Origin of the sequence: Pseudomonas mucidolens (assembly GCF_900106045.1) — a bacterium.
GTDB classification, from domain to species: domain Bacteria; phylum Pseudomonadota; class Gammaproteobacteria; order Pseudomonadales; family Pseudomonadaceae; genus Aquipseudomonas; species Aquipseudomonas mucidolens.
The window spans coordinates 1,078,967-1,135,464 of the sequence record NZ_LT629802.1 but is presented as its reverse complement, the minus strand read 5'-3'; the positions used below and the strand labels follow the sequence as shown (position 1 = coordinate 1,135,464).

55 protein-coding genes, 8 tRNA genes and 1 pseudogene (2 of these 64 running past the window's edge) are annotated in these 56,498 nt (G+C 59.3%); 13 read left to right on the top strand and 51 right to left on the bottom strand.

Going from position 1 to position 56,498, the window contains the following annotated elements; all coding sequences use genetic code 11:
• A pseudogene (locus BLU75_RS05665) lies at positions 1–73 on the top strand (cold-shock protein); it begins 139 nt to the left of the window's first position.
• A 71-nt stretch (positions 74–144) separates the two neighbouring features.
• Here BLU75_RS05665 and BLU75_RS05660 read toward each other — a convergent pair.
• Together BLU75_RS05660 and BLU75_RS05655 are read right to left on the bottom strand one after the other, a co-directional pair.
• A complete protein-coding gene (locus BLU75_RS05660; RefSeq protein WP_084377437.1) occupies positions 145–465 on the bottom strand; it encodes an I78 family peptidase inhibitor in 321 nt (106 codons plus the stop codon).
• 142 nt (positions 466–607) lie between these two features.
• On the bottom strand, positions 608–916 hold the full coding sequence (locus BLU75_RS05655; RefSeq protein ID WP_084377435.1) for a hypothetical protein: 309 nt from the start codon (positions 914–916) through the stop codon (positions 608–610).
• Positions 917–1,072: 156 nt separating this feature from the next.
• On the opposite strand from BLU75_RS05655, the gene BLU75_RS05650 reads away from it, so the two are divergent.
• A complete protein-coding gene (locus BLU75_RS05650) occupies positions 1,073–1,285 on the top strand; it encodes a hypothetical protein (RefSeq protein ID WP_084377433.1) in 213 nt (70 codons plus the stop codon).
• Positions 1,286–1,303: 18 nt separating this feature from the next.
• On the opposite strand, the gene BLU75_RS05645 is transcribed toward BLU75_RS05650, so the two are convergent.
• Genes BLU75_RS05645 through BLU75_RS05615 form a run of 7 tightly spaced genes read right to left on the bottom strand, consistent with a single transcriptional unit; the run spans position 1,304 to position 8,264 of the window.
• Positions 1,304–2,332, bottom strand: a complete 1,029-nt coding sequence (locus BLU75_RS05645) for a nucleoside hydrolase (RefSeq protein WP_084377431.1) — start codon at positions 2,330–2,332, stop codon at positions 1,304–1,306.
• A gap of 26 nt (positions 2,333–2,358) precedes the next feature.
• Positions 2,359–2,760 carry a D-ribose pyranase gene (gene rbsD / locus BLU75_RS05640; protein WP_084377429.1) on the bottom strand — a complete coding sequence of 134 codons (402 nt, stop codon included), beginning with the start codon at positions 2,758–2,760 and terminating at the stop codon, positions 2,359–2,361.
• Positions 2,757–3,674, bottom strand: coding sequence for a ribokinase (gene rbsK, locus BLU75_RS05635; protein ID WP_084377427.1), 918 nt, complete (start codon positions 3,672–3,674; stop codon positions 2,757–2,759). The genes rbsD and rbsK overlap by 4 nt, the downstream gene beginning before the upstream one ends.
• Before the next feature lie 22 nt (positions 3,675–3,696).
• A complete protein-coding gene (locus BLU75_RS05630) occupies positions 3,697–4,719 on the bottom strand; it encodes a LacI family DNA-binding transcriptional regulator (RefSeq protein ID WP_084377425.1) in 1,023 nt (340 codons plus the stop codon).
• Positions 4,720–4,722: 3 nt separating this feature from the next.
• Positions 4,723–5,700: an ABC transporter permease gene (locus BLU75_RS05625; RefSeq protein ID WP_084377423.1), complete on the bottom strand. Its 978-nt coding sequence runs from the start codon at positions 5,698–5,700 to the stop codon at positions 4,723–4,725.
• Entirely contained in the window at positions 5,697–7,250 is a 1,554-nt protein-coding gene (locus BLU75_RS05620; protein ID WP_084377421.1) for a sugar ABC transporter ATP-binding protein, read from the bottom strand. Before BLU75_RS05620 ends, BLU75_RS05625 begins: the two co-directional genes overlap by 4 nt.
• 57 nt (positions 7,251–7,307) lie before the next feature.
• On the bottom strand, positions 7,308–8,264 hold the full coding sequence (locus BLU75_RS05615; protein WP_084377419.1) for a sugar ABC transporter substrate-binding protein: 957 nt from the start codon (positions 8,262–8,264) through the stop codon (positions 7,308–7,310).
• Between the two features lie 562 nt (positions 8,265–8,826).
• Between BLU75_RS05615 and BLU75_RS05610 the strand changes: the two genes are divergently transcribed.
• From BLU75_RS05610 to BLU75_RS05595, 3 genes are all read left to right on the top strand, one after another.
• On the top strand, positions 8,827–9,915 hold the full coding sequence (locus BLU75_RS05610; protein WP_084377417.1) for an asparaginase: 1,089 nt from the start codon (positions 8,827–8,829) through the stop codon (positions 9,913–9,915).
• Positions 9,916–10,145: 230 nt separating this feature from the next.
• The gene (locus tag BLU75_RS05600; protein WP_084377413.1) at positions 10,146–10,397 is read left to right on the top strand and encodes a DUF1654 domain-containing protein; all 252 of its coding nucleotides are present in this window, start codon (positions 10,146–10,148) and stop codon (positions 10,395–10,397) included.
• Between the two features lie 4 nt (positions 10,398–10,401).
• A complete protein-coding gene (locus BLU75_RS05595; protein WP_084377411.1) occupies positions 10,402–11,091 on the top strand; it encodes an endonuclease in 690 nt (229 codons plus the stop codon).
• Between the two features lie 38 nt (positions 11,092–11,129).
• Here BLU75_RS05595 and BLU75_RS05590 read toward each other — a convergent pair whose 3' ends face one another.
• Entirely contained in the window at positions 11,130–11,510 is a 381-nt protein-coding gene (locus BLU75_RS05590) for a penicillin-binding protein activator LpoB (protein WP_084377409.1), read from the bottom strand.
• A gap of 247 nt (positions 11,511–11,757) precedes the next feature.
• On the opposite strand from BLU75_RS05590, the gene csrA reads away from it, so the two are divergent.
• Positions 11,758–11,952, top strand: a complete 195-nt coding sequence (gene csrA, locus BLU75_RS05585) for a carbon storage regulator CsrA (protein ID WP_060838422.1) — start codon at positions 11,758–11,760, stop codon at positions 11,950–11,952.
• 98 nt (positions 11,953–12,050) lie between these two features.
• Here csrA and BLU75_RS05580 read toward each other — a convergent pair whose 3' ends face one another.
• Entirely contained in the window at positions 12,051–12,509 is a 459-nt protein-coding gene (locus tag BLU75_RS05580; protein WP_084377407.1) for a DUF2214 family protein, read from the bottom strand.
• Positions 12,510–12,673: 164 nt separating this feature from the next.
• Here BLU75_RS05580 and BLU75_RS05575 point away from each other — a divergent pair, with 164 nt between their 5' ends.
• The gene (locus tag BLU75_RS05575; RefSeq protein ID WP_084377405.1) at positions 12,674–12,937 is read left to right on the top strand and encodes a hypothetical protein; all 264 of its coding nucleotides are present in this window, start codon (positions 12,674–12,676) and stop codon (positions 12,935–12,937) included.
• A 79-nt stretch (positions 12,938–13,016) separates the two neighbouring features.
• Here the strand turns inward: BLU75_RS05575 and BLU75_RS05570 are convergent, their stop codons facing one another.
• The 5 genes from BLU75_RS05570 to BLU75_RS05550 form a co-directional block, all read right to left on the bottom strand.
• The gene (locus BLU75_RS05570; RefSeq protein WP_084377403.1) at positions 13,017–13,688 is read right to left on the bottom strand and encodes an HAD family hydrolase; all 672 of its coding nucleotides are present in this window, start codon (positions 13,686–13,688) and stop codon (positions 13,017–13,019) included.
• A gap of 108 nt (positions 13,689–13,796) precedes the next feature.
• Positions 13,797–14,444 (bottom strand): pyroglutamyl-peptidase I, encoded by a 648-nt coding sequence (gene pcp / locus BLU75_RS05565; RefSeq protein WP_084377401.1) that lies wholly within the window; start codon positions 14,442–14,444, stop codon positions 13,797–13,799.
• Positions 14,445–14,451: 7 nt separating this feature from the next.
• Positions 14,452–15,402: a DUF979 domain-containing protein gene (locus tag BLU75_RS05560; protein ID WP_090221389.1), complete on the bottom strand. Its 951-nt coding sequence runs from the start codon at positions 15,400–15,402 to the stop codon at positions 14,452–14,454.
• On the bottom strand, positions 15,399–16,127 hold the full coding sequence (locus tag BLU75_RS05555; RefSeq protein WP_084377397.1) for a DUF969 domain-containing protein: 729 nt from the start codon (positions 16,125–16,127) through the stop codon (positions 15,399–15,401). The genes BLU75_RS05560 and BLU75_RS05555 overlap by 4 nt, the downstream gene beginning before the upstream one ends.
• Positions 16,128–16,434: 307 nt before the next feature.
• A tRNA-Val gene (locus BLU75_RS05550) sits at positions 16,435–16,511 on the bottom strand.
• Between the two features lie 184 nt (positions 16,512–16,695).
• On the opposite strand from BLU75_RS05550, the gene BLU75_RS05545 reads away from it, so the two are divergent.
• Positions 16,696–17,979, top strand: coding sequence for an NAD(P)/FAD-dependent oxidoreductase (locus tag BLU75_RS05545; protein WP_084377395.1), 1,284 nt, complete (start codon positions 16,696–16,698; stop codon positions 17,977–17,979).
• Positions 17,980–18,133: 154 nt separating this feature from the next.
• On the opposite strand, the gene BLU75_RS05540 is transcribed toward BLU75_RS05545, so the two are convergent.
• The 20 genes from BLU75_RS05540 to leuC all read right to left on the bottom strand — a co-directional run bounded on the left by BLU75_RS05540 (position 18,134) and on the right by leuC (position 37,135).
• Positions 18,134–18,210 (bottom strand) — tRNA-Asp (locus BLU75_RS05540).
• Between the two features lie 105 nt (positions 18,211–18,315).
• A tRNA-Asp gene (locus BLU75_RS05535) sits at positions 18,316–18,392 on the bottom strand.
• Positions 18,393–18,447: 55 nt separating this feature from the next.
• Positions 18,448–18,523 (bottom strand) — tRNA-Val (locus BLU75_RS05530).
• 169 nt (positions 18,524–18,692) lie between these two features.
• Positions 18,693–19,469 (bottom strand): SDR family oxidoreductase, encoded by a 777-nt coding sequence (locus BLU75_RS05525; protein ID WP_084377393.1) that lies wholly within the window; start codon positions 19,467–19,469, stop codon positions 18,693–18,695.
• The gene (locus tag BLU75_RS05520; RefSeq protein WP_084377391.1) at positions 19,466–20,677 is read right to left on the bottom strand and encodes an O-succinylhomoserine sulfhydrylase; all 1,212 of its coding nucleotides are present in this window, start codon (positions 20,675–20,677) and stop codon (positions 19,466–19,468) included. Before BLU75_RS05520 ends, BLU75_RS05525 begins: the two co-directional genes overlap by 4 nt.
• A 67-nt stretch (positions 20,678–20,744) precedes the next feature.
• Positions 20,745–22,250 (bottom strand): amidophosphoribosyltransferase, encoded by a 1,506-nt coding sequence (gene purF, locus BLU75_RS05515; RefSeq protein WP_084377389.1) that lies wholly within the window; start codon positions 22,248–22,250, stop codon positions 20,745–20,747.
• 41 nt (positions 22,251–22,291) lie between these two features.
• Positions 22,292–22,849, bottom strand: coding sequence for a CvpA family protein (locus BLU75_RS05510; protein ID WP_084377387.1), 558 nt, complete (start codon positions 22,847–22,849; stop codon positions 22,292–22,294).
• A gap of 195 nt (positions 22,850–23,044) precedes the next feature.
• Positions 23,045–23,701 carry an SPOR domain-containing protein gene (locus BLU75_RS05505; RefSeq protein ID WP_084377385.1) on the bottom strand — a complete coding sequence of 219 codons (657 nt, stop codon included), beginning with the start codon at positions 23,699–23,701 and terminating at the stop codon, positions 23,045–23,047.
• Entirely contained in the window at positions 23,685–24,992 is a 1,308-nt protein-coding gene (folC, locus tag BLU75_RS05500; RefSeq protein ID WP_084377383.1) for a bifunctional tetrahydrofolate synthase/dihydrofolate synthase, read from the bottom strand. The genes BLU75_RS05505 and folC overlap by 17 nt, the downstream gene beginning before the upstream one ends.
• On the bottom strand, positions 24,989–25,909 hold the full coding sequence (gene accD / locus BLU75_RS05495) for an acetyl-CoA carboxylase, carboxyltransferase subunit beta (protein ID WP_084377381.1): 921 nt from the start codon (positions 25,907–25,909) through the stop codon (positions 24,989–24,991). Before accD ends, folC begins: the two co-directional genes overlap by 4 nt.
• A gap of 245 nt (positions 25,910–26,154) precedes the next feature.
• On the bottom strand, positions 26,155–26,787 hold the full coding sequence (locus BLU75_RS05490; RefSeq protein ID WP_084377379.1) for a phosphoribosylanthranilate isomerase: 633 nt from the start codon (positions 26,785–26,787) through the stop codon (positions 26,155–26,157).
• A gap of 63 nt (positions 26,788–26,850) precedes the next feature.
• On the bottom strand, positions 26,851–27,675 hold the full coding sequence (truA, locus tag BLU75_RS05485) for a tRNA pseudouridine(38-40) synthase TruA (RefSeq protein ID WP_084377378.1): 825 nt from the start codon (positions 27,673–27,675) through the stop codon (positions 26,851–26,853).
• Positions 27,676–27,844: 169 nt separating this feature from the next.
• Entirely contained in the window at positions 27,845–27,910 is a 66-nt protein-coding gene (locus tag BLU75_RS28235; protein WP_414860571.1) for a hypothetical protein, read from the bottom strand.
• Positions 27,900–30,344, bottom strand: a complete 2,445-nt coding sequence (locus BLU75_RS05480; protein ID WP_414860567.1) for a type IV pilus assembly protein FimV — start codon at positions 30,342–30,344, stop codon at positions 27,900–27,902. The genes BLU75_RS28235 and BLU75_RS05480 overlap by 11 nt, the downstream gene beginning before the upstream one ends.
• A gap of 162 nt (positions 30,345–30,506) precedes the next feature.
• Positions 30,507–31,517, bottom strand: coding sequence for an aspartate-semialdehyde dehydrogenase (locus tag BLU75_RS05475; protein WP_084377377.1), 1,011 nt, complete (start codon positions 31,515–31,517; stop codon positions 30,507–30,509).
• A 161-nt stretch (positions 31,518–31,678) separates the two neighbouring features.
• Complete coding sequence (asd, locus tag BLU75_RS05470; RefSeq protein ID WP_084377375.1) at positions 31,679–32,791, bottom strand: aspartate-semialdehyde dehydrogenase; 1,113 nt, start codon at positions 32,789–32,791, stop codon at positions 31,679–31,681.
• Positions 32,792–32,855: 64 nt separating this feature from the next.
• Positions 32,856–33,938: a 3-isopropylmalate dehydrogenase gene (gene leuB, locus BLU75_RS05465; protein WP_084377373.1), complete on the bottom strand. Its 1,083-nt coding sequence runs from the start codon at positions 33,936–33,938 to the stop codon at positions 32,856–32,858.
• A 49-nt stretch (positions 33,939–33,987) separates the two neighbouring features.
• On the bottom strand, positions 33,988–34,755 hold the full coding sequence (locus BLU75_RS05460; protein WP_084377371.1) for a class I SAM-dependent methyltransferase: 768 nt from the start codon (positions 34,753–34,755) through the stop codon (positions 33,988–33,990).
• A 306-nt stretch (positions 34,756–35,061) separates the two neighbouring features.
• Positions 35,062–35,706, bottom strand: coding sequence for a 3-isopropylmalate dehydratase small subunit (leuD, locus tag BLU75_RS05455; RefSeq protein ID WP_084377369.1), 645 nt, complete (start codon positions 35,704–35,706; stop codon positions 35,062–35,064).
• Positions 35,707–35,716: 10 nt separating this feature from the next.
• Positions 35,717–37,135, bottom strand: a complete 1,419-nt coding sequence (gene leuC / locus BLU75_RS05450; RefSeq protein ID WP_084377367.1) for a 3-isopropylmalate dehydratase large subunit — start codon at positions 37,133–37,135, stop codon at positions 35,717–35,719.
• A gap of 146 nt (positions 37,136–37,281) precedes the next feature.
• Between leuC and BLU75_RS05445 the strand changes: the two genes are divergently transcribed.
• Both BLU75_RS05445 and BLU75_RS05440 read left to right on the top strand, forming a co-directional pair.
• Positions 37,282–38,166 carry a LysR family transcriptional regulator gene (locus tag BLU75_RS05445; protein WP_084377365.1) on the top strand — a complete coding sequence of 295 codons (885 nt, stop codon included), beginning with the start codon at positions 37,282–37,284 and terminating at the stop codon, positions 38,164–38,166.
• A 62-nt stretch (positions 38,167–38,228) separates the two neighbouring features.
• Positions 38,229–41,537 carry a PAS domain S-box protein gene (locus tag BLU75_RS05440; protein ID WP_084377363.1) on the top strand — a complete coding sequence of 1,103 codons (3,309 nt, stop codon included), beginning with the start codon at positions 38,229–38,231 and terminating at the stop codon, positions 41,535–41,537.
• A gap of 13 nt (positions 41,538–41,550) precedes the next feature.
• On the opposite strand, the gene BLU75_RS05435 is transcribed toward BLU75_RS05440, so the two are convergent.
• From BLU75_RS05435 to uvrB, 14 genes are all read right to left on the bottom strand, one after another.
• On the bottom strand, positions 41,551–42,399 hold the full coding sequence (locus BLU75_RS05435) for a hypothetical protein (protein ID WP_231982615.1): 849 nt from the start codon (positions 42,397–42,399) through the stop codon (positions 41,551–41,553).
• Between the two features lie 13 nt (positions 42,400–42,412).
• On the bottom strand, positions 42,413–43,399 hold the full coding sequence (locus BLU75_RS05430; RefSeq protein WP_130909168.1) for a hypothetical protein: 987 nt from the start codon (positions 43,397–43,399) through the stop codon (positions 42,413–42,415).
• A 179-nt stretch (positions 43,400–43,578) separates the two neighbouring features.
• Positions 43,579–44,517, bottom strand: coding sequence for a hypothetical protein (locus tag BLU75_RS05425; protein ID WP_130909169.1), 939 nt, complete (start codon positions 44,515–44,517; stop codon positions 43,579–43,581).
• Between the two features lie 402 nt (positions 44,518–44,919).
• Entirely contained in the window at positions 44,920–45,369 is a 450-nt protein-coding gene (locus BLU75_RS05420; protein ID WP_090221388.1) for an Hsp20 family protein, read from the bottom strand.
• 117 nt (positions 45,370–45,486) lie between these two features.
• Positions 45,487–46,446, bottom strand: coding sequence for a tRNA dihydrouridine synthase (locus BLU75_RS05415; protein WP_084377357.1), 960 nt, complete (start codon positions 46,444–46,446; stop codon positions 45,487–45,489).
• 81 nt (positions 46,447–46,527) lie between these two features.
• Entirely contained in the window at positions 46,528–46,959 is a 432-nt protein-coding gene (locus BLU75_RS05410) for an acyl-CoA thioesterase (protein ID WP_084377355.1), read from the bottom strand.
• Between the two features lie 55 nt (positions 46,960–47,014).
• On the bottom strand, positions 47,015–47,848 hold the full coding sequence (locus BLU75_RS05405) for an alpha/beta hydrolase (RefSeq protein WP_084377353.1): 834 nt from the start codon (positions 47,846–47,848) through the stop codon (positions 47,015–47,017).
• A 28-nt stretch (positions 47,849–47,876) separates the two neighbouring features.
• Positions 47,877–48,416: a TetR/AcrR family transcriptional regulator gene (locus BLU75_RS05400; protein ID WP_084377351.1), complete on the bottom strand. Its 540-nt coding sequence runs from the start codon at positions 48,414–48,416 to the stop codon at positions 47,877–47,879.
• Positions 48,417–48,606: 190 nt separating this feature from the next.
• Positions 48,607–48,682 (bottom strand) — tRNA-Glu (locus tag BLU75_RS05395).
• Between the two features lie 91 nt (positions 48,683–48,773).
• Positions 48,774–48,849: transfer RNA gene (locus BLU75_RS05390), tRNA-Ala, on the bottom strand.
• 50 nt (positions 48,850–48,899) lie between these two features.
• Positions 48,900–48,975: transfer RNA gene (locus tag BLU75_RS05385), tRNA-Glu, on the bottom strand.
• An 89-nt stretch (positions 48,976–49,064) separates the two neighbouring features.
• A tRNA-Ala gene (locus BLU75_RS05380) sits at positions 49,065–49,140 on the bottom strand.
• Between the two features lie 147 nt (positions 49,141–49,287).
• On the bottom strand, positions 49,288–50,769 hold the full coding sequence (gene gltX / locus BLU75_RS05375) for a glutamate--tRNA ligase (RefSeq protein ID WP_084381677.1): 1,482 nt from the start codon (positions 50,767–50,769) through the stop codon (positions 49,288–49,290).
• A gap of 193 nt (positions 50,770–50,962) precedes the next feature.
• On the bottom strand, positions 50,963–52,978 hold the full coding sequence (gene uvrB, locus BLU75_RS05370) for an excinuclease ABC subunit UvrB (protein ID WP_084381676.1): 2,016 nt from the start codon (positions 52,976–52,978) through the stop codon (positions 50,963–50,965).
• A gap of 349 nt (positions 52,979–53,327) precedes the next feature.
• On the opposite strand from uvrB, the gene BLU75_RS05365 reads away from it, so the two are divergent.
• Both BLU75_RS05365 and BLU75_RS05360 read left to right on the top strand, forming a co-directional pair.
• Positions 53,328–54,524, top strand: coding sequence for an amino acid aminotransferase (locus BLU75_RS05365; protein WP_084381675.1), 1,197 nt, complete (start codon positions 53,328–53,330; stop codon positions 54,522–54,524).
• Positions 54,525–54,647: 123 nt separating this feature from the next.
• Positions 54,648–54,857 carry a hypothetical protein gene (locus tag BLU75_RS05360; protein WP_084381674.1) on the top strand — a complete coding sequence of 70 codons (210 nt, stop codon included), beginning with the start codon at positions 54,648–54,650 and terminating at the stop codon, positions 54,855–54,857.
• Between the two features lie 30 nt (positions 54,858–54,887).
• On the opposite strand, the gene ptrR is transcribed toward BLU75_RS05360, so the two are convergent.
• Entirely contained in the window at positions 54,888–55,760 is an 873-nt protein-coding gene (gene ptrR, locus BLU75_RS05355) for a putrescine utilization regulator PtrR (RefSeq protein ID WP_084381673.1), read from the bottom strand.
• Positions 55,761–55,862: 102 nt separating this feature from the next.
• Between ptrR and BLU75_RS05350 the strand changes: the two genes are divergently transcribed.
• On the top strand, positions 55,863–56,498 hold the 5' portion of the coding sequence (locus BLU75_RS05350; protein WP_084381672.1) for an aldehyde dehydrogenase family protein. The gene runs 756 nt beyond the window's last position; the window shows 636 of its 1,392 coding nt (coding positions 1–636); the start codon lies at positions 55,863–55,865; the stop codon falls past the right edge of the window.

Sequence of the window (56,498 nt, the reverse complement as noted above, 5' to 3'; positions counted from 1 at the left end):
AGGCCAGACCGTTTCCTTCGTGGCTGAGAAAGGCCAAAAGGGTATGCAAGCTGCACAGGTTCGCCCAGAGTAATTTCTGCGCCAATCAAAAAACCCCGTCCATGCGACGGGGTTTTTTATGGGAGAAACAAAAGCGCTGGGCAATCAGCCGCAGTTAACGCGCGTGATGACCAGATTGGTATCGGTGTTGAGATTCAGGCGATCAGAACGGTATTCCAGGGTAATCATGTCATTGGGCTTGAGAATCCGTGCATTCTGCGCCCCCGCTCGAGTGCGGGCCTGTTCCAGCAATTGAGGCGAGGCTTTCTGGCCGACTGCGAACTGCGCAGCCGACGACTCACAACGCGTATAGGCAGCTTCAGCCACAGCCGCGCCTTTGGCGGGCTCAGAGGTACTCGGGGTGCTGCAGCCAGTCAAAAGAGCTGCTGCCAACAAAGTACCGAATGATGCGAGCTTCCAAGGCATGAAGCCTCCTTTGAGAAAAAATAGTCAGAGATCGTGCGACAGCCGTTTCCCGGAATGGTTTCAGGAGTGTCGCTGTTCATCGTAGGCAGTCTGCCTGAGTCAACGACTGATCCCGGGGATCAATCGTCACCAGATATGAATCTCAGTAGATGTCGATGTAGTCAAACGGGGGACTCGGCCAGTTCTGCTTCAGTGCATTGAAAATCTGCGTGACCCAGACTTCATCGCTGGCCGCGACATTGCCGACATAACCGGAACCCTTGGCCCAGGTCTCCAGGCGAAACAGCAGCCCGTCGATACCCACACCCGCTACCTGCCGCCCGGATGAGATGTAGGCGATACCGGCCTTGGTCACGCGCAACTGAGTGTGCTCGTCATCGCTGGCACTCGCGATCAATTGGCGCACGGCCGCCAGCGTCAGGCTCTCAGGGTTGTTCAAATCGATCTGCACCTGGTGTTCCCCGCAACTAAACAGGTGGACAGTGTCGCACAGCCCTCTCCTCATGCCTAAGTAGCAGTGCCAAATGCCGCGCGAAATGGTTTACTGGCTCGGCAAGAATCGCGTTTTAGCGCATCACCCCGTTTTTTTTAGCCCCGTGAGACACCCATGACCACCGTGACCCTCCAAGCCGACATCAAAGCCAAGTGGCCCCAAGGACAGAGCTCCTACAGCCCCGGAAGCCCGGAGGAGTTGGCGATCATCGGTATCGACCTGCTCGTGAAAGAGCTGGGCACCCAGTCGGCGCAAGCGTTCATCGGCCAGATATTCGAGAAATACCCGGCCGATTATACGGGGGCACATAACCCCGAACGCGATTAGAAGTCGAGCGCCAACGCTTTACTTCAAACGTGCAAGGCGCTCAGTAAGCAGATCGAAGAAGCCTTGGGCGTCGCCGTTTTCAACCCAGAACACGTTCTTTTCCTGCTTGAGGCCGTCATACCAATCTACGATGGTCTGGCCAAAGGTCGGGCCTTCGCGGCTGTCCACCACCATGTTGGCTTGTCGCCCGCTGAACAGCGCCGGTTTGAGCAGGTAGGCAATGACGGTAGCGTCATGCACCGGACCGCCCGGGATGCCGTAGTGCTCCATATCGCCCTTGACGTATTCATTGAGAATATTGCCGACCACTTTGCTGGCATTATTTTTCAGGTCTGCGATCTTCTGCAGGCGCGCCTCGCTGGTGAGGACCTTATGGGTCACATCCAGTGGCAGGTAAGTCAGCTTGACCCCACTTTTCAGCACAATTTCAGCCGCAATCGGGTCGGCGAACAGGTTGAACTCGGCCACCGGCGTAATATTGCCACCGTTGAAATGCGCGCCACCCATCACCACCACTTCCTTGATGCCCTGGGTGATTTCAGGCGCCTGGGTCAATGCCAGCGCCAGATTGGTCTGCGGGCCGAGCATCGCGATAGTGATGCTGTGGGGCTTGGCAGTGCTGAGCGTCTTGATCAGGTAGTCGACCGCATTCCCCTCCGCCAGGCCTTTTTCAGGTTCATGCACGGCAACGCCGGAAATACCCTCTTTGCCATGGATGTTCTCGGCATAGATCGGCGTGCGCAGCAGTGGCTGCGGCGCACCGGCATACACCGGAATTTCCTCGCGCCCCGCCCACTCGCGCGCCAGTCGTGCATTGCGCGAAGTCTTGTCCAGGCGCACGTTGCCCGCCACGGTAGTCAGCGCGCGAATATTCAGCTCTTCGGGAGAGGCCATGGCAAACAGCAACGCGACCACATCGTCGGCACCGGGATCGGTATCAATGATCAGGTCGATTTTTTCCGCCGCCTGGGCGCTCGCAGCTGTTAATACGGACAAAAGCAGCACACTCCGGAACAGATGTCGCAGGGTTTGGGCACTACGTTGCATGACACTCTCCTTGTCATTGGGAAATACTAGAAAGTCACGCCGGAAACCAGCGCGATATTACAGTAAGGCTGACACTCGCCAGTACGCACCACCGCTCGCGCCTTGCGGCTGAGCAGCTTGAACTCGTCATGACTCAACAGGCTCCGCTCGCCAAGATCAGCCGCCGCGAACGCATTCAGATGCGCCAGCGCCGGCGGCTGCTTGAGCAGGATTTCTTCGGCCAACACGTGGCTTTCGACCTGCATCTCGCTGAGTACGATGCGCAAGGTGCTGATGAAGTCCGGGATGCCCTGGGTCAACGCCAGATCAATCAACTCGACACCCGGTGGCACCGGCAAGCCGGCATCACCGATCACCAGGATGTCGCCGTGGCCAAGGGATGCGATCACCCGCGACAAGGCGATATTGAGTAACGGAGTCTTTTTCATGCAGAAACAAAACCTTGTACGTCGTGCAACGTGGGAATGGAGGGCTGCGCACCGGCGCGGGTGACCGACAACGCCGCCGCAACCTGGCCAAAACGGATGGCCTCGGCTTCGCTTTTGCCGCTGGCCAGCGCGGCGGCAAAGCCACCGACGAACGTGTCGCCTGCCGCAGTGGTGTCAATCGCCTTGACCTGGGGCGCCAGCAAATGCTCGAAATCCCGGCCATTGGCGAACAACGCGCCTTGTGCGCCGAGGGTCACAATCACCTTGCCCGCTCCCGCCTTGATCAGGCGCGTGGCGGCGACTTTGGCGGTCTCCAGCGAGTCAACCACTACGCCGCTCAAGGCCGACGCCTCGCTTTCGTTGGGGATCAGGTAATCGATCGAAGCATACCAGTCATCAGGCAGCGGGCCGCTGGCCGGTGCGGGATTGAGGATCACCGTCTTTCCCAGTTCACGACCGCGCTTGAGGGTATGGGCCACCGTCGCCATCGGCACCTCAAGTTGGCAGACAATCACATCGGCGGACTGCAACACAGCGTCGAACGAATGCACCACGGCGGGCATCAACTGCCCGTTGCTGCCTGCCACGATGACTATCGCGTTCTGGCTGCTGTCATCCACCACGATCAACGCGACACCGCTGGAGCCATCGACCTGGCTGACGGCCTGGCAATCGATACCTTCCACCAACAGTGCGTCGCGCAGCTCGGCGCCATAAGCATCGGAGCCCACGCAGCCAATCATCGCAACGTTGCCTCCCAGACGCGCCGAGGCTACTGCCTGATTGGCCCCCTTCCCGCCCGGGACCGTGAAAAACGATTGGCCGATCAAGGTTTCACCGGCGCGGGGCAGCCGACCGGCCCGGGTGACCAGGTCCATGTTCAAGCTGCCGACTACCACTACTTTTGCTGGCATACATCAATACTCATCAATTCGTTCAGCGGGTTGAGGCGAATACAGCGGCCAACGGTGCTGTTGACTCACGCAACACAATGCTCGGCGTCACGATACGTTGATCAACCGGTAGCTGGGGTGTAGAAATCCGTCGCAGTAAAAGCTCCGCCGCCATCTCCCCCAACTGCAGGATCGACTGGCCGACCGTGGTCAGTGCCGGATAGACATAGCGGCTCATTTGAATATCATCGAAACCGATGACCGACAGTTCGGCAGGCACCCGCAGGTTGCGTTCGGCGGCTGCCCGGAGTACGCCAAAACCGATCATGTCGTTGCCGGCGAATATCGCCGTGGGTGGATCGCTCGCCAGTAACTGTGCCGCAGCGGCATAACCGCCGGTGCTGGTGAAATCACTTTCCAGCATGCGGCTTGCCGGGACCTCGATTCCCGCCTCATGCAGCGCACGGCAATAGCCGGCCAGGCGCATTTGCGCCACCCGGGTGTGAGCCGGCCCGCCGATACACGCGATATCCCGGTGCCCCAGTTCCAACAGGTGCCGGGTCGCCAGGTACGCACCTTGTTCGTGATCGATGCGCACCAGATCCACATCAATGCCATCAAGGCCCCGGTCGACGATGACCATCGGCGTGCGCACCGCTTTCAAGCCGGTGGCCAGGCCACTGTCATCGCCTCCGACCGAAGTGACGATCAAGCCGTCGATGCGCTTTTCCAGCAGCACCCTTAGATAACTGCGCTGTTTCTCGGCATTGTCGTCGGAGTTGCACAGGATCACGCAGTAACCATTGCGTTCGCAGTAATCCTCGATGCCCCTGGCCAACTCCGCGAAATACGGGTTGAGGCTATTGGGCACCAGTAGACCGATAGTGGCGGTGGTCTTGGCCTTCAAGGACCGTGCAACGGCGCTGGGCACGTAGTCCAGTTGCTTGATCGCCGCCTCAACCTTGATCCGCACGGGCTCGCTGACCGGGCGCGTCTTGTTCACCACATGGGATACCGTGGTGTAGGAAATACCCGCGAGTGCCGCCACATCCTTGATCGTTGCCATGACTCAGGCCCGCCGACTGGCGCGTTGACTGCGGTAGGTGTCGAGGATCACGGCGATCACGATCACAGCACCAGTAATGATGCGCTTGGTAGGCTCACTCGCACCAATCTGTGCCAGACCGGCAGCCAGCACGGAAATGATCAGCACACCGAAAAAGGTACTGATGACCGAGCCACGCCCGCCCATCAGACTGGTGCCGCCGATCACCACCGCGGCGATCACTTGCAACTCCAGCCCGGAACCGGCATTCGGGTCCGCCGCTTCCAGACGGGAAATCTGGAACAACGCCGCCAGACCCGCCAACAACCCCATCAGGCTGAAGACCAGGACTTTGTAGGGTTTTGGATTGATCCCCGCCAGGCGTACCGCTTCCTCGTTGGTGCCAATGCCGATCAGATACCGACCGAACACGGTACGGGTCAGTACCGCTTGGGCAACGATAATCACCAACAAAGCAATGATGAACGACGGCGAGATGCCAAAGGCAATCGGGTTGGACAACCAGGCGAAAGAATCACCGATGTATGCCGTGCGCGAGCCGGTCAACTGATACGCCACGCCACGCGCCATTTCCAGCACGCCCAGGGAAACAATGAACGACGGAATACGCCAGGCCACGGTAATCGAGCCGGTCAAAGTGCCCGCCAGCGCGGCACACCCCATGCCCAGCAACGCCGCAGGCACCACGTTCCAGCCCCAACTGAGGATTGCCACACTGACTGCCGACGCCGCCGGCGCCAGTACCGAGCCCACCGACAGGTCGATGCCGCCGATGATCAGGATAAAGGTCATGCCCACCGCCAGCACCATCAAGTCAGGGATCTGGTTGGCGATGGTACTGAAGGTGTCATAGGACCAGAAGTGATCGCTCAGGGTCGAGAACAGCGCAATCATCGCCAGCAAGGCGCCGGCCAGGCCCAGGTACGTGCCCAGTCCATAAAAGTTGCCGCCTGGCTTGGCGGTGGAAGACGTTGTTTTCATGGGGCAGTCCTAGGCGCTGCTTCGTTGAGCAGCGCATCACGTTTTTGATAGCCGGCAAACGCGGCGGCGAGCAATTCGTCCTGAGTCCAGCTGTCGCGCTCGAAGGTTTCGATCAGGCGCCCGGCAGACAGCACGCCGATGCGGTCGCAAATCAGCATCAACTCGCGCAGGTCGCTGGACACCACCACCAGCGCCTTGCCCTGACGGGTCAATTCGCCGAGCAGCGCATAGATATCAAATTTGGCCCCCACATCAATGCCGCGGGTGGGCTCATCAAACAGCAGCACCGAACAGTCGCGCTCGAGCCAACGCCCGATCACCACCTTCTGTTGATTGCCACCCGACAGTTCGGACACCAGTTGCTCCGGCCCCGAGCTGCGAATATGCATGGCATCGATCTGGCGCTGGGCCAGGGTCGTTTCGTCATGCCGATTGACGACACCAGCGCTGGAGATTTCCGGCATGTTGCCCAAGGCGATATTGGCGCTGATGGTCTGGGTCAGCAGCAAGCCTTCGCCCTTGCGATCCTCGGTAATCAGAGCGATGCCATGGGCAACCGCATCGACCGGCGAGCGGATGCTCACCACCTGAGCCGGAGAACCGAGGGCCACCGTGCCGCTATCGGCCGCATCCGCACCAAAGATCAGGCGCAGCAACTCGGTTCGTCCCGCGCCGATCAAGCCGGAAATCCCGTAGATTTCACCGGCGCGCACCTCAAAGGAAACATCGAGGACCTTGTCCGCACGGGTCAGGCCCTTGACCGTCAATGCCGGGGCACCAAGGGTCCGCGCGCCCAGATCAATGTGCTCGCCCAACTCGCGACCTACCATCAAAGTCACCAGTTGCTCACTGTTGTAATTGGCCATGGGTTCGACACAGACCAACTGACCATCACGCAATACCGCGATGCGCTGGGCCACTCGGGCCAGCTCCTCCAGGCGATGGGAAATGTAGATGATCGCCACACCGCGGGCTTGCAGACGAGCGATTTGCTCAAACAGCATCTCGACTTCACGGGCGGTCAGCATCGCCGTCGGTTCGTCGAGGATCAGCACATGGCAATCACCGATCAGGTTGCGCGCGATCTCGACCATTTGTTGATGACCGATACCCAGGCTGCCCACCAGCGTATCGGGGTCGATGGCATCCAGCCCCACGTGGGCCATGGCCTCGATCGCCGCCTTGCGCAGTTGCTTGCGGCTGATCCAGCCACCGTGGCTGGGCAGATTATCCAGAAACAGGTTCTCCGCCACCGTCAGGGTGGACAGCAGATTGAGCTCTTGCATGACCATGCGGATGCCCAGCTTCTCTGCTTGAGTCCGGCTGCCGGGAGCGTAGTCCTGGCCATTGAACTGCATCTGGCCGGCGGTCGGTGTGACCAGCCCGCCGATAATCTTCGATAAGGTACTTTTACCCGCACCGTTCTCACCGGTCAGCGCCAACACTTCCCCGCGATTGAGCGTCAGGGTGATGTCAGCCAGAACCGGCTGGGCGTAGGTCTTGCCTATACCGCTGACCGAGAGGACAGCAGTCGGGGCGCAAGATGACATAGGAAAATCTCCAGGCGTCCGCTCGGGATGAGCGGACGCTGTGTTGCACAGCGGGGATTACTTCTTGAGAACGAGTTCGACCGGGGTTTCGATCACACCGTCAACAGATTCGACTTTTTCACCCTTGATCAGCTTCAGCGCATTCTGGATACCGAAGACCGCTTGCTGGGCGGCGGCCTGGTCGGCGGTCGCCAGCACACGACCGTCTTGCAGCATCGGCTTGATGGCGTCGATGTTGTCGTAGCCAACCACTTGAACCGTGTCTTTCTTGCCTGCGGCGCGAATCGCCGAAACGGCGCCTACCGCCATGTTGTCGTTGCCGGCCAGCAATGCCTTGAGATCCGGGTATTCGCTCAACATCGCGGAAGCGACCTTGTTGCCACCGTCGATTTCCCAGTTACCGGATTGGATGGAAACGATCTGCATGCCTGCCGCTTCCATCGCATCCTTGAAGCCGGCGGTGCGTTGCTGGGCATTGGTGGTGGTGGACACGCCTTCAATGATGCCGACCTTGTCACCGGCACTCAGTTGCTTGGCCAGGTACTCACCCACCAGGCGGGCGCCCTTGCGGTTATCCGGCCCGACAAAGGGAATATCCAGGGATTTGCTTTTCAACACTTGCGGATCAAGACGGTTGTCAATGTTGACGATCTTGATCCCCTTTTTGCTGGCTTTTTCCAGGGCTGATGCCAATGCCTTGGAGTCGGCGGGCGCGATGACCAACGCATCCACCTTAGCCAGGACCATCTGGTTGACGATATTGATCTGCGCCGCGGTATCGGTTTCGTTCTTGATGCCGTTGGTAATCATGTCGAAATCGGCGGCGTGGGCTTTTTGATAATCCTTGGCGCCGTCTTGCATGGTGACAAAAAATTCATTGGCGAGAGACTTCATCACCAGACCGATCTTCGGTTTGGCGGCGTCTTCGGCAAATACAGGGGAGAGGGGCAACGCAGCAGATGCGGCAACCAGCACAGCGGTAGCAAGAAGACGTCCAGCAAATGGCAGCTTCATGGGTTCACTCCGATCTTATGATTATTCTGAGCAACGCTTGCGCCGATACCTGTCTCGGCAGTCATCCCGCCGAAGCGAATATACGAGCCTTCACGATAGCCGTTCAGCACAGGTGAAACATCTCGCAAACGTTTGCGTTAAGCAAACTATGCGAAGCTTGTCGACATTTGTCAACGAAAGAAAAGGCCTTTTTCCTCACCCGCTCTACGCCCTGCCCCACGGCCTGCTAGCCATGCCTCTAAACATCCGCTGCGGATATTCGTTCTCTGCACCGACAGATCGCAGTAGGTATTTGGGAACGCGGATTCGAGAATTTTCCGTCATCGTTTTCGGACAACCGAACGCCGCATGCCTCCCTGTTCGGAAACTCGGACACGAGTCGCGAAGGGCTAAATAAATCAATAACAAAAATTGTTGTAAATCAATAAGTTAAATTCATGAAGTGGACAAAATCGGACTGGTACAAATCCTGCTCTTAATCCGCACCTCGTGGCGTTTAGCGCAGCCCTAGGTGTTCTGGATGAACCTGCATAAGCAATCATCAAAACTAGAGAGAAAAATAATGAAATCCGCACTCAAGAACTTTGTCCCGGGCGCTTTAGCCCTGCTGCTGCTCTTCCCTGTTGCCGCCCAGGCAAAGGAAGTTGAATCCAAGACCAAGCTGTCCAATGTGGTCGTTCTCGCCACGGGCGGCACCATTGCCGGCGCCGGCGCCAGCGCTGCCAACAGTGCGATCTATCAGGCGGCCAAGGTCGGTATCGAGCAATTGATCGCGGGCATTCCCGAACTCAGCCAGATCGCCAACGTGCGCGGCGAGCAAGTGATGCAAATCGCTTCCGAGAGCATCAACAACGAAAACCTGCTGCAACTGGGCCGACGTGTCGCCGAGCTGGCTGATAGCAAGGACGTCGACGGCATCGTGATCACCCACGGGACCGATACCCTGGAAGAGACCGCTTACTTCCTCAACCTGGTGGAGAAAACCGACAAGCCAATCATCGTAGTCGGCTCCATGCGTCCAGGCACCGCCATGTCGGCTGATGGCATGCTCAATCTGTACAACGCGGTTGCCGTTGCCGGTAGCAAAGAAGCTCGCGGTAAAGGCGTGTTGGTGACCATGAACGACGAAATCCAATCGGGTCGCGACGTCAGCAAGATGATCAACATCAAGACCGAAGCCTTCAAAAGCGCCTGGGGTCCACTGGGCATGGTGGTTGAAGGCAAGACCTACTGGTTCCGCTTGCCAGCCAAGCGCCACACCATGGACTCCGAGTTCGACATCAAGACCATCAAAAGCCTGCCGGACGTGGAAATTGCCTACGGCTACGGCAACGTAAGCGATACCGCTTACAAAGCCCTGGCCAAGGCCGGCGCAAAAGCCATCATCCATGCCGGTACCGGCAATGGCTCGGTGTCTTCCAAGGTCGTGCCTGCCCTGCAGGAACTGCGTAAGGAAGGCGTACAGATCATCCGCTCCTCCCATGTCAATGCCGGTGGTTTCGTTCTGCGTAACGCCGAACAGCCTGACGACAAATACGACTGGGTTGTCGCCCATGACCTGAACCCACAGAAAGCCCGCATCCTGGCCATGGTCGCCCTGACCAAGACCCAAGACAGTAAAGAACTGCAACGGATGTTCTGGGAGTATTAATCCCGCCCCGGTCTGGTTTTTATAGCCAGGCCATCCCGCTCGCGGCCTACCGCGAGCGGGGCAACATCTCTGCGCTCCGCCTCCTTTCGTAAAAATTCCTTAAAAAACAGTGCATAGCTGCATAAAAGCAGATATTTCACTGTCATAGGGTGCTTCTTCAGTTTTAAGCAGTTGCGAATTTTCCCACAGTTAAATACTGTATGTTCGTACAGCTTAATAAGGAACACTCCATGGCAAAGCCTTCCTCCGCAGCAGCGACACCTCCTGACGCCTACGAACGCCTGGCGATCCGTGTGCAAAAAATCATCAACTCGACCAACGCTCAAAAAGCCAAGGCGGCGCTGATCTTTCGTTTGCCGGACGAACCGGTGGATGAGTGGGAGCGACTGCTGGAAGAAATTGCAGAAAACGACAACGTCACCCTCGCCTATCGCGATGACGGCGGCGTGCAAATTTTCTGGGTTGTACCGAAGGAAGATTGATTCAATGAGTGTCCGTTTTACTGCGCTGTTCTGCCTGTTTTTTGCTGTCACCGCCCAAGCCCAAGCCCCACGCACTTTCAGTGAGGCCAAGAAAATTGCCTGGAAGCTCTACGCCCCTCAGTCCACGGAGTTCTATTGCGGCTGTAAATACACGGGCAACCGAGTCAACCTGAAAGCCTGCGGCTACATTCCACGCAAGAATGCCAAAAGAGCGGCCCGCATCGAATGGGAGCACATCGTTCCTGCCTGGCAGATCGGGCATCAGCGCCAATGCTGGCAAACCGGTGGACGCAAGAATTGCACCCGTACCGATAGCGTCTACAAGCGCGCCGAGGCCGACCTGCACAATCTGGTACCGAGTATCGGCGAGGTCAATGGTGACCGTAGCAATTTCAGTTTCGGTTGGTTGCCGACGCAGAGCGGACAATACGGTTCCTGCCTGACGCAAGTGGATTTCAAGGCCAGGAAAGTCATGCCCAGGCCTTCGATTCGCGGCATGATTGCGCGGACGTACTTCTACATGAGCAAACAGTACGGGTTGCGCTTGTCGAAACAGGATCGCCGACTCTATGAAGCCTGGAACAAGACCTACCCGGTCCAGCCCTGGGAACGCCAGCGTAATCAAACCGTGGCGTGTGTGATGGGCCGCGGCAACGAATTCGTCGGCCCGGTGAACCTGAAAGGCTGCGGTTAAACGCGAGCGGGTGCTAACAAATCCCGCTCGCCATCGCCTTATCGAATGATCTTGTGTTCAATCACCAGCGATTCGGCATCGGTTTTTTTCTTTTTCGCCAGCCTTTCGGTCAATTGCGCCTGCCGGGCCTCGGCCTCGGCCTTGCTGGCGAAGGGTCCCAATAACACCAGGTCCTTGCCATCCTCCTTGGCCAGATAGAAATTGAAGCCGTTTTCCAACAGCCACGCGGTCAGGTCCGTCAACGCCTGCAACTTGTTGTCGGGCGAGCGTACCAGGACATCCCACTGCGGGGCCGCAGTCGCTGATTCCTGGGCCTGAACCTTGGCTGCTTCAGCCTTGTCCCTGGGGGTATCGAGATTGGGCCCCTCACCACAACCGGCCAATGCCAACACTGCAATCGCCATCGCTACTTTACGCACTGCCTTGCCCCTTTAGGATCAAAGAGGCAACTTTATCATTCACTGTCTATTCTGGCCGTCATAAACCTTGGCTTAAACATTGCGAAGGATGTTTCCCAGACCTGTATGATGGCGCCATGGGAATTAATGCGGCCTCTACGCGTCCTAGAAAGAGGCAGCCACAGGGAAGCGCTTCACAGTAAGCTGTACAAACCGACGTCCGCCCTGTCCGAAACATGCGTCCTTTAAAGCAATCAAGGAGAAGTCCATGCTGATACTCACCCGCAAAGTCGGTGAAAGCATAAATATCGGTGATGACATTACGATCACCATCCTGGGCGTTAGCGGCCAGCAAGTAAGAATCGGCATCAATGCACCCAAGAACGTTGCCGTGCATCGGGAAGAGATCTACCAGCGTATTCAAGCCGGCCTGACTGCACCGGACAAACGCGAAACACCTTGATGCCCCTCAGTAGCCAGCCCTTTCGTTTACTGTAACGGCTGGCGAAAACCCGATTGGCCCGTGCGCTGCGTCTCTCTCGTCTATCCACGCCCGGCCCGTTACCCCAGCACCACACCTCGTGCCATGCCGCTCGCCGCAATGACCATCAGCAGCACCAGCCCCGCCTGTACATGACTGATCATTGCAAAACGCCCCACCCCCGTCATATCCACGCGGGTACCCCGCCCCAATGCAATCCGCCATTTGATCAACCGAATCATGGGCGCGAATTCCAGCAGCAGGATAAGGATTAACACACCCATCTTCAGATGAAACAGCGGCTGGTGCAGATAGTAGTCGGTGCCTTTCTCATAGCCCGCAAACGCTCGTATGCCCCCTGTCAGCAACAGTCCCAGCGCGCTGAGCCCCCAGATATTGTCAGCCATCAATACCCGTCGCACCTGCGTTGGATCAGCAATATCGAGCCCTAGAAACGCCTTGCCGCGCGCCAATACCGCAGTAAAAGCCACGGCGAAAGCCAGCAAATGAACAGCCGCAAGAAACCAGTGCATCAACATGACGCGCATCCCCCGACAGTGATAACAGGCTGGACAGCCCCAAACGCTCTCAGTATTGACCCGAAGTTGCCACAGCGCCTGCACCCAAACGGAACTTGCTGGGCGTTTGACGGCCGAATGTCGTGAAAATGTAATAAACCTTACGGTGCATGGGGAATGCGTTGATGGGGCGGACCAATAAACAGCCTTACGTCTCCAAAGCGTGGATGATCGCCTTGGTGATCGGTCTCGTCTTCGTGGCGATCGGGTATGGCGTCAGATTCGTAATGGACGACAGCAGCAAAACGGACGCCCAGTCGTGGCTGGATCTAGCGCTGTTTCTCTGCGGCTACCTGCTTTTCTTCTGTCTCAAGCCCATTCAAGCGGCGATCCATCGAAAATTGCGTCGACGCGCGTTTCGCAACGCTCGCCAGAAGACCTTATCCTGATAAATACCGCCGGGACGCGATCTTCATCATGGAAGGCTGCTCGACCGAATGCCAGGGCGGCCTCGGCCGCCCATGACAGCTAGCGGCGCAGTAAACGCAAGTAACCTGCATCGTCAGCCTGCGCGTGCACGCCCTCATAGCTATCAATCATTGGGTGCTCTGTGTGCATCGGCGCCCGATGCGCCGATGTCACCACTATTACATCAGCGCCCGACGCAACACCTGCACGGATCCCCACCGGCGCATCCTCGAATACCAGGCACTCTTCCATCGACACCCCCAATCGCTGCGCACCCAGCAAGTAACACGCCGGGTCCGGCTTGCCCCTGGCAACATCTTCGGCCGTCACCATTACCGCTGGCGGGGCGATACCTGCCGCCAGCAAACGGCGTTGGGCCAGAGCGCTGGGGGCGGAGGTGACCACCGCCCAGCGGTTCGCTGGCAAGCTGTTCAGAAATGCGACCGCTCCCGGGATCGCAACCACGCCCTCGACATCAGCGATCTCGGCCTCGGTAATGCCACGCGCCTCGGCCTGCGCATCGATCCCAGGCAACGCCTGGCGAGTGATGGTATCAATGGCCCGGGCGCCATGAATCGTGGTCAGGAACGCCTCGACGTCCAGCCCGTGCCGTTCGGCCCAGGCGGCCCAGACACGCTCCGCGGCGGCGATGGAATTGAGAATGGTGCCGTCCATGTCGAACAAAAAGGCACGGTATCGATGATCGAATACGCTTGAATCGTTGGCGGACACTGCTGGATTTCCCCTTGCTATCGTCACCCGGTCTTGGGTCCTGACGAACACACCCCTGCAATCTACGGATCGATCCGAGGCTTGTAAACGCGCACGGGCAATCCGCGTCTAGCTGACCTGCCCACCTGTTTCCACGATATCCACCTGCGTACACCAGGCCGCCATCACCGCGACTCGCAACCCTTCAACCAGCGTCGCCAATGCCATTGACGGCAGCCCAGGCGCCCCCTGCTCGACTTGCTCGGGCAGCCACGGAACATGAATAAATCCACTGCGCACTCCGCTTCCGGCAAGTGCGTGCTGCAAACTGTAAAACACCTGATTGCACACGAAGGTCCCCGCCGTTTGCGAGACTGACGCGGCAATCCCCGCCTCGCGCAGCGCCTTGACCATGGCCTTGACCGGCAAGGTGCTGAAGTACGCCGCAGGGCCACCTGGCACCACCGGTGTATCGATAGGTCGCTCACCGAGGTTGTCCGCAATTCGCGCATCGTTGAGATTGATCGCAACCCGCTCGATGGAAATATCACTGCGCCCCGGCCCCAGCCCGGTGGCAATCACCAGCTGTGGGGCATGCTCGACCAGCAATTGGTTCAGGCAAGCGCCAGCAGTTGCGAAAGCACAGGGCAATTGGCGAGCGACGATGCGTATCCCGTCGTCCAGTTGCACACCGTCGAGCAGGCGCACCGCCTCCCAGGACGGGTTGACCAGGTCTTGGTCAAACGGTTCGAAACCGGTCAGCAGCACAGTACCCATCACGACCTCACATCAGCAGGTAAAGAAGGACGATATTGACCAGCAACATCATCAACGCCGTCGGCATCTGCGCCTTGATCACCGCGTTCTTGTCGGGCAACTCGAGCAACGCGGCGGGCACGATATTGAAGTTTGCCGCCATCGGCGTCATCAGCGTACCGCAGTATCCCGAGAACATGCCGATCGCCGCCATCACCGCTGGATTGCCACCATAGACACCCACCAACACCGGTACCCCGACACCACCGGTCATGACCGGAAACGCGGCAAAGCCGTTGCCCATGATCACCGTGAACAGCGCCATGCCCAAGACGTACACCATTACCGCCACCAATTTGAAATCCAGATTGATATAGGTGGTGGTGACGTGGGCTACGGCAGTACCGACCCCCGCTTCGTTGAACAGCAACCCGAGCATCGCCAGCATCTGCGGCAGCACCATCGCCCAGCCAAGCGCTTCCGTCAGCCGCCGGGATTCGCGTAACGCCTGTACCGGCGTGTCACGGGTCAGCCAGCAAGCCAGCGCCAAGGCGATCAGACAGCCCAGACCCAGCGATACAAACGTGGTGTTCTTCGGATCCAGCAGCGGCACGCCTGCAATCTCGGTGTGCTTGAGCAGCACCGAACCAATCACCGTGGTCAACGGGATGGCCAGCGCCGGAATAAACAGCTTGTGCCCCAGCCGACCGGCGCTGGCCCGGGACGCCTTGTTGTGCAGCTCGGTGTGAGAGCCACGCCCCACGCCGCCTAGGCCGGCAATCACAGCCATCAGCACCACGCCCACGCCGATGACGACCGAAGGCAAACGCTCTCCCACCAGGAACGGAACGGCGAACAGCAGCCAGAACACTGCGCTGGACCAGCGCTTGGGATGCGTGCGATCCGCCAGGATCATGCCGGCAGTGATCAGCAACAGCACGCCGGCCAGCCAATACAGGTATTGAATGGAAATAATCATTGCGCGGCCTCCACCTTCTGCAGGGCGATCGGCTCGGCATTCATCAGCTCGCGCGTCAGCCTTCGATCAAAGCGGTGCAGACGTATGGCGTGGACGATAAAGGCGCATATCGCCGTAGGAATGCCCCAGACGGCAATATGCAACGGCTCGACATCAATCCCCGAACCCAGCAGGAACGTATGCATCAACGCAATCGCGCCAAAGGCAACAAAGATATCCTCACCAAAAAACAGGCCGACGTTATCGGTGGCTGCGCACATGGCCAGAACCTTGTGCCGAACCTTGTCCGGCAGCTTTCCGAAACGTTTTTCAGCGGCCCCTTCGGCCATCGGTGCCAGCAGCGGACGCACCATCTGCGGATGCCCGCCAAGACTGGTCAACCCCATCGCCGCAGTGGATTCGCGAACAAACAGATAGATGATCAACAGTCTCCCGACCGTGGCCCGCTCAAAACGGGCAATCCAGTTCTGTGCATGCAATCGCAGGCCATGCCGCTCCAGCAGACCGATGACTGCAAGCGGCAACAACAGGATCAGTTGCAAAGCGCGGGTCTGCAGGAAACCGTCGCCCATGCTGGCGAGAATTTTTTCCAGGGGAAAGCTGGCGGCCAACCCGGTGGCAATCGCCGCCGCAGTCACTACCAGTAACGGATTGAAGCGCAACACAAAGCCGACCACGATGACGAGCACGCCAATCAGCGGCCAAAGGTTCACAACAGTTTGCATGGCGTTGAGTCCTTGATTGCGTGCCGCGAAGCCAGATTGCGCAGGGCGATTGGCGTGCAGGCCGACACGGATTTTTATTATTGACCTGGAAGGTCCGGAGTCAGTGGCGGGCATCTTTGCTGCTGGAAGCGGGAGGTGTCCAACAAGAAAAACTGTTGCTGCAAACCAATAAAGTTTGTCGGGGGAAAGACCATTGCTTGCAGGTCTTTTGAGGCAGACAAGGCAGGATTCGACAAAACGCGCGCAACAAAAAAGGGCTCACCTTTCGGTGAGCCCTTCTAGACCGCCCAGCAGAGCGGATTTTGTTTGGTAGGCGCGATTGGACTCGAACCAACGACCCCCACCATGTCAAGGTGGTGCTCTAACCAACTGAGCTACGTGCCTGCTGTGAGGCGGCATTCTACGGAATTCCAGAAGGCTGTCAATACCTTTTTTGCAGCTAAGCCTATGAATATGCGTATTTTTTATTTTCAGCCAATGCGGTCACGTATTGCCGGTGGCTGGCAGGGGATTTTCAAGTGAGGTAGGATCGGCGCACTCGTAAAAAATATAAAACAGAGGTTCCAAGATGGCGAACACACCCTACCCCCAATCGTATTACGCCGCCTCCGCCAATGCGGTTCCTCCGCGACCCGTTCTGCAAGGTGAAGTCGAAACCGATGTGTGTGTGATCGGTGCGGGCTATACCGGACTTTCCAGCGCACTGTTTTTGCTGGAGAACGGTTTTCGCGTGACGGTACTGGAGGCCGCCAAGGTGGGGTTTGGCGCCTCGGGCCGCAACGGCGGGCAGATCGTTAACAGCTACAGCCGTGATATCGATGTGATTGAACGCAGCGTCGGCCCCCAGCAGGCGCAGTTGCTGGGGCAGATGGCATTTGAAGGCGGCAAGATCATTCGTGAGCGGGTGGCCAAATATCAAATTCAGTGCGACTTGAAGGACGGTGGCGTGTTCGCGGCGCTCAACAGCAAGCACATGGGCCACCTGGAGTCACAGAAGCGTTTGTGGGAGCGCTACGGCCACACCCAGCTTGAGTTGCTGGACGAACGCCGTATTCGCGAAGTAGTGGCTTGTGACAACTATGTCGGCGGCCTGCTGGACATGAGCGGCGGGCATATCCATCCACTCAACCTGGCACTGGGTGAAGCGGCGGCCGTGGAATCCCTCGGCGGCACGATCTATGAACAGTCGGCCGCCGTGCGCATCGAGCGCGGCGCCAATCCGCTGGTGCATACGGCCGAGGGCAAGGTCAGGGCCAAGTTCATCATTGTCGCGGGCAATGCTTACCTGGGCAATCTGGTGCCCGAACTCGCAGCCAAGTCGATGCCTTGCGGTACACAGGTCATCACCACCGCGCCGCTGGGGGATGAGCTGGCCAAGACCCTGCTGCCGCAGGACTACTGCGTCGAAGACTGCAATTACCTACTTGACTACTACCGCCTCACCAGCGACAAGCGCCTGATCTTCGGTGGTGGCGTGGTCTATGGCGCACGGGATCCGGCCAATATCGAAGCGATAATCCGACCGAAGATGCTCAAGGCCTTCCCCCAGTTGAAGGACGTGAAGATTGACTACGCCTGGACCGGTAACTTCCTGCTGACTTTGTCGCGCCTACCGCAGGTCGGTCGCCTGGGAGACAACATTTATTACTCCCAGGGCTGCAGCGGTCATGGCGTGACGTACACCCACCTGGCGGGCAAAGTACTGGCGGAGGCGCTGAGAGGCCAGGCAGAGCGTTTTGATGCGTTTGCCGGCCTGCCGCACTATCCGTTCCCGGGCGGGCAACTGTTGCGTACACCATTTGCAGCAATGGGCGCCTGGTATTACGGGCTGCGGGACAAGCTGGGATTCTGATCAATCTGTTGGAGCCGGGTGACCGGTTCCAACAGATAGGCAAATCGCACAAACAAAAAACCCCGGTCTTTCGACCAGGGTCTTTGCTATCGGATCAAAGAAGCCAGCGGCTTTCTTTGTGCTTCAAGGCGTTCAGTGGGCCTTGGAGCAGATATGGCGCAGCGGACGGGACTCGAACCCGCGACCCCCGGCGTGACAGGCCGGTATTCTAACCGACTGAACTACCGCTGCGTATCGCTTGACCGGCTGAGCATTAGCTCTCAACCGTCTTTAAACATCTGACTGACCAACCTTGGCTGTTCAATCTCAAGCCCGACAAGTCAGGCCTGGAAAATATGGCGCAGCGGACGGGACTCGAACCCGCGACCCCCGGCGTGACAGGCCGGTATTCTAACCGACTGAACTACCGCTGCGCGTCGGTGCAACCTTTGACGTTGCGTCTTGCCCTGAAGCAAAACTCTCAAGAAGTGGTGGGTGATGACGGGATCGAACCGCCGACCCTCTGCTTGTAAGGCAGATGCTCTCCCAGCTGAGCTAATCACCCTTTGCTTCGTTGAGGCCGCGAAATTTACGCAGGTAGCGGACCTAAGTCAATAGCAGGATTGGTTTTTTTTCAAAAACAGCAGTAAGTTGCAAGCTTCAAGCTACAAGTCAAAAGCCAGCACAAATCAGCCTTCTCTTGAAGCCTGAAGCTTGAAGCTTGAAGCTTGCACTTACACATAAACCATCTTCTTGCTCATGCCGCCGTCGACGACAAATTCCTGCCCGGTGACAAACCCGGCGTGACGCGACAGCAACCACGCCACCATCGACGCCACGTCCTCGACGGTGCCCACCCTCCCCGCCGGATGCTGGGCATGATCAGCCTCGGTCAGTGGCTCCGCGCGCCGGGCAGCGGGGTCACGGGCATCGATCCAGCCGGGGCTGACCGCATTGACCCGCACTTCTGGCCCCAGACTGATTGCCAGGGCATGAGTCAGTGCCAGCAGGCCTCCCTTGCTCGCGGCGTACGCTTCGGTATCCGCTTCCGACTGTCGCGCCCGGGTCGAGCTCAGGTTGACGATAGCGCCGCCATGGGCGCGCAAATAAGGCGCACAGTGCTTGGCCAACAACATCGGACCACTGAGATTTACCGCCAGCACGCGATTCCAGTAAGCCAGCTCCAGACTTTCCAGAGTGATATTGCGCGGGTCAGCCACAGCAGCGTTGCACACCAGGGCATCCAGGCGACCGAACTGCCCGAGCACTTCGGCAACCCCAAGGGCGACCTGCTGCTCATCAGACACATCCATGGTGATAAACCAGGCATTATCCCCCAGCACCTTGGAGACTTTCGCGCCGCGCTCGCGATCCAGATCCGTCAATACCACTTGCCAGCCGTCACTGATCAACCAGGCAGCGATGCCCAGGCCGATGCCGCGCGCCGCGCCGGTAACCAGCGCGACCCGGCCATTACTGGACCCGCCAGCCCCTTCGGACCACTCAATCACAAGGCGGCCAGCCCGCGGGCCAGGTCGGCCTGCAAGTCAGCCACATCCTCCAGACCCACCGCGACGCGAATCAGGCTGTCACGGATACCGGCCGCTTCACGCTCTTGCGGCGCGAGGCGACCGTGGGACGTGGTACTCGGATGGGTAATGGTGGTTTTGCTGTCACCCAGATTAGCCGTGATGGAGATCAAGCGCGTGGCATCGATGAAGCGCCACGCGCCCTCTTTGCCGCCCTTGACCTCAAAACTCACCACAGCCCCAAAACCGCGCTGCTGGCGCTGGGCCAACGCGTGTTGCGGGTGACTTTTCAGACCGGCGTAATGGACTTTCTCGATCCCGTCCTGCTGCTCCAGCCACTCGGCCAGCGCCTGGGCGTTGGCGCAATGTGCTTTCATCCGCAGGTTCAAGGTTTCCAGGCCCTTGAGGAAGATCCAGGCGTTGAACGGACTCAGCGTCGGCCCGGCCGTGCGCAAGAACCCCACGACTTCCTTCATTTGCTCGCCGCGGCCGGCAACCACGCCGCCCATGCAGCGCCCTTGGCCGTCGATGAACTTGGTCGCCGAATGCACCACGATATCGGCACCCAGCTTCAGCGGCTGCTGCAATGCCGGTGTGCAGAAGCAATTGTCGACCACCAGCATTGCACCTTTGGCGTGCGCCACTTGCGCCAGGGCGGCGATGTCCACCAATTCCGCCAAGGGATTGGACGGCGACTCGACAAACAGCAACTTGGTATTGGCCTTGATAGCCGCGTCCCAGCCAGACAGGTCCGCCAGCGGCACGTAATCGACCTCGATACCAAAGCGCTTGAAGTACTTCTCGAACAGGCTGATGGTCGAGCCAAACACGCTGCGCGACACCAACACATGGTCGCCAGCGCTGCACAGGCTCATGACCACCGCCAGGATGGCTGCCATGCCGGTTGCCGTTGCGACGGCTTGCTCAGCCCCTTCCAGCGCGGCGATACGCTCTTCGAAGGCGCGCACGGTCGGGTTGGTGTAACGGGAGTAAACATTGCCCGGCACTTCGCCGGCAAAACGCGCCGCGGCATCCGCCGCCGTGCGGAAAACATAGCTGGAAGTGAAAAACATCGGATCACCGTGCTCGCCTTCCGGCGTACGGTGCTGGCCGGCGCGCACAGCCAGAGTGTCGAAAGCCACACCATCGAGGTCGCTGTCCAAGCGACCGGCATCCCATTCCTGACTCATGCTGTCACTCCTTTAACTCAATTCTTTATTGAACATGCAAAACCGGCCCCTCAGGGCCGGTGTCTACTCAGTTGTTGTACAGATCAATGATCGCGCTGACCGCCTGGGTCTTGATCTTGGAGGAATCGTTGCGCGCCTGCTCGATCTTGTCCAGGTAAGCCTCGTCGACGTCACCGGTCACATATTTACCATCGAAGACGGCGCAATCGAACTGGTCGATCTTGATCTTGCCGCCACCGACCGCTTCGATCAAGTCGGGAAGGTCCTGGTAAATCAACCAGTCGGCACCGATCAGGTCAGCAACATCCTGGGTCGAACGATTATGGGCGATCAGTTCATGCGCGCTCGGCATGTCGATGCCGTAGACGTTCGGGTAGCGAACGGCAGGCGCTGCAGAACAGAAGTAGACGTTCTTCGCACCGGCTTCGCGGGCCATCTGGATGATCTGTTTGCAGGTGGTGCCGCGCACGATGGAATCGTCCACCAGCATCACGTTCTTGCCGCGGAACTCCAGCTCAATGGCATTGAGCTTCTGGCGCACCGACTTCTTGCGAGCCGCCTGGCCCGGCATGATGAAGGTCCGGCCAATGTAACGGTTCTTGACGAAACCCTCACGGAACTTGACGCCCAAGTGGTTAGCCAGCTCCAGGGCCGCCGTACGGCTGGTATCCGGGATCGGGATCACGACGTCGATATCGTGCTCAGGACGTTCGCGCAGGATCTTCTCGGCCAGCTTCTCGCCCATGCGCAGACGCGCCTTGTACACCGATACACCGTCGATGATCGAGTCCGGGCGCGCCAGGTAAACGTGTTCGAAGATGCACGGGGTGAGTTTCGGGTTGACTGCACACTGACGCGTGTGAAGCTTGCCGTCCTCGGTGATGTAAACCGCCTCTCCCGGCGCCAGATCACGGATCAGGGTGAAGCCCAGCACGTCCAGGGACACGCTTTCGGAGGCAATCATGTATTCGACGCCTTCGTCAGTGTGACGCTGGCCGAATACGATAGGACGAATGCCATGGGGATCACGGAAACCGACAATGCCGTAACCGGTGATCATTGCCACGACCGCATAACCACCGACGCACCGGTTGTGTACGTCGGTCACCGCGGCGAACACGTCTTCTTCGGTTGGCTGCAGCTTGCCGCGCTGGGCCAGCTCGTGAGCGAACACGTTGAGCAGGACTTCCGAATCGGAATTGGTGTTGACGTGACGCAAGTCAGATTCGTAAATCTCCTTGGCCAATTGCTCAACGTTGGTCAGGTTGCCGTTGTGCGCCAACGTGATGCCATAAGGCGAGTTGACGTAAAACGGCTGGGCTTCGGCCGAGGTTGAGCTACCGGCAGTCGGGTAACGCACATGGCCAATGCCCATGTGCCCGACGAGGCGCTGCATGTGACGCTGATGAAACACGTCACGCACCAGACCATTGTCCTTGCGCAGGAATAACCGGCCGTCGTGGCTGGTCACAATACCGGCAGCGTCCTGGCCGCGGTGCTGGAGGACGGTTAGCGCGTCATACAGCGCCTGATTGACGTTCGACTTACCGACGATACCGACGATGCCACACATGCGACGCAACCCCTACTTAATGAATCTTGACTGAACACAGCTTACTGCGGCGTGTTGCCCGGCAAGAGGTGTTCCTTGAACGGAATATCAGCGGGTACGCTGACTCCGCTGGCCAGCCACTGACTGCTCCACCCCAATATGAGGTTTTTGGACCAGTCTGCAACCAATAGAAATTTTGGCACGAGACTCGACTCCTGCCACCATGCATCCTGCTGTACCGGGCCCAGGCTCAAAAGCCCGACCGCCACGACCACCAGCAAGGCGCCACGCGCCGCGCCGAAGACCATGCCGAGAAATCGATCGGTTCCGGAGAGGCCGGTGACACGTATCAATTCGCCGATAAGATAGTTGACCATTGCTCCCACCAGCAGCGTGGCGATGAACATAATGGCGCAGCCCGCAATGACGCGGGCCGAAGGTGTTTCGATATAGCCGGCAAGGTACACGGCCAGGGAGCCGCCAAACATCCAGGCTACGACTCCTGCAACGATCCAGGTCAGCAACGACAACGCTTCTTTTACGAAGCCGCGACTTAGACTGATCAAAGCGGAGATGGCGACGATTGCAACGATCGCCCAGTCAACCCAGGTAAATGGCACAGTACAGCCTATGGACGGATAAGGCGGCGCATTTTAGCAGAGCGCCGGGCTATCGGTAAGCTGTGATTGTCGACGCCCTGTAAATCAGTAGTTTGTGGCGAGCCAGGCGCATTTCAAGAGCCCCAAAACCAATGTGGGAGCGGACTTGCCCGCTCCCACATTCAAATCCTATTGCCAACCGGAGCCGGCCATCGCTCAACCGCGCTCGGGCTGGAACCGGGTGACGAAACCCTTCAGTTTCTGCTGACGACTCAGCAAGTCACGCAGACGGTCTGCCTCGGCACGCTCGATCAGCGGGCCGACAAACACGCGGTTCTTGCCATCCACGGTGCGGATATAAGCATTGTATCCCTGGCTGCGCAGGGTTTTCTGCAAGGCTTCGGCGCTGTCGCGATTGGCCAGGCTGGCGAGCTGCACGGACCAACTGATCGGCAGGCCATTGGGATCGATACGGCTCTGCCCGACATCCGGCTTGCCTGGCGCGGCAGGTTGCGGGGCCACAGGCTTGGGCGCTGGGGCGGGCGCAGCCGGCTTGGCCGCCACCGCTGGGGCCGGGGCCGGCTCCACGACCGGAACACTCGGCTGAACCGGCATCGACGGTGCCTGCTGCTCGGCGATTTCTTCGTCGCTGGGCACAGGCTCCTGCGGCAACGCCTGAGGCTCAGGCACTATCACCAGCTCAACCTGAACCTGAGGCATCGTCGGCACCTGAGGCGCGGACGGTGCATCGACGACGACCTGGCGCTGCTCATCCTGGCGGGAAAACAACATGGGCAGGAAGATCACTGCCAACGCCACCAGAACCAGAGCTCCAACCATTCGCTGCTTATATGCGCTATCCAGTAATGCCATGTGCAGCTTCCTCCGTGGAGCGCCGGGCCAACCATTCAAGCGCCTCGGCAACACAATAAAATGATCCGAACAACAGAATTTCGTCTTCGGCCGTTGCCACCGCACACTGCGCCTCCAGTGCCGCGATCACGCTTGCATGGGACGTTACCGGTGCGCCAAGGTTCTGCAACGCAACCTGCAACTCAGCAGCGGGACGCGTGCGAGGGGTATCCAGCGGTGCAACAGCCCAGGCCTGGACACAGCCCAGCAACGGCGCAACCACGCCTTCCAGATCTTTGTCGGACAACAACCCGAACACCGCCAGACGCCGTCCTGTCGGCGATCGAGCCGACAAACGGTGAGCCAGGTACCCAGCGGCGTGAGGGTTGTGCCCGACATCCAGCAACAGATTCAGACGCTTACCCTGCCACTCGAACGAGCGGTGATCAAGGCGCCCGACGACCCGCGTACGCTGCAAGGTATCGGCAATCTGCTGCGAATTCCACGGTAAATCCAGCAGCAGATAGGCTTGCAGGGCAAGCGCGGCATTTTCCATCGGCAGGTTCAGCAGCGGCAGTTCGCGTAATTCGACCAACTGACCCCGCGCATCGTGACCGCGCCATGACCAATGCGCCTTCTGCAGTTCCAGGGAAAAGTCACGTCCGCGCAGGAAAAACGCACAATCGAGCTCACGGACTTTATCCAACAGCGTCTGGGGCGGGTCGAGATCACCGCACAGCGCGGGCTTGCCTTGACGGAAGATCCCGGCCTTCTCGTAGGCCACGGACTCTCGGGTATCACCCAGGTAGTCAGTGTGATCGACGCCGATACTGGTCACCAGCGCCAGGTCGGCATCCACCACATTGACGGTGTCCAGACGCCCACCGAGGCCGACTTCCAGCACCACGACATCCAGTTGCGCGCGCTCAAACAGCCAGAACGCCACCAAAGTGCCCATTTCGAAATAGGTCAGGGAAATTTCGCCACGCCCGGCGTCAAGTGCCGCGAAGGCTTCACACAACTGCTCATCAGTGGCTTCGACACCATTGAGCTGCACACGCTCGTTGTAGCGCAGCAAGTGCGGTGAGCTATAGACGCCAACCTTCAACCCCTGAGCCTGCAACAAGGCCGCGACAAAGGCACAGGTAGAACCTTTGCCATTGGTGCCGGTGACCGTGATCACCCGCGGCGCAGGCTTGCCCAACCCGAGGCGGGCCGCTACCTGTTGCGAGCGCTCCAGGCCCATGTCGATGGCTGACGGATGCAACTGCTCAAGGTAGGCGAGCCATTCGCCCAGGGTGCGTTGGGTCATAGGTTTGCAGGGACCGGAGGCACCACGATAGGCTCGACCATCGGCGCGACGTATTCAGGCGTCGGCAGCCCCATCATTTGCGCCAACAGGTTACCCAGCCGCGGACGCAGCTCGGAACGGGCGATAATCATGTCGATCGCACCATGCTCCAGCAGGAACTCGCTGCGCTGGAAACCTTCCGGCAGTTTTTCGCGCACGGTTTGCTCGATCACGCGCGGGCCGGCGAAGCCGATCAGCGCCTTGGGTTCACCGACGATCACGTCACCCAGCATCGCCAGGCTGGCGGAAACACCGCCGTAGACCGGGTCGGTGAGCACGGAGATGAAGGGGATACCTTCTTCACGCAAGCGCGCCAACACCGCGGAGGTCTTGGCCATTTGCATCAGCGAGATCAACGCTTCCTGCATCCGCGCGCCACCGGAAGCGGCGAAGCAGATCATTGGGCAGCGGTTTTCCAGGGCATAGTTGGCGGCACGCACGAAGCGTTCACCGACGATGGCACCCATGGAGCCGCCCATGAAGGAAAACTCAAACGCCGACACCACCACGGGCATGCCCAGCAGCTTGCCACTGACGGAAATCAACGCGTCCTTCTCGCCGGTCTGCTTTTGCGCAGCAGTCAGGCGGTCCTTGTACTTCTTGCCGTCACGGAACTTGAGGCGATCCACCGGCTCCAGGTCAGCACCCAGCTCGGCACGGCCATCGGCATCGAGGAAAATGTCGATACGGGCGCGGGCGCCGATACGCATGTGGTGGTTGCACTTGGGGCAAACGTCCAGGGTCTTTTCCAGTTCGGGACGGTACAACACCGCGTCGCAGGATGGGCACTTGTGCCAAAGACCTTCAGGGACCGAGCTTTTCTTCACCTCGGAACGCATGATCGAGGGGATCAGTTTGTCTACTAACCAGTTGCTCATGCTTTCTTTCTCCAGTACCGGTGGCTTGAACACAGCCCCGCGTATGCCCTTGAGCTAAATTCATTGATGTGGCGATAACCGATCCGGGACGGGGTCAGACGTTCGACCAGCCATTTCCCGCATCGGCCCTCAGCCGTCCAGACAACCCGCCAGCGCGCGGTTGCCACTTAATTGCGCGCTGCCTAAAGGCAACGCCGAGCTGTTTTACACAGTGGTAGTTACTGACGGCGGCAACCCGCCAGCCGTCACATCAAGCCACCGTTGCCGCGCACTGCCTGCATAAATGCGTGAATCCTGGCGTGATCCTTGATGCCTTTGGACTGTTCCACCCCGCCGCTGACATCGACGGCATAAGGACGAACCTGGGCAATCGCCTGTGCCACATTGTCGGCGGACAAGCCACCGGCGAGGATGATCGGTTTGTTCAACCCTTTGGGGATCAACGACCAATCGAACGCTTGGCCGGTGCCGCCCGGCACCCCTTCGACATAAGCGTCGAGCAAGATCCCGCTGGCCCCGGCGTATACCGCGCAACTGGCGGCGATATCGTCACCCGCCTTGACCCGCAGCGCCTTGATGTAAGGGCGGTGATAGCCTTCGCACTGCTCCGGGGTTTCGTCGCCATGGAACTGCAGCAAATCCAGGGGCACGGCGTCGAGGGTTTCATTCAGTTCACAGGCGCTGGCGTTGACGAAAAGCCCGACGGTGGTCACGAACGGCGGCAAGCCGGCAATGATCGCCCGAGCCTGCTGCGCCGTTACCGCCCGTGGGCTTTTGGCGTAGAACACAAAACCGATGGCATCGGCACCCGCCTCGACCGCAGCCAATGCGTCTTCCATGCGGGTAATCCCGCAAATCTTGCTGCGAACGGCTGACATGTCGTGGGAACCTCACGGGTTATCCGGGAAAGTCCCGGATGGTAACAAATGCTTTTCCGGGCGTCAGCCGTCAAGTTCGCTGAAACCGGTCAAGAAGTGTGGCCCGATAAAACGCTGCGGCAGCTCGAACTCGTCGCGGTACTCGACATCCACCAGGTACAGCCCGAACGGGTGCGCCGTGACCCCGCCGGTGCGACGGACCCGACTGTCCAGCACGTCCTTCGCCCAATCAATCGGACGCTCGCCGGTGCCGATTGTCATCAACACCCCGGCGATATTGCGCACCATGTGATGCAGGAAGGCGCCCGCACGGATATCCAGGACAATCATCTTGCCGTGACGAGTCACTCGCAGGTGATGAACTTCCTTGATCGGCGACTTGGCCTGGCATTGGCCGGCCCGAAAGGCGCTGAAATCATGCACGCCCACCAGGTGCCGGGCCGCCGCCGCCATGCGCTCGACATCCAACGGGCGGTGGTTCCAGGTAATTTCTTGGTTCAAGTGCGCCGGACGGATCTGATCGTTGTAGATCACATAGCGGTAACGCCGGGCAATCGCCTTGAAGCGCGCATGGAAGTGCGCCGGCATCACTTTGGCCCAACTGACGCTGATATCGTGGGGCAGATTGATATTGGCGCCCATCACCCATGCCTTCATCGAACGCTCGGCCTGGGTATCAAAATGCACCACCTGCCCGCAGGCATGCACGCCAGCGTCGGTACGCCCGGCACACATCAGCGACACCGGCGAGTCTGCAACTTTCGACAGCGCCTTTTCCAGGGTTTCCTGGACGGTCACCACGCCGGAGGCCTGACGCTGCCAGCCACGGTAGCGCGAGCCTTTGTATTCTACGCCCAAGGCGATTCTGAAAAAACCGGCGGCCGCCATTTCGGCGGCCGCGTTATCTATATTTGCCAAGAACTGAGAGCCTGATGAGTTGCGCAAAGGCGGTCATTATAAGGCTGTCCGGCCTCAACGCCATGTCTCAGACGGTTTTAGTTGGAGGCACAGACAAAAACGGCAGCCCGAAGGCTGCCGCAAGGTTCAGCCCGATCAATCAAGCCAGGCGGCTGAGCATTTCCTTGGCTTCGTTTTTCTGACCATCGTCGCCTTCAGTCAGCACTTCGGAGAGGATATCCCGCGCGCCGTCGGCATCCCCCCATGTCGATATAGGCCTGGGCCAGGTCCAGCTTGGTGGCCACTTCATCGGTGCCGGAGAGGAAGTCGAATTCCGGCTCGTCGTCGCCCGTCGCCGCATCTTCAGCCGTGAAGCTCGGCTCGAGCGAGGGTTGCTCAAGGCTTTGCGACAAACGCTCCAGCTCGGCATTGACGTCATCCAGCTCCGAGGCGAAAGCGTTCGGCTGGGCCGCTTCCGGCGCATCCATCTCATCGGCCAGAGACAAGTCGAAATCCTCCGGCAGATCGAGGTCATCCAGCGCAGCCGGCGTCAGTGTGGGCGGCTCAACGGGCGACGGGTCCTTCATCTGATCTTCCAGGCCCGACAGGAAATCATCGTCTGCCTGGGAGGACGGCGCATCCAGTGGCAGGTCCAGGTCAAAGTCAGCCAACTCATCCCGCTCGGCCTGCGCCTCGGTCTGCTGCTGCACCACCGAATCGAAACTCAGGTCATCAACTGGCGAAGCCAGCGCTGCCGGCGAAGCGGCTTCAAGCTCGTCCAGGCTCAGGTCGACGTCCACGTCTGACGGATCAGCGGTATGCGGTTCCGATTCATCCTTGAGCAAGTCCTTGACGTACTGTGCGTCCAGTGCGGCGGCAGCGACCGCGGCACTGATACCGGCAGCCAAGACCGCCATGGCCGGGAAGCGACTTTTCAGCAGTTCGACCTGGACATGGTTCTCGCCATTGGCGACCAATTGGCGCTCCTGAGTCACGAAGCCGTCTTTGTCGCCTTGCAGGCCGTAGACTTCCATCAGCTTGAGACGCAGGTCACTGCGCTTGGGCTCCAGGGTGATGGCTTCTTCCAGGATGGCGGCCGCCTGGTTCAGATGACCACGATCCAGATGAGACTGCGCTTGTGCCAAGGCGTCGGTAGAACCGGCCTCAATGATCGGCTTGAACGCAGGCGCCATCACCGGCGCCACGACTGCAGCGGGAGGGACGGGAGCTGGAGCTGGAGCTGGAGCTGGAGCTGGAGCTGGAGCCAGCTTGACGCTGGCCGGCGGGACGTCAAGACCTTCGAAACTGTCGGAGGGCAGGTCTTGCTCAAGGTTCGAGGAAAACTCAGGCTCTTCGGCCAGCGCTCGCGCCATGCGCAGGTGCTTTTCTTCTTCCAGGCGCGCATTGCGATGACGGGCCCACAGCAACAGAAGCAGCAGCACCAGCAAGCCCGCCGCACCACCCACCACACCCAAGACAACCGGATTGGTCAGCAGGTCATTGAATTTGCCTTCTGTGGTAGCAGCTGCATCAGACTCGGCCGGCGTCTCGGCGGGCGCTACGACAGGTGCAGACGCCTCGGCGGGCATCGCGGCCGGTTGTGCCGGAGCACCACCTTCAGCCTGCAACGTGGCCAACTGGTTGTTCTTGAGTTCGATCAGGCGCTGCAGCTTGTCCAACTGACTTTGCAGGTCAGCCATGCGGCTTTTGAGCTCTTCGTTTTCACGCCGGGCCAAATCCAGGTTTTCCTGGGTTACCGCCAACTGACTGTTCAACGCCTTGGTGTCGCCCGCCGCGCCTTTGGCGCCGGCCTTGGCGGCCTCAGCCGAGACCAGGCTCAGGTTATCTTTTGCCGCGGTTTGCGAAGGTGCCGTACCCGCCTGATCACGCTTGGTCGCGTCCAGTTGCTGACGCCCCGCAACCTGTTGCGCACCACCACGACGCCCTTCGCGCCAGGCCGCGTTCTGCGCTCTCACCTCGGCAATCGCCTGAGGTTGCGCCAGGCTGGTACTTTGCACCGGATCGGGCAGGCGCAAGACCTGGCCCGCCTTCATGCGGTTGATATTGCCGTCAAGAAAAGCGTTCGGGTTCAGCGCCTGGATGGCCAGCATGGTCTGCTGAACCGATCCGCCATTGCGGTGCTCGGCGGCGATTTCCCACAGCGTGTCGCGGGAATTCGTGGTGTATTCATCAGCCTTGCTCACCGCGGGAGCAGCGAGGCGCGCGGCCGGTGTGCTGGTGGCCTGCGGCTCCTGGTCAAACTTAGCGGGGTCCAACAAGACGCTGTAATCACGCATCAAGCGGCCGTTAGGCCATTGCACCTGCAACAGGAAACGCACATAGGAATCCGGCAGCGGCTTGCTGGAGGTGACACGCACCACGCTACGGCCGTTGGGATTGAGCACCGGCGTAAACGTCAGTTCATCGAGGAACGCCTGGCGATCGACACCGGCATCCACAAAAGCCTGGGTGGACGCCAGGCTGGGGACGATATCGGAGGCGGTCAGGCCACCTACATCCAGCAGTTCGATCTCCACCGACAGCGGCTGGTTCAACTTCGACTTGAGGGTCATTTCCCCCAGCTGCAGCGCATGCGCCATACCGGAGGACAGCGCCGAGGCGGCCGCTATTGCTAACACCAGTTTGCGAACTTGAACCATAGCCTCATCCTTTGTTTGAACACTCCCCGGCTCGCGAGAAGGTTGATTACCGCTGCCATTCGGCATGGCGAGCCGATAAGTCACCGACGCGCAATTTTTCCTACATGCTGCCAAGCATAGCGCTTGGCTAGAATCAATCTACAAATTGCTGCCAAGTATCTTTTACACAAGACCTTTTATCAACAACTGCGCCAGTTGTACGGCATTCAGTGCGGCACCTTTGCGTACGTTATCTGACGTCAGCCACAGATTTAGTTCCGCCAAGTCATCAATCCCGGCGCGGACCCGGCCGACGTAGACCACATCCTGACCGACCGCATCGCCAACAGCCGTAGGGTAATCGCCCTCCTCCACCAGCTCGACGCCGGGTGCCGACTCCAGCACGCGGTTGACGGCGGCGAGGTCGAGATTCGCCCCCAACTGCAGTGACACACTCAAGCTATCGCCAAAAAACACCGGGGCTTGAACGCAAGTGACCGAAATCTTCAGCAAAGGTAATCCAAGCACAGCGCGCAGCTCGTGAACCACACGCTTTTCCAGAGAGGTATGACCCTGAGTATCCGGGGTACCCACTTGGGCCAATAGGTTGAAGGCCATCTGCCGATCAAAGAACTTCGGCTCCAGCGGGCGGACATTTAGCAGTTCAGCGGTTTGCCGAGCCAGTTCGCTGACGGCTTCGCGCCCCTGGGCCGAGACCGCGAGGCTCGCCGTAACACTGAGCCGCTGAATCTGGAGCAGGTCGCGCAGCGGCGCCAGCACCACCGCCAGGTGGGTGGCGGACGGGCTTGGACTGCTGAGCTGGAAGGGTTTTTTCAGGCCCTTGAGCACCTCGGGATTGGCTTCCGGCACTACGTGGGGCGCTTGATCGGCCGGCAAGGCGCCCGACAAATCGATCAACGAACAACCGGCGGCGGTGGCTCGCGGGGCAAAGCTCAGGGTCACCGCCGGGCCGGCGGCGAAGAACGCCAGCTGCACGTGGCTGAAATCAAACTCATCGACTTCCCGCACCCGCACATTCTTGCCGCGAAACGGCACCGACGCGCCCGCTGACTCACTGCTGGCCAGCAAGTGCAGGTTACCCACCGGAAAATCCAGTTCTTCAAGAATCTGCACCAGGGTTTCGCCAACCGTGCCGGTGGCGCCGATCACGGCGATATCAAAAGTCTGGGTCATGGAGACGGCCTCGGGCATTGCGGGGGGAGCGGCACTTTACCGGGTGGCTGGGGGTGAGGCAATTGGCCTGGGCTTTGTCGCGCCGCTGATGGCCCCCTGACCAGCAACAAAAACCCCGCGCCTGTCACCAGAGCGCGGGGTTCTCTTATTGCCTCAAGCAATCAACGCTCGAGCAGAATCCGCAGCATGCGACGCAGCGGTTCAGCGGCGCCCCACAGCAGTTGGTCGCCAACGGTGAAGGCGCCCAGGTACTGGGTGCCCATATTCAGTTTGCGCAGACGGCCCACCGGCACATTCAGGGTCCCGGTAACCTTGGTCGGGCTCAGCTCCTGCATGCTGGTTTCGCGGTTGTTCGGCACCAGCTTGACCCACGGGTTGTGCTGGCTGATCAGCCCTTCGATATCGGCGATCGGCACATCTTTGTTGAGCTTGATGGTCAGCGCCTGGCTGTGGCAACGCATGGCGCCAATCCGCACGCAGATGCCATCCACTGGGATCGGGCTCTTGAAGCGACCGAGGATCTTGTTGGTTTCAGCCTGGGCCTTCCACTCTTCTCGGCTCTGGCCGTTCGGCAGTTCCTTGTCGATCCACGGGATCAGGCTACCGGCCAAGGGCACGCCGAAGTTTTCGGTCGGGTAGGCTTCGCTGCGCATGGCTTCAGCCACACGGCGGTCGATATCGAGGATGGCGCTGGCGGGATCCGCCAGTTGATCGGCGACAGCCGCGTGGGTCGCGCCCATCTGCTTGATCAGTTCGCGCATGTTCTGCGCGCCGGCGCCCGAGGCCGCCTGATACGTCATCGCGCTCATCCACTCCACCAGGCCGGCTTCGAACAGGCCACCCAGGCCCATCAGCATCAGGCTGACGGTGCAGTTGCCGCCGACGTAGTTCTTGGTGCCGGCGTCGAGCTGCTGGTCGATGACCCTACGGTTCACCGGGTCGAGGATAATCACCGCATCGTCTTGCATGCGCAGGCTGGAAGCCGCGTCGATCCAGTAGCCCTGCCAACCGGCTTCGCGCAGTTTGGGGAAGACTTCGCTGGTGTAGTCGCCACCCTGGCAGGTCAGAATGACATCGAGGGTCTTCAGCTCTTCAATGTTGTAGGCGTCCTTGAGCGGGGCAATATCCTTGCCCACGGACGGCCCTTGGCCACCCACATTCGAAGTGGTGAAAAACACCGGCTCGATAAGATCGAAATCCTGCTCTTCCAGCATCCGCTGCATGAGCACGGAACCGACCATACCGCGCCAACCGATCAGACCTACACGTTTCATCGCAACTACACCTTGTTAAAAAGTGGGCCGTCTTGCAGCGACAACTGCAAGCGGGCCCGAGAGATTACAGATTCCGCAGCGCGGCGACTACTGCGTCGCCCATTTCCTGCGTACCCACCTTGGTGCAACCCGACGACCAGATGTCCCCGGTGCGCAACCCCTGATCAAGCACCAGGCTCACGGCTTTCTCGATGGCATCCGCGGCGTCCGCCAGATTGAAGCTGTAACGCAGCATCATCGAGACCGACAAAATGGTCGCCAGCGGGTTGGCAATACCCTGCCCCGCGATGTCCGGCGCCGAACCGTGGCACGGCTCGTACATACCTTTATTGTGGGTGTCCAGGGACGCCGACGGCAGCATGCCGATGGAACCCGTGAGCATCGACGCCTGGTCGGACAGGATATCGCCGAACAGGTTATCGGTGACGATCACATCAAACTGCTTCGGCGCGCGCACCAGTTGCATGGCGGCGTTGTCGACATACATGTGGCTCAATTCGACATCCGGGTAGTCCTGGGCCACTTGCTCGACGATTTCACGCCACAACTGACTGGACGCCAATACGTTGGCCTTGTCCACCGAGCAGACTTTCTTGCCACGCACACGCGCCATGTCGAAACCGACACGGGCGATGCGCCGGATTTCGCTTTCGCTGTACGGCAGTGTGTCGTAGGCCTGGCGCTCGCCATTTTCCAATTCGCGCACGCCACGTGGCGAGCCGAAGTAGATGCCGCCGGTCAGCTCACGGACGATCAGGATATCCAGGCCCGCTACCACTTCCGGCTTCAGGCTCGAGGCGTCAGCCAACTGCGGGTAGAGAATCGCCGGGCGCAAGTTGCCGAATAGCCCCAGTTGCGCACGGATTTTCAGCAGGCCGCGCTCAGGACGGATGTCACGCTCGATCTTGTCCCATTTCGGGCCGCCCACGGCCCCCAGCAGCACAGCGTCGGCCGCGCGAGCCCGTTCCAGGGTTTCATCGGCCAAGGGCACGCCGTGTTTGTCGATGGCCGCGCCGCCGATCACATCGTGGCTCAACTCGAAGCCCAGGCTGTATTTGTCATTGGCCAGTTCCAGGACCTTGACCGCTTCGGCCATGATTTCCGGACCAATACCGTCGCCTGGAAGAATCAGAATCTGCTTGCTCATGTTTTCCTCATTTCATCGGGCGACCCGCCCACAGGCAGGTCGGGAAAAATCACTGGCGTTCGGCCCACACCACCAGCACATCGCTGCTGAAGGAGCCGTCGGCTTCAATCTCGAAATAATCGCGGACTTCCTGGCCCATCGCCTGTTGCAACGCAAGAATCGCGCTGCGCAGGACCTGCGGGGTACGCATGCGTTCGACCCAGGACGTGTATTCCAGGCGCAGGCGCTGGCGACTGCTGCTGCGCACGTGCAAGCCGGCTTCGTTGAGTTGGCGCATCCACTCGCCGGCGCAATAATCGCGCACATGGCTGGTGTCGCGCAGCACTTCGACCGCTTGCAGGTAAGTGTCCAACAGCGGGCTGCCCGGCGACAAGATGTCCACGAATGCCGCCACGCCGCCGGGTTTGAGCACCCGACGCACTTCACGCAGCGCCAGGCCCAAGTCACTCCAATGATGCGCGGAGTAGCGGCTGAACACAAAGTCGAACTCGTCATCGGCGAACGGCAGGCGCTCGGCGGCGCCACGCACCGTGGTGATGTTATCCAGCCCGCGCTCCAATGCAGCGGCAGTGACCACATCGAGCATCTGCTGCGACAGATCGTAAGCCACCACATCCTTGACCAGCGGCGCGACATTGAAGCTCACATGACCGGCGCCGCACCCTAGATCCAGCAGTCGCGCACTGCCCTGCCCGGCCAGTTCGGCCTTTAGCAGCGCGAATTCAGTGCCTTGAGCGTGGACAGCGCTGCTCAGGTAGGCCGCAGCCTGTTCGCCGAATTGTTTTTGCACAACTTGGGTGTGGGCGGTGCTGGTCATGGAAAGCTCCTTATGGTGGTAATGCTGTTCAGTTAAGCAAGTGAAGCGCCTGATACTGCTTGTGTGGCGAGGGGGCTTGTCCCCCGTTGGACTGCGTAGCAACCCCAAAGGCCTTCCCGGTCGTCCAGTCAACCTGGGGGGGCAGGTTTGAGGGCCGCTACGCAGCCCAACGGGGGACAAGCCCCCTCGCCACAGGAGGGTGTTCGGCACGCGACTTTCTTAACTGAACAGCATTACCTTAGGGTGGTACTTTTTTGTAGGAGCGAGGGGACGCCTCGCGCCTACAATCGATGGTGCATTCAGTCATCAAGCATCGCGAAACAACCACGGTTGGCTCGCCCGGTGCTTGGCTTCAAAAGCGGCAATCGCTTCGCCGTCCTGCAAGGTCAGGCCGATATCGTCGAGGCCATTGATTAGGCAATGCTTGCGAAAAGCATCCACTTCAAAGTGGTAGACCTTGCCATCCGGTCGGGTCACGGTCTGCGCGGCGAGGTCGACAGTCAGTTGGTAGCCCACATTGGCTTCCACTTGCTGGAACAGTTCATCCACTTGCGCATCGGTCAAGATGATCGGCAGCAGGCCGTTCTTGAAGCTGTTATTGAAGAAAATATCGGCATAGCTCGGCGCAATGATGCTGCGAAAGCCATATTCTTCCAGAGCCCAGGGTGCGTGTTCACGGCTTGAGCCGCAGCCGAAGTTTTCCCGGGCCAGCAGCACGCTGGCGCCCTGGTAACGCTCGGCGTTGAGCACGAATTCCTTGTTCAGCGGGCGCTTGGAGTTGTCCTGGTAGGCGTAGCCCACGTCCAGGTACCGCCACTCGTCGAACAGGTTAGGACCAAAACCGGTGCGCTTGATCGACTTGAGGAACTGCTTGGGAATGATCTGATCGGTGTCGACGTTGGCACGGTCCAACGGCGCTACAAGACCTGTGTGTTGGGTAAAAGCTCTCATCGGGTATTCCTCAGATCAATTCGCGAACGTCGATGAAACGACCGTTGACGGCGGCGGCGGCGGCCATGGCCGGACTCACCAGATGGGTACGCCCACCGGCGCCCTGGCGCCCTTCGAAGTTACGGTTGGACGTGGACGCGCAGTGTTCGCCCGACTCCAAGCGGTCCGGGTTCATCGCAAGACACATGGAGCAACCCGGCTCACGCCATTCGAAACCGGCCTCGAGGAAAATCTTGTCCAGCCCTTCGGCTTCGGCTTGCGCCTTCACCAACCCCGAACCCGGCACCACGATCGCCTGCTTGATGGTCGAAGCGACTTTACGGCCCTTGGCGATCACCGCCGCGGCGCGCAGATCCTCGATCCGCGAATTGGTGCAGGAGCCGATGAACACGCGGTCCAACTGAATGTCGGTGATCGCCTGATTGGCCTTCAAACCCATGTATTTCAAGGCGCGCTCGATGGAACCACGCTTGACCAGATCAGCTTCCCGAGCCGGATCCGGGACGTTTTGATCAACCGCCAAGACCATTTCCGGCGAAGTGCCCCAGCTGACTTGCGGCTTGATCTGGGTGGCGTCGAGCTTGACCACGGTATCGAACACCGCGTCAGCGTCGGAGACCAGGTCTTTCCAGGCTTCGACCGCGGCATCCCAATCGGCGCCTTGCGGTGCGAACGGGCGACCCTTGACGTACTCGACGGTTTTTTCGTCCGCGGCCACCATGCCCACACGGGCACCGGCTTCAATCGACATATTGCAGATGGTCATGCGGCCTTCGATGGACAGGTCGCGAATCGCACTGCCGGCGAACTCGATGGCGTGGCCGTTACCGCCGGCCGTGCCGATCTTGCCGATCACGGCGAGCACGATGTCTTTGGCCGTGACACCAAACGGCAACTGGCCTTCGACGGACACCCGCATGTTTTTCATTTTCTTAGCCACCAGGCACTGGGTGGCGAACACATGTTCGACCTCGGAGGTGCCGATGCCGTGGGCCAGAGCACCAAATGCGCCGTGGGTCGAGGTGTGCGAGTCACCACACACCACGGTCATGCCCGGCAACGTCGCGCCTTGCTCCGGTCCGATGACGTGGACGATGCCCTGACGCACGTCGTTCATCTTGAATTCGGTGATGCCGTATTCGTCGCAATAGTCATCGAGCGTCTGCACCTGCAAACGTGACACCTGGTCGGCAATGGCTTCGATACCGCCCTTGCGCTCCGGCGTGGTCGGCACGTTATGGTCAGGCGTGGCGATGATCGAGTCGACGCGCCAAGGCTTGCGCCCGGCCAGACGCAGGCCTTCGAACGCTTGTGGCGAGGTCACTTCATGGATGATGTGACGGTCGATGTAGATCAGCGACGACCCGTCATCGCGCCGTTTCACTTCATGGGAATCCCAAAGCTTGTCGTAAAGCGTCTTGCCGGCCATCAGTCGGTCCTCATCAGCGTCTTTCTATGCCCTGGGCATTGAGCAGTTCAATAACCCTTTGGCTTGTGAGGCTGATGCTATGGCGTTACATTAAATAACTCAAATTCATATTTTTTATGCTTTGGATAACCTACTGGAATACACCCATGGACCTGGCCAATCTCAACGCTTTTATTGCCATCGCCGAAACCGGCAGCTTCTCGGGTGCGGGTGAGCGGCTGCACTTGACTCAACCTGCCATCAGCAAGCGCATTGCAGGGCTGGAGCAGCAATTGAAAGTGCGCCTGTTCGACCGGCTGGGTCGTGAGGTAGGCCTGACGGAGGCCGGGCGCGCCCTTCTGCCCCGCGCCTATCAGATTCTCAATGTGCTGGATGACACCCGCCGCGCCTTGACCAATCTGACCGGGGAAGTCAGCGGTCGCTTGACCCTGGCCACCAGCCACCACATCGGCCTGCATCGCCTGCCGCCCGTCTTGCGCACGTTCACCCGTGAATATCCGAACGTGGCCCTGGATATTCAGTTTCTGGATTCAGAAGTTGCCTATGAAGAAATCCTCCATGGCCGTGCAGAGGTAGCGGTCATTACCCTTGCCCCCGAGCCTCATACGCTGGTCCGGGCCACCGCGGTCTGGGATGACCCGCTGGATTTTGTCGTGGCGCCCGAACACAGCCTGGTCAGCAACGGGAAGGTCAGCCTGACTGATATTGCCCGACACCCGGCGGTATTCCCCGGGGGCAACACGTTTACCCACCATATCGTGCATCGCTTGTTCGAGGCCCAGGGCCTGACGCCCAACATCGCCATGAGCACCAATTACCTGGAAACCATCAAGATGATGGTTTCCATCGGCCTGGCCTGGAGCGTGCTGCCGCGCACCATGCTGGATGAACAGGTGACCAGTATCGCGTTACCGGGCATACAGCTCAGTCGCCAGCTAGGCTATATCGTGCACACCGAAAGGACGCTGTCGAACGCTGCGCGGGCCTTCATGAGCCTACTGGATGCACAGGTCGATCCGATGTCGGTATAAAGCCTCGCGTCCCTAGATCCTGAGCCCACGCCGAACGCCCATTGAGCCAAGGCCCTTTGATAATGCCAAACCCCGTCGACCCCACGCCGCCGCTGCCGCATATCCACGCTCTGGACCCGCAGGAGGCAGAGCAACGCTGGAAAAACGCTCCGCAGCTGTTAGCCGCGCTCAATGCCGCACGGCTGGGCGCCTGGAGCTGGGACATCAATAGCGGGCAGATCAGTTGGTCACGGGGCACCCAGGCGCTGTTCGGTTTTGATCCCCGGCAGCCGCTGTCCAGGGACCTGAACTATCTCGACCTGCTGCCCGCCGAGGACCGGAGCCGGGTCATCCGGGCGTTTCATGCGGTATTGGCGGGGGAACCCGTCGAGCACGCCATGCATCACCGCATTCAATGGCCTGACGGCAGCCTGCACTGGCTGGAAATCAATGGCAGCCTGTTAACCGACAAAAACGGGCAACGCCACATGATCGGCGTGATACGCGAGATCACCCATCAGCGCGAACGTGAACAGGCGCTCAGTTATTCGGAAAAGCGCTTCGCTACATTGTTTCACCTGTGCCCGAACATGGTCCTGCTGACTCGCCAGGAAGATGGCCTGATCACTGAAGCCAACCAGTATTTTGAAAGCCTGTTCGGCTGGCCGGTGGCCGACGTGATTGGGCGTACCACGCTGGAACTGGGCCTGTGGGTGCATGCCGAACAACGCGCACAGCTGGTCAAGGCCACCCAGCGCAAAGGCGAGCCGATCACCATGGAGGTGCAATTTCGCGCCAGTAACGGGCAAGTTCATGACGGCACACTCAGCGCACAAAAAGTCGAGCTGGACGGCCATGATTATCTGATCAGTACGTTTCTCGACACCACTCAACGCAAAAACGCCGAACAAGCCCTCAAGGACAGCCAGGAACGCCTGGACTTGGCCCTCGATTCGGCGCAAATGGGCACCTGGGACTGGCACATCCCCAGCGGGATGCTGTACGGCTCGGCACGCGCGGCACAGTTGCACGGCCTGCCACCACACCCCTTTCATGAGTCCTTCGATGCGTTTTTTGAGGGCATGCCCGATGAGGAACGCGACAACATGCGCCACGCCTATCGCACCCTGCGCGAAGGCCCGGCCGGCAATTACCAGTTGACCTATCGCGTGCAACTGGAGGATGGCAGCTCGCGCTACCTGGAAAGCCGGGCCCGCCTCTATCGGGATGAGAACGGCGCACCGCTGCGCATGGCCGGTACCTTGCTGGACATCACCGACCAAGTGGAACGCGAACAACGCTTGAGTGCCTCCGAGGAAAAGTTTGCCAGCCTGTTCCTCGCCAGTCCCGACCCGATTTGTGTCACCAGCCTGGCAACCGGCCAGTTCATCGAAATCAATCCCAGCTTCACCCAGACCTTCGGCTGGACCGCCGAGGAACTTATCGACCAAAGTGCCGAGGAAATCGGCCTGTGGGATGAATCCATCCAGCGCCTGCAACGCGTTGAACAGGTGATCCGGGAGCAGGCGCTGAACAACGTTGCGCTTATCGTCCATCACAAGCACGGTCAAAGCCTGACCTGCGTGATTGCCAGTCGCCTGATCAAGGTGGGCAACCAGCCATGCATCGTTACCACCCTGCGGGACATCACCCAGCAACAGCGCTCGGAAGCCGCGCTCAAAGCCAGCGAAGAGAAATTCGCCAAGGCATTCCATTCGAGTCCCGACGCCGTGTCTATCACCGAACGCGATACCGGGCGTTATCTGGAAGTCAATGATGGTTTCTGTCGATTGACCGGTTACCGAGCGGAAGAAGCCATTGGTCTGACGCTCTACCAGATCGGCATCTGGGCGGACGAAAACCAGCGCACGGCGTTAATGACAGAGTTGCAAACCAACGGGCGTGTTCATCACCTGGATATGTTGTGGCACAACAAACACGGGGCATTGCTGGCGGTAGAGGTGTCGGTGGAGCCGATTACCCTCAATGAAACCCCTTGCCTGCTGCTGACCGCTCGAGACGTGAGCCTGCTGAAAAACGCCCAGGCGCAGATCCGTCACCTGGCCTACCACGACCCGCTGACCAACCTGCCCAATCGCGCATTATTGATGGACCGCCTGAGCCAGCAGATCGCCTTGCTCAAGCGCCATAACTTACGCGGCGCATTGTTGTTTCTCGACCTTGACCACTTCAAGCACATCAACGACTCACTCGGCCATCCGGTGGGCGACACCGTACTGAAAATTGTCACCGCACGCCTGGAAGCCAGCGTGCGCACGGAGGACACGGTTGCACGCCTGGGGGGTGATGAGTTCGTGATACTGCTGAGCGGCCTGGAAGGTACGCGGGTGGCCGTCAGCACCCAGGTTCAGGCGCTGGCCGAGACCCTGCGCGAATTGCTCTCCGAACCGATGTTTCTCGATGGCGAGCGTTTGCAGGTCACCCCCAGCATTGGCGTCGCGCTGATTCCCGATCACGGCTCCACCCCGGCGGACCTGCTCAAACGTGCAGATATTGCCTTGTATCGGGCCAAGGACTCGGGTCGTAACGCCATCCAGATGTTCCATAACAGCATGCAACGTACAGCCAGCGAACGGCAGCGCATGGAAACCGACTTGCGCCTGGCACTTGCACGTGGCGAGTTCAGCATGCACTACCAGCCGCAAGTGGATGCACGCGGTAATCACATCATCGGCGCCGAGGCGCTGGTGCGTTGGCAACATCCACAGCTTGGGCCGCAATCACCGGGCGAATTTATCAAGGTGCTCGAGGACAGCGGCCTGATCCTCGAGGTAGGCACCTGGATTCTCGACGAAGCTTGCGCAGCTTTTGCACAATTGATTGCCGAAGGCCTTGTAGACCCGTTGAGCTTCAGCCTGTGCGTCAATATCAGCCCCCGACAGTTTCATCAGAACGATTTTGTCGAACGAGTGGAACGCAGCCTGAACCGTCATCGGATACCGTTCACCTTGCTGAAGCTGGAAATCACCGAAGGCATTGTGATCCAGAACCTGGACGACACCATCAGCAAAATGCGCCGCCTGAAAAAACTTGGCGTCAGTTTTGCCATGGATGACTTCGGCACAGGTTATTCGTCATTGACCTACCTTAAGCGCCTGCCGGTGGATGCGCTGAAGATTGATCAGTCGTTTGTACGCGACGCGACGCATGACCCCAATGATGCCGAAATCATTCGCGCCATCCTGGCCATGGCCCGCAGCCTGAACCTTGAAGTGATTGCCGAAGGCGTCGAAACCCTCGAACAACTGGAGTTCCTGCAAAAGCTGGGTTGCTACCTGTATCAGGGCTATTTGCACAGCAGGCCACTGCCACTGGAAACCTTCAGGTTAACGCTGCTGGAAGCCGCCGCTCACCTGCGCCTGAGCGAGTGAGCGCGGCGGCTGATCAAACCAGCTTGATTGCCTGATAGTGATGCAGGTCCGCAGGCGGCGCGTTCCATTTTATGCCGTAGCGCTCCTCGTGGCTGCCGATCACCGCCACCGAGTGTCCGTTGTACGCCAGGGTGCCCAATGCGCCGTCCGCCAACTCTTGCCGGGTCGCGTGACGCATATACGCAAAAAGTCCCAGGCGCCTGAACCCCTCTCCCGGCAGCTCGCCATCGTTCAGGCTATCGAGCGCCGCCTTGAAACTCTTCCCTGCGCCTTCATGATTTTCCAGTTGCGCGCGTTTGGCGCTCACCGCATAGAGGAAGTTGGCATCCTTGAGCATGCCCGCGTCATGCCCCTTGAACCCCGAATGGCGGGCCGCAAGCCGCAACTCGGCATGGGACACCGCCAGCACCTTGCCGTCGCGGGTGGTCACTGCATAACCTTGGTCGGTGGCGTGTATTTCACGGTAGATGCCGAGCGGGTTCTGGCCAAACCGCATCATCGCCGCCTTGATGGCCGAGACCGTCACGCAGTTGCCTTCCACCGATTGATAAAAACCGCTCCAGATATCGGCAGGCGCTTCGCCTATGGCTTTGCTTGAAGGATAAGCAGGACTTTTGTCCACCAGGGTCGGCAGCCTTTCCCGTGAGCGCGATAAACGCTCCAGCAGCGACGAAAGCTGGATCAGCAACGCGCTTATAGCGCGTGGCAACTCCGCCGGGGCAGGCAACGGTTTTGCCAGCAGCGGCCGGTTCAGGCGTGCACAGTCATCGACAAGGCGCGCACGCGCGTCGGCCGCCCTCTCCACTTCCGGCACAGCGACGATGCCAGCGTGGGGCGCCTGATTGTATAAACGGATATTCATCAGCCTGGTCTCCTCAGTTCAATACATAGCCACGGAACCCGCCTGGTGCGACCGCTTCGCTCTTGCGCCCATGCCGATCGATGGCACCTTCGGCAAACACGGCCCCGCGCTGAATGCCTTGCTCAAAAACGCCAATCGCATCCTTTTCCAGCACTTGATCTGGCAGCGTCATCTGCATATGGCCGATCAAGCCCAAACCTTGCAGCATACGTTTCGGGAACTCTCCCCTCAGACTGGCCTGCTGGGCAGCGTCGAAGCTTGCGAAAGGCGGGTTGCCCAAGCTTCCGTCTTTTTTGCGCGCGATAAAGGCGGCCGTGATGAAGTGGGCATCCTTGAGCATGCCTGCGTCATCGCCGGAAAAATTCGCTGAACTCGCCACTTGCTTGAGCTGATCGCGGCTGATGTGCACCTTGTAATCATCGCGCATCACCACGTCATAGCCGTCACCGCTGGGCGTGATCTCCCTGAATACGTCCATCGGGCTTTGACCGAATCTAAGCATCGCGGCCTTGACGGCGGCGACATGAACGCTGACGTTGTAGGTCTGGCCGAACTCCCGCGGGGATTCATATAACCCGGACCATGGTTTAAGCGGTCGTTCGCCATTTCGCCTGACGGAAAAGTCCTCAAGGACTGAGGGCGGATCGAGTTCCCGCGGTGTCACCGGGTCTATCGGCACCTGGACCGAGGGTTTTATCTGCGGCGCCACGGTGTCGGGCACGGTTCCATCACCGAGCAGTTTGGTAAGCCTGCCAATGACGTCTGTCAGCAGCGTGAACAAGGACATAAGCGTCATCATGAAATCCCCCCCATCCTGCCCGTCCGCCGGGCGCACCGGTGAAGATTTAACCCAATCAGCGGGCGGCGCCGACGGCGCGTTGTTAAATACATTATTAAATACCTTGTTTAATACTACCGGCGGCTTGTCACACGTCTGCCGCACTTGCTCATGCAGACAGGAATGTTCACGCGAGCCCGTGGGGCTTGAGGAAATAAGCATGCTAAAAACCTTTTAGTGAAACAACGAGATCGTTATGTTGCGCGGCGAGGTCGTAAGGTGATTAAGGGCGTAGCGATTGTTTGATTAGAGCAGACACACGCCGTGCAATAAGTTGCAGGTATTAAAACCTCGCCGTAGCCCATGGATAACTTTATATAAGCGCTGAGCGATACGTGAGCTCACACAAGCCCGGTAATGGTTTCTGGCCAATAGGGAGTTCTGCCTCGGCGGCCCCACAACTCTTCGACGCCATCAATCACTGCCACAGAATGTCCGCGTCGTTCAATAGTGCCAACCATGCCATTAAGTAATGCCGATAACGGAACATTGCGAACATGTTCTCTCAGGCCGAGGCGCATTAATCCCTCTCGCGAATGTTCGCCATCGTTCAATGTTCGTATCGCCTGCTGGAAACTATGTGCCGCCGTGCGGTCGTTATTCTCCAGCTGCGCGCGTTTGGCACTGGCGGCGAACAGAAAGTGTGCGTCGTCGAGCATGTCTCGATTATTGCCGAGGAACGCTGAGCGTCTGGCAGCGATTTGCAGTTCATCGTGAGTCAACTGAAGTTTAAAGCCATCGCGCATCACCACATCAAAACCGGCCTCGGTCTTCTCCACCTCCTTGAATATATCCCGAGGTTTTTGTCCAAACCGCATCATCGCCGCCTTAATCGCAGAGACCGTCACGCAGTTACCATCGGTTCCCTGGCGGAAACCACCCCATATATCGTCGGGCTTTTTGCCGGGGACATACTCTGGCATGACTGGGGACGGCCGCACCGGCGTCACCACAGCCGGTGCAACCCTCGGTTCAGGCACAAACGGTACAAAACCAGGTTTGCCCGGCGAGAAACGAGTCGGATTCGGAGAAAGTGTTTCCCTGAGTTTATTTATCATGCCATCGAACAAGCCGATCATTTTTTTTATCGCATCCACCATACTTCGCAAACCTTCCATGTCCATAGTCTGACGTTGAGGCGTGGCGGGAGGTTGTGGATGGTGAATAGCAGTGGAGTATTGCCAATGACGTGCACGTTTTGCATGTGCCTGACTTGCTGCCTGCTTATCCTGTGCGAATGAGTGAATATCGACACCGTTACATTGACCCGATATGCGCATGGGCTTCTCCAGAGTGGCCAGCTTAAGAAAGCACTAAGCAACAAAAGCCTTATCACGATCAGATAAGTCCGAATCACTATCAGATCGTGCTTAGTACATGTCGTAAGTGGCCGAAAGGGCTTACGCGTTCCAGCAGCACAAGTAACCATACACTGCAAACGGTTAAAACGGCTTCAGTGCCTAGAGGCTTAATCTGTCCATCTGCAGGATTTATCCGACGCCTGTGACCTGCGCCACACCCCGCTCCACGCGGCGTGCCGGGGTGTTCGGCGCGCCGCCGCCAGATGAGCAGGCGAGTTGCGCCGTGTAGTGTCCTGCCACACTTGAGCGGCTGAACGACGCGCACAAAAAAGGGCGCCAGTGGCGCCCTTCTTGACTGCGTGTAATTGAAAAAGTGACTACTTAATGCTGCAAGGCAGGCTTCTGCGCCCCATTGATCGGGATACGCTTGGCTTTCGCCTCTTCCGGTACAACCCGTAGCAGGTCGATACTCAGCAGCCCGTTGCTCAGGTCCGCGGCCTTGATTTCAATGTGATCCGCCAAGCGGAACGACAATTTGAAAGCGCGCTGGGCAATGCCCTGATGCAGGTAAGTGACGCTCTCAGCCTTGGGATCGCGCTTGCCGCCACTGACGGTCAAGACGCCTTTCTCCACTTGCAGCTCCAGATCGTCTTCCTGCAAGCCGGCCGCCGCGATCACGATGCGGTATTGATCATCACCGTGCTCCTCGACGTTATAGGGCGGGTAGCTGCTGCCGGGCTCATTGCGCAGCGCGGTCTCGAACAGGTCGTTGAAACGGTCGAAACCCACGGAAGAGCGAAACAGCGGCGCCAGGGAAAATGCAGTACTCATGGTTCAAATCTCCTGAAATATCAGCAAGGTTTTTATCTCCACGACCCGAATTCGGCATCGTGTACTCCCTAGATAAGGATCGCCGCTTGCATTTCAAGAGATCTTTTTGAAAAAAATTTACGCTGCTGCAGGATGCGCCATGCCCAACAAACCACTGACTTGCTGCAGATCGGTTTCCCGGCGCAGGGCCGTAAACAGCTCCACCGCCTGCGGATAATTGCGCGTCAGCATGGCCAGCCATTGCTTTAAACGTCCTGGCGCCTGCCGTTCAGTCAGTTGCGCCACCGATTGCGACCAAAACTCCCGTAGCATGGGCTGCATCTGCTCCCAGGTCATCTCGACGATCTCTTCGCCGGCACGCGCTGCAGCGATTTGCCGCGCGAGGTCCGGACGCGCGACCAGGCCGCGGCCGAGCATGATGTCCTCGGCTCCACTGATCTCCCGACAACGCCGCCAGTCCTCGACACTCCAGATATCCCCATTGGCGAATACTGGCACCTTGACCACATCTTGCACCCTCGGGATCCACTCCCAATGGGCGGGCGGCTTGTAGCCATCGGTCTTGGTCCGCGCATGCACGACGATGTGAGACGCACCGCCTTCGGCCAGCGCCGTGGCACATACCAGCGCGCCATCCGGGCTGTCGAAGCCCAGGCGCATCTTGGCCGTCACCGGGATGTGCGCAGGCACCGCCCGACGCACATGTTCAACGATCCGGTTGAGCAGCTCCGGCTCCTTGAGCAGCACGGCGCCACCGCGTGACTTGTTGACCGTCTTGGCCGGGCAGCCGAAGTTCAGGTCGATCACCTCGGAGCCGAGTTCACAGGCCAATACGGCGTTTTCCGCCAGGCATACCGGGTCGGAGCCGAGCAATTGCACGCGCAATGGCACACCGGCGGCGGTTTGGGCACCGTGCAGCAATTCAGGCGCGAGTTTGTGGAAATAGGCCGGCGTCAGCAGGCGGTCGTTGACCCGGATAAACTCGGTCACGCACCAATCGATACCGCCAACACGGGTCAGCACGTCCCGCAGGATGTTGTCGACCAACCCCTCCATGGGCGCCAAAGCAATTTGCATGGAAAACACTCAATGAAAAACAAGGCTACGAAAAACGCAGCGCAGTTTACTGGTTTCCCAGCGCAACGGTTAATCCATGTGTCAGGTGTGCAACGCCACACCATAGCCATCGATGAACTCCGCCGGCATGCGTTTGGGTTTGCCGCTAGACAGTTCGATACAGACAAAGGTGGTTTGCGCGCGCAACAGGGTGCTGCCGTCACGGGGACGCAGCAGCTGGAAACGCCGGGTCATTTTCAAGCGCTGATCCCAATCGACGATCCAGGTTGCCAGCTGCAACTCATCACCCTCGTAACCCGCAGCCAGGTAATCGATCTCATGGCGCACCACCGCCATGGCTCGATCGAGGCGTCGGTACGCAGTGAGATCCAACCCCAGACGCTGGGAGTGGCGCCAGGCACAACGTTCCAGCCAGGCTACGTACACCGCGTTATTGGCGTGGCCGAGACCGTCGATATCTTCAGGCCCGACCGACAGATCAATGATAAACGGTGTTGCCAGATCCCAGCCCATGCCTTGCTCCCGGTCGATTAATGTCGGCAGCGAGCAGTGTAACCCAATGATCCTCTCAAGCGGTTTGGCGTTCGGACTGACGACAACCGGCCACTAACGCCAGCACACTTTCAATCACCCGCGGGTCAGCCAGCACTTTCTGGTGCCCGCCTTGCTCCAGGCGCAGCAGGCGGCTGTCGAACCAGGCCTCGTGAATCGCTTGGGACGCCTTGACCGGCACCACGTCATCGTCTGCAGCATGCACGATCAGGCCCGGCAGGTTCAGTTGATAATGCGCTACATCCAAGCGCTTGAGCGGCATGCCGAACGCGTGCTCGACCTGCTGGATAAACGCCGCCCGCGCCCGCGCCGGCAGCCCGACCATGCCGGCAAAACCACGTAGTACATCGAGAAACCTCGAAGGTGCGGAAATACTCACTAACGCATTGGCGCGCAAGCCCAACTGCACGGCCAGCATGGCACTGGCGCCGCCCATCGAGTGACCGACTACCGCGTGCAGCGGCGGTAACTCGGCCGCCGCCTCAAGCATCGCCCGGGCAAACAGCAGCACGTGAGCTTCATGACCTGGCGAGCGACCATGGGCCGGCCCCTCAAGGGCGATCACTGAATAACCGGCATCAACCAATGCCGTGATCAGGCTGGCGAACTGAGTTGGGCGCCCTTCCCAGCCGTGCATCATTAACACCGTCGGCCCTTGCCCCCAACGCAGAGCAGACAAACCGAACCGCAACGTAATGCGCTCTGATTGCGCGAGCAGCGGCAACTCCCAATCGCGTGGCGGTAAATCCCGAGGCGTCATGAAAACACGGCGCATCTTGCTGGCAATGGTCTGCGGCGCCAGCCTGCCGACGGCACCGTTGACGCCACGAACCCACTTTAACGTGCCCATCATTCACTCCTCAGGTTCCAGAGCCTTCTCAGCGCACTGCCGACTTGGATGCACGCAATATGCGATCCGACAATTCTCCCGGCCCCAGGCCGCGAGCCAGGATCAGACCACCAATCATCAGCGCCATATCAGCCAGCGCGTTGTCGGTTTCTTCCGGATGGGTAGCCAGCTGTGCGGCCATCAGCTCGATGTGCTCACTCAATACTTCGCGAAAGCCGTCCGGCAAGCGCCCCATCTCGCCGACCGTTGCCGGCATCGGACAGGCTTGCTCAGTAGAATCGCGGTGTTTGCGTGACAGATAGAACGCCGCCACCAAGGCGCGACGCTCTTCACCGGTGAGGCTCGCATCCATCTCCTCAATAGCCGCTCGACGCCGTGCCAGCAGTTGCTGAAACGCCTCCAACATCAACGCATCCTTGCTTTCAAAGTGCGCGTAGAAGCCACCGACGGTCAGCCCCGCCGCCCCCATGACCTCGCCCACACTAGGCTCGGCTGGGCCGCGCTGGATCAACGCGGCGCTGGCGGCCTGCAGAATGCGTTCTCGGGTTTGTGCTTTTTTATCGCTCATCACTGCCTCCGAATATTACGAATAAAATATTATACTCATAATTATTTTTCGCAAGCGCCGAATATGACCGCTGGTCAGGAGAAGATATAGAGGGAGGAGGAAGGGGCGGGGAGAAACCCAAACGCCAGACAAACAAAAGGGCCATTCAATAATCGAATGACCCTTATAAATCCCGCAGAGCGGGTAATCGTGGCGTCCCCTAGGGGACTCGAACCCCTGTTACCGCCGTGAAAGGGCGGTGTCCTAGGCCACTAGACGAAGGGGACACAAACCTTCTATACAATTTGATCAGGCTGAACTTGAAACCTGGCCTGATCGATTCAAGGACGCTGTGGCCGCAACCTTGAACCTGTAAATTGGTGGAGCTAAACGGGATCGAACCGTTGACCTCTTGCATGCCATGCAAGCGCTCTCCCAGCTGAGCTATAGCCCCGGATTTTTCGCCTCGCGGCGCAGCAGACCTTGCGAGCTGCTTGTTGAAACTGGCGTCCCCTAGGGGACTCGAACCCCTGTTACCGCCGTGAAAGGGCGGTGTCCTAGGCCACTAGACGAAGGGGACAAAACCTTCTGTACAACATGATCAAGCCGGTCTGGGAAACTGGCCTGATCGATTCAAGGACGGTGTGGCCAGACCTTGAACCTGTAAATTGGTGGAGCTAAACGGGATCGAACCGTTGACCTCTTGCATGCCATGCAAGCGCTCTCCCAGCTGAGCTATAGCCCCTCGTCGGTGAGGACGGGGCGAATCTTAAGGGCGTATTGGAAAGCTGTCAAATTTTTTTTCAACAATTTTCAAAATTTTTTGTCGGCATAACAATCACTTACCGATCAAACCCCGCAAAGCCGGGGTTTGACCCATACAGCAGCGGGCTTAAGCGATAGCGCCCAGCAGCTTTTCCCATTCCTTGTTTTCTTTCTTCGACACACCACCAAGCAAATCAAGGGCTTGGCGCAGACGGAAACGGGTCAGATCCGGACCGAGAATTTCCATCGCATCGAGTACCGAGACCGAACTGGCTTGCCCGGTGATCGCGGCAAACATCAACGGCATGGCATCCCGCAGTTTCAACTCCAGAGACTCGACCACGGCCTGGATCGTCGCGGTAATGGCCTCCTTTTCCCACTGGCGCAGGCTTTCCAGCTTCCACAGAATCAACTGCATCAACTGGCGAACCTGATCACCCGAGAGCTTCTTGGATTCAAACAGCTTGGCATCGGGCGCCACGCCACCGGCAAAAAAGAAACCGGCCAACGGCGCGATCTGGCTAAAGGTTTCCACCCTGCCCTGCACATGCGGTGCAATCTTCATCATGTACTCGGGATTCAACGCCCACTGCTGTACCCGGCTGGCGAATTCTTCCACCGGCAGGTCACGCAACCATTGGCCATTGAGCCACGACAATTTCTCGATGTCGAAAATCGGCCCGCCAAGGGAGACGCGGGACAGGTCAAAATTGTCGACCATTTCCTGCAGCGAGAACTTCTCGCGTTCATCCGGCATCGACCAACCCATGCGGCCCAGGTAGTTGAGCATCGCTTCGGGCATAAAACCCATGCGCTCGTAGAACGTCACCGAAGTCGGGTTCTTGCGCTTCGACAACTTGCTCTTGTCCGGGTTACGCAGCAGTGGCATGTAGCACAACTGCGGTTGCTCCCAGCCGAAGTACTCGTAAAGCAGAATCAGTTTGGGCGCCGACGGCAGCCACTCTTCGCCACGCAGCACGTGGGTGATGCCCATCAGGTGGTCATCGACGACGTTAGCCAGGAAGTAGGTCGGCAGGCCGTCGGTCTTCATCAGCACCTGCATGTCCATGCGATCCCACGGGATCTCGACATCGCCACGCAGCATGTCCGGCACCACGCACACGCCCTCGCTCGGCACTTTCATGCGGATCACGTGGGGTTCGCCTGCCGCCAGGCGCCGGGCCACTTCTTCCTTGGACAGCAACAGTGCGCGGCCGTCGTAGCGCGGAGTCTCACCGCGGGCCTGTTGTTCGGCGCGCATCTGGTCGAGTTCTTCGGCGGTGCAGAAGCACGGGAAAGCGTGGCCCATATCGACCAGTTGCTGAGTGTACTTTTTGTAGATCTCGCTGCGCTCGCTCTGGCGATACGGACCGTGTGGACCGCCGACATCCGGACCTTCGGCCCAGGTGATACCCAACCAGCGCAGGGCATCAAAAATCTGCTGCTCCGACTCGCGGGTCGAGCGCAGTTGGTCGGTGTCTTCGATCCGCAGGATGAATTCACCGCCGTGCTGCTTGGCAAAGCAGTAGTTGAACAAGGCGATGTAGGCAGTGCCGACGTGGGGATCCCCAGTGGGCGATGGCGCGATGCGCGTGCGGACGGTGGTCATGACGGGTCTCGAATGGGCAATAAAGCTGAAAATTGAAGCAAGGGGCGAATGGTAACAGCCCCGAGTTCCATATTGTAGGAGCTAGCTTGCTCGCGAAGAACGCGAGGACATCGCGTTTAACCAGAATGCCCGCGTTATCGTTGAGGTTTTTCGCGAGCAGGCTCGCTCCTACAATGGGTAAGGAACAAAAGGGTCAAACAGTCAGCAAACGCTCGCGCAACTTGCCAATCTCATCACGCATCTGCGCCGCCGCTTCAAACTCCAGGTCACGCGCCAACTGGTACATTTTTTCTTCCAGCTGACGGATACGCTTGGTGATTTCGCTCGGCGACCGCAGTTCGTTTTCGTACTTGGCGTTTTCCTCGGCGGCCTTGGCCATGCCCTTGCGCTTCTTGCTGCGCGAACCCGGCACGGTAGCGCCTTCCATAATGTCGGCGACGTCCTTGAACACGCCTTTGGGGGTGATACCGTTCTCCAGGTTGAAGGCGATCTGTTTGTCGCGGCGCCGCTGGGTCTCGCCGATTGCCCGCTCCATAGAACCGGTGATCCGGTCCGCATACAGAATCGCCCGCCCGTTGAGGTTACGCGCGGCCCGCCCGATGGTCTGGATCAGCGAGCGCTCGGACCGCAGGAAGCCTTCTTTATCCGCGTCGAGAATCGCCACCAGGGACACTTCCGGCATGTCCAGGCCTTCGCGCAGCAGGTTGATCCCCACCAGCACATCGAAAGTGCCGAGGCGCAGGTCACGGATGATTTCCACGCGCTCCACAGTATCGATGTCCGAGTGCAGATAGCGCACCCGCACGCCGTGATCCGCGAGGTAGTCGGTCAAGTCCTCGGACATGCGCTTGGTCAGCGTGGTCACCAGCACCCGCTCTTCCAGCGCCACGCGCTTGTTGATTTCCGACAGCAGGTCATCGACCTGGGTCAATGCCGGACGAATCTCGATTTCCGGGTCGACCAGTCCGGTCGGACGCACCAGTTGCTCAATCACTCGTCCGGCGTGCTCGGCCTCGTAGTTGCCCGGCGTGGCCGAAACAAAGATGGTCTGCGGGCTGATGCTTTCCCATTCGTCAAAACGCATCGGCCGGTTGTCCAGCGCCGACGGCAGGCGGAAGCCATACTCCACCAGGGTTTCCTTGCGCGAACGGTCACCCTTATACATCGCGCCGACCTGCGGAACACTGACGTGGGATTCGTCGATCACCAGCAAGGCGTCCGCCGGCAGGTAGTCGTAGAGGGTCGGGGGTGGCGCACCGGATTCACGGCCTGACAGGTAACGCGAATAGTTTTCGATGCCGTTGCAGTAACCCAGTTCCAGAATCATCTCCAGGTCAAAGCGCGTACGCTGCTCCAGCCGCTGGGCCTCCACCAGCTTGTTGTTCGAGCGCAGGTACTCCAGACGCTCGGCCAGCTCGGTCTTGATCCCTTCGATGGCGTCCAACAGGGTTTCACGCGGGGTCACGTAATGGCTTTTCGGATAGAAGGTAAACCGCGGCAGTTTGCGAATCACTTCGCCCGTCAGCGGATCGAAGGCGGACAAGCTCTCGACTTCATCATCGAACAGCTCGATGCGGATCGCTTCCAGGTCCGACTCCGCCGGGTAGATATCGATCACATCGCCACGTACGCGGAATGTTGCGCGGGCGAAGTCCATGTCGTTGCGGGTGTATTGCAGGTCCGCCAGGCGGCGCAGCAAGGCACGCTGGTCGAGTTTGTCGCCGCGATCCACGTGCAGCACCATCTTCAAATAGGTTTCCGGGCTGCCGAGGCCGTAGATGCACGACACCGTGGTGACGATGATCGCGTCCTTGCGCTCCAGCAACGCCTTGGTCGCCGACAAGCGCATCTGTTCGATGTGGTCGTTGATCGAGGCGTCCTTCTCGATAAAGGTATCGGAAGACGGCACATAGGCTTCCGGCTGGTAGTAGTCGTAGTAGGAAACGAAGTATTCCACCGCGTTGTTCGGAAAGAACGCCTTGAACTCACCGTACAACTGCGCGGCCAGGGTTTTGTTCGGCGCCAGCACCAGCGTCGGGCGCTGGACCTGGGCGATCACGTTGGCAATGCTGAACGTCTTGCCAGAACCGGTCACCCCGAGCAAGGTCTGGTGGGCCAGGCCTGCGTCGATGCCTTCGACCATCTGGCGGATGGCTTCCGGTTGATCGCCGGCGGGTTCGAAGCGGGTGACAAGCTGGAATTCCGACATAACGTACCTCTGAAGCCACCCCCAGCGCGATGAAACCGGCAGGGACGGAAAAGACCACATGCAACGAGGGCTGTAACAGCGCCCATTGCAGGAAAAAACCATGATAACTGTAGAAGTGGAGGCGAACATCAGCGGTTTCAAGGCAATCGTTCTACATGCCGGTCGCCATCAATGTTGCAATAAGACTAACGGTCGAAAAATAAACCGAAAAACTTGGCCGAAAAGCCGTTTCGGCTGTCGCCGCGAGCGGTGATGGCCTCTATACTAGCTCCCCGTTTGTGCATCGCTCTAGTGCATTCGGCTGGAGCGTGACACGTCCCTCCTTTTCTCACTCAGAGCCGCCGCAAAAATGAGCCTGTTCTCCGCTGTCGAAATGGCACCACGCGATCCTATCCTGGGCCTCAACGAAGCATTCAACGCTGATACCCGAACCACCAAGGTCAACCTGGGCGTGGGCGTTTACTGCAATGAGGAGGGGAAGATTCCACTCTTGCGTGCCGTTGCCGAAGCGGAGGCCATTCGTGTCGCGCAACACGCCGCCCGTGGCTACTTGCCGATCGACGGTATCGCCGCCTACGACCTGGCCGTACAGAAACTCCTGTTCGGCAGCGACTCAGCGCTGCTCAGCGCCGGTCGCGTGATCACCGCGCAAGCCGTCGGCGGGACGGGCGCGCTGAAAATCGGTGCCGACTTCCTCAAGCAACTGTTGCCCGACGCCGTCGTCGCCATCAGTGACCCAAGCTGGGAAAACCACCGCGCACTGTTTGAAAACGCCGGTTTTGCGGTACAGAACTACCGCTACTATGACGCCGCCACCCACGACGTGAACCGTGCCGGCCTGCTGGAAGACCTCAACGCCCTGCCGCCCCAATCGATCGTGGTCTTGCACGCCTGTTGCCACAACCCGACCGGCGTCGACCTGAGCCCGGCGGACTGGCAACAGGTGCTGGACGTGGTCAAGGCGAAAAACCTCGTGCCGTTCCTCGACATGGCCTACCAGGGCTTTGGTGACGGCATCGACGAAGACGCCGCCGCTGTGCGCCTGTTCGCCGAATCGGGCCTGACGTTCTTCGTCTCCAGCTCGTTCTCCAAATCGTTCTCGCTGTATGGCGAGCGCGTCGGCGCACTGTCCATCGTCAGCGAATCGAAAGAAGAAAGCGCGCGCATCCTGTCCCAGGTCAAGCGCGTGATCCGCACCAACTACTCCAACCCGCCGACCCACGGCGCGGCGATTGTCGCCGCGGTGCTCAACAGCCCGGAACTGCGCGCCCAATGGGAAGCGGAACTGGCCGAAATGCGCCTGCGCATCCGTGGCATGCGCGAGCAGATGGTCGCCGAACTGGCCAAGGCTGCGCCCGGCCACGACTTCAGCTTCGTCGGTCGCCAGCGCGGAATGTTCTCCTACTCAGGCCTGAGCGTTGAACAAGTCACCCGCCTGCGCAACGAATTCGGCATCTACGCCCTGGACACAGGCCGCATCTGCGTGGCGGCGTTGAACCAGGCGAATATTGGCGCCGTGACCAAGGCGATCGTGCAGGTGCTGTAAACCTGCAGAGGATGTCAAAAAGGGGAAGCCATCGGCTTCCCCTTTTTAGTACGCAGAAAACTCCTTTTTCCAGCACGCAGCCCCTAGACTGATGAAACAACCGCCCCTTGCGACGAGATCACCATGCGAAATGACGACCTGAACCTGCGTGCCGACCGCGACGAGCTGGAGCACTTCACTCCCCGTGTCCCCCACGCGAAGCGCCAGAAAAGCCTGGTGTTGCAGGTGGCCCTTGGGGTTTTTCTCGGCGGCCTGGCGCTCTGGCTGGTGCAATTGGGCGCCACGGCACTGTTCGCCAGGCTGGCCATGGGCACTTTGCAATTTGGCGGCTAGCCGGCACGTAACGTGCACCGGCTCGGGTTTCTATGGCTGGGTCAAGGCACGTTCTTCGAGCAGGCGCACAAAGCTGTTCAGGCTCTGTGACACCGTCCCACGCCGCCAGATCAGCCAGGTATGCAATACCCGGAAGCTGTCCGTCAGCGGCCATACACTCACCGCGGCAAATCCCGGCATGCTCTCCAACATGCTGCGGGGCATCAGCGCCAGTCCAGCCCCGGCGCTGACGCACGCAAGCATGCCGTGGTACGACTCAATCTCGAAGATCTTGCCCGGCACCGCGCCATCCAGTGAAAACCAGCGCTCGAAATGATGTCGGTACGAACAGTTTGATCGAAAGGTATAGATGTTCTCGCCATTCACATCCTGCCCCCGAGTGATTGGCGCGTGATGCAGTGGCGCTATCATCACCATCTCCTCTTCAAACACCGCCACGCCTTCCAGGGTCGCATGCAACACCGGTCCATCGACAAACGCCGCAGTAAGCCGTCCGGACAACACGCCCTCGATCATCGTCCCAGACGGCCCGGTGCTCAGGTCCAGCTCCACCTTGGCGTACTTCTGGTTATACGCGGCGAGCAGGGCCGGAATCCGCACCGCTGCGGTGCTTTCCAGCGAACCCAGGGCAAACGCGCCCTGGGGCTCCTCCCCCGCCACCGTCGCGCGGGCCTCTTGCACCAGATCGAGAATGCGCCGCGCATACCCAAGGAAATTCCACCCCGCCGGTGACAGCCGCAGGCGGCTCTTCTCGCGAATGAACAACGCCACGCCCAAATCCTGCTCCAGTTGCTTGATGCGTGTGGTCAGGTTCGACGGCACCCGATGAATCAACTGCGAGGCGGCGCTGATGCTGCCTTGTTCGGCAACAGCCTTGAAAATTTCCAGCTGCACAAGATCCAAGTCATTCTCCAATCGTGAACGTATTACTTAATATTATTCAGTTTAAGAAAAGATACAGCCCCCTATCCTGTCTTCAACCCATTCATTCAGCAGGACGGCGCCATGCACGCTATTTCGCACCAGACCCACGCCCTGTCGATCAATCCCGCCACAGGCGAAACCGTCGGCAGCTATCCCTACGAAACCGCATCGCAACTGGACGCAGCCCTCACCCGCGCCACCGATGCCTTCCGCGCTTGGCGCCATACGCCGGTCGGACAACGCGCCGAGTTGATGCTGGCGCTGGCCGCGACCCTGCGCGATCAGGCGGAAACGATGGCGCAGATGATTACCCTGGAAATGGGCAAACCCATTGCCCAGGCCCGCGCCGAAATCGGAAAATGCGCGGGGCTCTGTGAATGGTATGCGGCCCACGGCCCGGCAATGCTCGCCCCGGAGCCGACCCTGGTGGACAACGGTGAGGCACATATCGAATATCGCCCGCTGGGCCCGATCCTCGCGGTGATGCCGTGGAATTTCCCAGTCTGGCAAGTACTGCGCGGCGCCGTGCCAACCCTGCTCAGCGGCAACACTTACGTGCTTAAACACGCGCCGAATGTGATGGGCAGCGCGTACCTGATGCAACAAGTCTTTCAGCGCGCGGGTTTCGCCGACGGTCTGTTCGAAGTGATCAATGTCACCCAGGACGGCGTGTCCAGTGCCATCGCCGACCCACGCATCGCTGCTGTCACCCTTACC

What these genes read in the sequence shown, in the direction of transcription:
- BLU75_RS05660 (WP_084377437.1), bottom strand. Translation starts at nt 465, where the DNA reads ATGCCTTGGAAGCTCGCATCATTCGGTACTTTGTTGGCAGCAGCTCTT.
- BLU75_RS05650 (WP_084377433.1), top strand. Translation starts at nt 1,073, where the DNA reads ATGACCACCGTGACCCTCCAAGCCGACATCAAAGCCAAGTGGCCCCAA.
- BLU75_RS05645 (WP_084377431.1), bottom strand. Translation starts at nt 2,332, where the DNA reads ATGCAACGTAGTGCCCAAACCCTGCGACATCTGTTCCGGAGTGTGCTG.
- rbsD (WP_084377429.1), bottom strand. Translation starts at nt 2,760, where the DNA reads ATGAAAAAGACTCCGTTACTCAATATCGCCTTGTCGCGGGTGATCGCA.
- rbsK (WP_084377427.1), bottom strand. Translation starts at nt 3,674, where the DNA reads ATGCCAGCAAAAGTAGTGGTAGTCGGCAGCTTGAACATGGACCTGGTC.
- BLU75_RS05630 (WP_084377425.1), bottom strand. Translation starts at nt 4,719, where the DNA reads ATGGCAACGATCAAGGATGTGGCGGCACTCGCGGGTATTTCCTACACC.
- BLU75_RS05625 (WP_084377423.1), bottom strand. Translation starts at nt 5,700, where the DNA reads ATGAAAACAACGTCTTCCACCGCCAAGCCAGGCGGCAACTTTTATGGA.
- BLU75_RS05620 (WP_084377421.1), bottom strand. Translation starts at nt 7,250, where the DNA reads ATGTCATCTTGCGCCCCGACTGCTGTCCTCTCGGTCAGCGGTATAGGC.
- BLU75_RS05615 (WP_084377419.1), bottom strand. Translation starts at nt 8,264, where the DNA reads ATGAAGCTGCCATTTGCTGGACGTCTTCTTGCTACCGCTGTGCTGGTT.
- BLU75_RS05610 (WP_084377417.1), top strand. Translation starts at nt 8,827, where the DNA reads ATGAAATCCGCACTCAAGAACTTTGTCCCGGGCGCTTTAGCCCTGCTG.
- BLU75_RS05600 (WP_084377413.1), top strand. Translation starts at nt 10,146, where the DNA reads ATGGCAAAGCCTTCCTCCGCAGCAGCGACACCTCCTGACGCCTACGAA.
- BLU75_RS05595 (WP_084377411.1), top strand. Translation starts at nt 10,402, where the DNA reads ATGAGTGTCCGTTTTACTGCGCTGTTCTGCCTGTTTTTTGCTGTCACC.
- csrA (WP_060838422.1), top strand. Translation starts at nt 11,758, where the DNA reads ATGCTGATACTCACCCGCAAAGTCGGTGAAAGCATAAATATCGGTGAT.
- BLU75_RS05580 (WP_084377407.1), bottom strand. Translation starts at nt 12,509, where the DNA reads ATGTTGATGCACTGGTTTCTTGCGGCTGTTCATTTGCTGGCTTTCGCC.
- BLU75_RS05575 (WP_084377405.1), top strand. Translation starts at nt 12,674, where the DNA reads ATGGGGCGGACCAATAAACAGCCTTACGTCTCCAAAGCGTGGATGATC.
- pcp (WP_084377401.1), bottom strand. Translation starts at nt 14,444, where the DNA reads ATGGGTACTGTGCTGCTGACCGGTTTCGAACCGTTTGACCAAGACCTG.
- BLU75_RS05560 (WP_090221389.1), bottom strand. Translation starts at nt 15,402, where the DNA reads ATGATTATTTCCATTCAATACCTGTATTGGCTGGCCGGCGTGCTGTTG.
- BLU75_RS05555 (WP_084377397.1), bottom strand. Translation starts at nt 16,127, where the DNA reads ATGCAAACTGTTGTGAACCTTTGGCCGCTGATTGGCGTGCTCGTCATC.
- BLU75_RS05545 (WP_084377395.1), top strand. Translation starts at nt 16,696, where the DNA reads ATGGCGAACACACCCTACCCCCAATCGTATTACGCCGCCTCCGCCAAT.
- BLU75_RS05520 (WP_084377391.1), bottom strand. Translation starts at nt 20,677, where the DNA reads ATGAGTCAGGAATGGGATGCCGGTCGCTTGGACAGCGACCTCGATGGT.
- purF (WP_084377389.1), bottom strand. Translation starts at nt 22,250, where the DNA reads ATGTGTGGCATCGTCGGTATCGTCGGTAAGTCGAACGTCAATCAGGCG.
- BLU75_RS05505 (WP_084377385.1), bottom strand. Translation starts at nt 23,701, where the DNA reads ATGGCATTACTGGATAGCGCATATAAGCAGCGAATGGTTGGAGCTCTG.
- folC (WP_084377383.1), bottom strand. Translation starts at nt 24,992, where the DNA reads ATGACCCAACGCACCCTGGGCGAATGGCTCGCCTACCTTGAGCAGTTG.
- accD (WP_084377381.1), bottom strand. Translation starts at nt 25,909, where the DNA reads ATGAGCAACTGGTTAGTAGACAAACTGATCCCCTCGATCATGCGTTCC.
- BLU75_RS05490 (WP_084377379.1), bottom strand. Translation starts at nt 26,787, where the DNA reads ATGTCAGCCGTTCGCAGCAAGATTTGCGGGATTACCCGCATGGAAGAC.
- truA (WP_084377378.1), bottom strand. Translation starts at nt 27,675, where the DNA reads ATGGCGGCCGCCGGTTTTTTCAGAATCGCCTTGGGCGTAGAATACAAA.
- BLU75_RS05480 (WP_414860567.1), bottom strand. Translation starts at nt 30,344, where the DNA reads ATGGTTCAAGTTCGCAAACTGGTGTTAGCAATAGCGGCCGCCTCGGCG.
- BLU75_RS05475 (WP_084377377.1), bottom strand. Translation starts at nt 31,517, where the DNA reads ATGACCCAGACTTTTGATATCGCCGTGATCGGCGCCACCGGCACGGTT.
- asd (WP_084377375.1), bottom strand. Translation starts at nt 32,791, where the DNA reads ATGAAACGTGTAGGTCTGATCGGTTGGCGCGGTATGGTCGGTTCCGTG.
- leuB (WP_084377373.1), bottom strand. Translation starts at nt 33,938, where the DNA reads ATGAGCAAGCAGATTCTGATTCTTCCAGGCGACGGTATTGGTCCGGAA.
- BLU75_RS05460 (WP_084377371.1), bottom strand. Translation starts at nt 34,755, where the DNA reads ATGACCAGCACCGCCCACACCCAAGTTGTGCAAAAACAATTCGGCGAA.
- leuD (WP_084377369.1), bottom strand. Translation starts at nt 35,706, where the DNA reads ATGAGAGCTTTTACCCAACACACAGGTCTTGTAGCGCCGTTGGACCGT.
- leuC (WP_084377367.1), bottom strand. Translation starts at nt 37,135, where the DNA reads ATGGCCGGCAAGACGCTTTACGACAAGCTTTGGGATTCCCATGAAGTG.
- BLU75_RS05445 (WP_084377365.1), top strand. Translation starts at nt 37,282, where the DNA reads ATGGACCTGGCCAATCTCAACGCTTTTATTGCCATCGCCGAAACCGGC.
- BLU75_RS05440 (WP_084377363.1), top strand. Translation starts at nt 38,229, where the DNA reads ATGCCAAACCCCGTCGACCCCACGCCGCCGCTGCCGCATATCCACGCT.
- BLU75_RS05435 (WP_231982615.1), bottom strand. Translation starts at nt 42,399, where the DNA reads ATGAATATCCGTTTATACAATCAGGCGCCCCACGCTGGCATCGTCGCT.
- BLU75_RS05430 (WP_130909168.1), bottom strand. Translation starts at nt 43,399, where the DNA reads ATGCTTATTTCCTCAAGCCCCACGGGCTCGCGTGAACATTCCTGTCTG.
- BLU75_RS05425 (WP_130909169.1), bottom strand. Translation starts at nt 44,517, where the DNA reads ATGCGCATATCGGGTCAATGTAACGGTGTCGATATTCACTCATTCGCA.
- BLU75_RS05420 (WP_090221388.1), bottom strand. Translation starts at nt 45,369, where the DNA reads ATGAGTACTGCATTTTCCCTGGCGCCGCTGTTTCGCTCTTCCGTGGGT.
- BLU75_RS05415 (WP_084377357.1), bottom strand. Translation starts at nt 46,446, where the DNA reads ATGCAAATTGCTTTGGCGCCCATGGAGGGGTTGGTCGACAACATCCTG.
- BLU75_RS05410 (WP_084377355.1), bottom strand. Translation starts at nt 46,959, where the DNA reads ATGGGCTGGGATCTGGCAACACCGTTTATCATTGATCTGTCGGTCGGG.
- BLU75_RS05405 (WP_084377353.1), bottom strand. Translation starts at nt 47,848, where the DNA reads ATGGGCACGTTAAAGTGGGTTCGTGGCGTCAACGGTGCCGTCGGCAGG.
- BLU75_RS05400 (WP_084377351.1), bottom strand. Translation starts at nt 48,416, where the DNA reads ATGAGCGATAAAAAAGCACAAACCCGAGAACGCATTCTGCAGGCCGCC.
- gltX (WP_084381677.1), bottom strand. Translation starts at nt 50,769, where the DNA reads ATGACCACCGTCCGCACGCGCATCGCGCCATCGCCCACTGGGGATCCC.
- uvrB (WP_084381676.1), bottom strand. Translation starts at nt 52,978, where the DNA reads ATGTCGGAATTCCAGCTTGTCACCCGCTTCGAACCCGCCGGCGATCAA.
- BLU75_RS05365 (WP_084381675.1), top strand. Translation starts at nt 53,328, where the DNA reads ATGAGCCTGTTCTCCGCTGTCGAAATGGCACCACGCGATCCTATCCTG.
- BLU75_RS05360 (WP_084381674.1), top strand. Translation starts at nt 54,648, where the DNA reads ATGCGAAATGACGACCTGAACCTGCGTGCCGACCGCGACGAGCTGGAG.